The sequence below is a fragment of the Moorena sp. SIO3E8 genome (assembly GCF_010692445.1).
Taxonomy (GTDB): domain Bacteria; phylum Cyanobacteriota; class Cyanobacteriia; order Cyanobacteriales; family Coleofasciculaceae; genus Moorena; species Moorena bouillonii.
Map to the genome: position 1 here is coordinate 57,053 of NZ_JAAHHM010000006.1, position 57,671 is coordinate 114,723.

A 57,671-nucleotide genomic window follows, 5' to 3' on the forward strand; every position below is an offset into this window, starting at 1 on the left:
ACCGCTTCTGGGTTAGGCTTGATAAAATTAGGGCAAGACACGGTAAGCTCAGCACCAGCCAACAGCAACGGTTCAACTTTAAATACAGTTTCTATGGTCAAGTGGATATGATGTAATAGTCTTAATCCTTGATAAGGCTGATGCGATCGCATCTGTTGTCTCAGCTCAGCCATAAATGGCATAGCTTCAGACCGGGGATGTTTTTGCCGTGCTTGTTCAAAGACCTGAAAATTAATCATTTATGATACACCCGATTAACGGTAGCGAAGTTGTTGACCCTTGATGACTAAACCCATTCTCATCGCGTTTCCAATTGGAGTGAATCGTTTTTGTTTCGTCATAGTTTGGGGATGATGACGCACAGTAGATAAACTCACGCTAAGCAGAGTCACAACAATTAGTGTAGCGCTTAAATTACGAGTAAAGGTTAAGTCAAACATTATCTGCGGATTTCCAACTGTCTCTACTTTCACAGTAGAAATCTCTTTTGATTAGTTCCCCCAGTAATATGCAACTAACTGAATTGACTCTCTGGTGGAATGGTGAATCCCACCAATTCAGTGGGTTTAGCAGTGTGGTTGACCTAGACAATCTGCCCACTGGCACCATGGCAGAAAAATTGGCGTTGCTTAATAATGGAATGATTTTAAGAGTGAGGTGGAATAGGCATCTTGCCTGTTCCTGATTTGGGGCAGGCAGAATGCCCACTCTACTCGGATTCATTATTTGATTGAGCAACGCCGAAAAATTCAATATCCTTCTTGAGGATCCCACATTCAGGACTTGAGGGTAAGTCCTATAGGGATCCCTGTAGGAATTGTGAGAATTTTTGTTCCCTGTTCCCTATTCCCTGTTCCCTATTCCCTGTTCCCTATTCCCTGTTCCCTATTCCCTTTCCTATCACATTTTTGAAGATTCGGTGAATGTATCCCGTAAGTCTTGGTCTGATTGTTAGGCTATAGCAGTATTGTGAGTAATTTTGGGAAAGTCTTATGCCCATAATTGATCTCAGTGATACCTTGCAAAATGACAAGGATTGGACTCCCTGGTGGGCACGTAATTCGGTAACTTACCACAATCATAAATTTGGACGATTAGCCATCTGGATGCTGTTTAGGATAACACCGAAATACCTGCGGGGAGGACTTGGTTGGGCGAATGACGTGATTAAGCTTTCGACCCACGGCACAACTCATATGGATGCGCCATGGCACTATGCACCAACTTGCGGGGGGAAGCCTGCCAAGACCATTGACCAGATCCCGTTGGACTGGTGTTACCGTGATGGCGTGGTTTTAGATATGCGCCACAAAAACCATGGTGAGGCGATTACTGTCGAGGATGTGAAATTGGCTCTCGACAAGATTAACTATAAACTCAAGCCGTTCGATATCGTGCTAATCCACACTGGTAACGATCGGCGGTTAGGAACACCGGATTATTTTACCCATGGGTGTGGTGTCAGTGCTGACGCCACACACTGGCTGATTGATCAGGGTATCAAAGTCATGGGAATTGACTCTTGGGGTTGGGATGTACCTCTACCAGTTCAAGCTCAGCAGGCTAAAGCTAGTGGGCGGAACGATATTTTCTGGGCGGCTCATTTTGTTGGGATTGATAAGGAATATTGCCAACTGGAACGGCTGACGAATCTTGATCAACTACCATCCCATGGCTTCAAAGTTGCAGCTTTCCCCCTTAAGGTCAAAAATGGCTCTGCTGGACCGGCTCGGGTAGTCGGCATTATCGAAGATTGATTCGATCCAAAAGACTTCCGCAGATCTTTTGGTATTGGTATAGCGCTGCTCATATTAATAGACTTCGCGGCAGTTGTCAGGAGATAGGAGACAGGAGACAGAAAACAGTAACAATAATTGACGAAAACAGTATCAAAAAAATACTTTTGCAAGAGGTCTAATCAAGTACATTCAATTTTCGCAACCCCTGTCTTGATACAAAGCGCGAGTGGTTTGGGTTCTGTGTGGGTCACCGCTCAAGCACCTTATAAGCCCCTTGGAAACCATGCCAGTTGCTCATCTGACTCCCCATCTCCCCATCTCCCCATCTCCCCATCTCCCCACACCTCCCACACCTCCCACACTTCCCTCTCTTTCCCTACTCCCTACTCCCTACTCCCTACCCAGGGGTGTCAATCAACCATATCTCCGATTTGGAGCCATCTTATCTAGGGATTTCACTTTAGTAGCTCTTGGCTTATCCAATTGACCCTGAGACTTACAGGACAAAGCACTGTGGGGTAGAACTCGTAAGATTTCGGTTAGGGTGGTTACCCCTTTGGTTACCTTTTCAATCGCCGCCTTCCGGAAGGAATAAAAACTGATTTTATCCAGGTAACGGTGCAACTGAGTCATGGTTCCCTCATAAATCAACTGCCGCACCATATCATCTACATCCAGTAACTCCACAATGGCTTCCCGTCCTAAATAGCCGGAATTGTAGCACTTGGCGCAACCCTTTCCTTTGCGCCAACCTTTGAGATTAGCTTCCTCTGGCCTCAAACTCAGCTTCCGCAAATCTTCAGAAGTCGGGGTGTAAGGTTCTTGACAGTGGGGACATACTTTGCGCACCAAACGCTGTGCCACTATTCCCAATAGGGCATCACTGATTAAACCCGGTTCCGGACCAATATCTTTAATACGAGGAATAGCACTAACTGCATCATTGGTGTGGAGAGTCGTCAGTACTAAGTGACCGGTCAAAGCCGCTCGAATCCCTGTTTCAGCGGTTTCAGCATCCCGAATTTCCCCCACCATAATGATGTCCGGGTCTTGGCGTAAAATTGCCCTCATCCCTGCCGCAAAGGTCATCCCCGCTGCCTCATTCACTTGGGTCTGGGTAATCCGGGGTAAGACATACTCCACTGGGTCTTCCACCGTTACTACATTCACATGTTCTGTGGCTAACCCTTGCAGGGAATTATATAGCGTACTAGTTTTACCAGAACCAGTCGGACCGGTGATAATAACCATTCCTTGGGGTTGCTGCAACCAACCTTTATAGATTTTAAGCTCTTCGTCAGAAAAGCCTAACTCTTCCAAGCCAGAAAAGGGGTTCTCTCTTGGTAATAAGCGAATCACTGCTTTCTCTCCCCCCACACAAGGGAGGGTACTCACCCGCAGATCTAACCCAAGTTCTGCCTCCTCCCCAGTAGCATAGTTTTCCCCAATTCGACCATCTTGAGGACGGCGGCTTTCAGCAATGTCCATATCAGACATGACTTTGAGAGCAACCACCACTGCTCGTCCCAAGTCTGACGGTAAGGTAGTTATATCCCTAAGAATCCCATCAATCCGATAGCGGACTCTTAAGCCATCAGTCATCGGTTCCAGGTGAATATCACTGGCGCGGTTACGCAAAGCTCCAGAGATAATGGTTTTAATCCGCTCAATCTGGTCAGCCGCTTGGGACAGATACAATTCTGTGGTTTCGGTAATGTCTTCTTGTTCCACCTCACCAGTCAGGGGATTGACAAAGGCTACCGAACTGATAGATTTGGCATCATTGTTTTCCCTGTGGTACCATCGCTTGTAGCTTTTCGGTGCAATGGGAATAATTTTGATTTCGGTGAAAGTGCGATCGCTTAATTTTTTGAGCTGCTCTGGGGATAACTGGACTGGGCTACCCAGGTAATAACAGTTGCGCCACAGTACCAGCGGAATCACCGGAGGTAAATCTTGGCGATTGGGGAATGGCTTAAAGAACCGGTAGCTGACTTCCCCATCTAGCAGGTTAAGGTTTAGTTCTCCTTGTGGGTTAACCAACAGTTTAAGGGCTGTTGCACAGTTAATTTCACCCTTTCTCAACTTCCTCCAAGCCGATGAACTTTTAACGCAACTTTGCATGATTTACCCCCCACTATATTCAACTAAATTAAACAGTTTTTGTTGATGAATTTCCAGTTTTACTTATCCCTTACACCTGGGTGCTTATTGACTATAGCAGTTTTTGATTAATTGGTATTACCCTTGGTTGAGATTGGAGTGATAGATCAAGGTAATACTAGAAATCTTTATCTAATCTTTATATATAACGTTACCTTTTTCCTTTCACAAAACCTAGGCTTAGCTAAATAGAGTTACCTAGTTTTTTACAATGATTATATAGCGTTTCTAAACATTGACAAACAAGTACATTGACAAACAAGTAACGACAGTCTGGCGAGACGCAGGATCCACCAAACTAATGGTTATTGAGGGTGTTAGCACCGAACTTGTAGAGCTGATATTCCTGAGTAACTCCCACGATGAATTGGGTTTGCTGAACCATCTTCACAGAGGAAGAGGTCGCCATTGGCAGCGACGGTAAACACACAGTGTTGTCCAAGGTTGTTGGATAGCGCGCTAAATAGTCTAGGAGTAAATCATGAAAGTAAGTCCAACAAAAAGTTAATCTTAAGTTAATAATTGGTTAATAAATTACTATAATATCAATTTTTTTTGAAAGTCTACTGTCAGCTCTTAAACTAATCATGAATTTGTTCACAATTAAACTAATATTAACCTCTTTATCTAAAGATAGATTAATAGAGTTTTAAAAGACTAGCGCTTGATTCAAGACGCTCTACCAGGTTGAAACAAGGAGAATTTTACGATGGCTGATATCTTCCATAAGTCAGGGATTTTGGCAGCCGCTAGTGTGGCTTTGGGTCTAGCTGTAATGCCAACCCAACCTGTCTCTGCAGCAACTATCAAGTATGATTTTACCGTAGATGTAGAGACAGGGAATTTGGCTGGCAACTCTTATCAGGGGTATTTTACCTATGATGACACCTTCCAATTTGACAGCGGATTCGAAAGATTTAACTCTCGGAACGATGACCTATCGGTAGTCTTCGACTTCAATGGTGTCACCTACACTGAGGAAGATGATTTCTTATTTCCTGAGGGTCCCTACGTTGATTTTCAGGATGGAGAGCTTCTGGGATTGAATTTTGTTCCCAGTTTGTTCACTTTCGATTTTCCCTTTGAAATCCGTGACGAAGACAATGACCGCATAGGAGGCGACTTCTTTACCTATGGTGATTTCTTCATCGGTTCTGGAGACGGTAGTGTCACTTACGCTAAAGTGGGTAAAGTGCCCGAGCCAGCTACTATTTTAGGGTTAAGTGTCCTCGGTGCTAGCTTGCTGCTGGGTAAAAAGAAGGGATCCTCTCAAAACGCTTAGAAGAGTTTTGGGAGTTGAAAGTTGAAAGTTAAAAGTTGAAAGTTGAAAGTTGACGGTTGAGTGTTAGAGGATATCTGAAAAGTTTTTTGATACTGAATTTTGCCCCCCTAGCCCCCCAATTCTGGGGGGAACAAGAATCAATTTGTTGGTAAAAGTCCCCCAAAATTGGGGGATTTAGGGGGCTTTAATGTAGCAAATGAGACTTCTCAGACAACCTCTTAAAGGTTGAGTATTGACAGTTGACCGTTAACACTCAACCCTTAATAGCTAGGATAATGGCAAATTTCTAGTCATCTTCGTCATCACAATTTTTTCCATTGCCCCAATCATGCGATCGCGTAGCGTCGCATCTAATTTACTAGCGCTATTGTTATGGGTTTGTGCGTTCGCGTAGCGTCGGCGAAGCCGAATCGCTTTTCTTTTGATAGCGCTATCCTTAGGTAATTTACCCCCAGAAATCCCTAGTCATATTGTTGATTTTGCCATTAATATTACCCCTGAACTCACCAAAGGGCAGTTTGCCGAAGATAAAATCTGCTGTTTAAAAGCATTGATTAAGCAAACTAGCGAAATTATCAGCAACTTCAATCCGGCAACGGCAGTCGTAACCACAACGGTAAATGGTCACTTACCTCATGTTCAAACCGTCGAAAAAATGCCTTCTTCTCGGATAGTGATAACTCACTAACCCCTCGGTTGTACAACGCATCACTAAACAATTCAACAAAATTCAAAACACCATAATCCGGTCCTCGTGGGTTTTCCCCCATAGAGGAATTTTCCTTATAAGTAGGAAGACGTTGATCCCAATTAAACAAACCAATTTGGTCAAAGGTTTCCGTAAATCTAGCATTAGTGCGCAAGACTTGGTTTGTCTTTGGATGGGGATCTAAGAACGGAAAATTAACATTTGCTTCCCCTCTCACCTTAGCATTAAACATCTTGATATGCTTTTCAATCCGGTCACGGTCTGTAGTAGGATTATCAAAATCTAAATTCAGATCTCCTAATAAGAGAAAATTGGGATAATACGCTCAATCATGTTCGATAAACCGTCCTAATATCCATGCCATCAGTGCATCAAATTCCTGACGGCGATCTGAGATATAGTTACCAAAATACAGATGAGCATTAACCGCCATAAACTCATAGGGGTTAGTACCAGGATGACCAACAATTCTAAAGCTGACACAGAACGGTTGGCGAGCAAAGGTTAGAAACACTGGCATCTTAACATTCGGCTTCTGAGGGCGTTTTCCTAACTGATTTGAGTTCCACTGATCCAGTTCTTTTAGATAGTCCACATAGGGTAAGATAGCCTGATTGATCTGATCATAGTTACGAGCCAAGGTTTCTAACACCTTAGTACGGTCAAAAGAAATATCTGAGACCACTTCACCCCGCTGAACCATCGACCAATTATATATAAATCCCAGTCTTTCCCCTAATCCTAGTTCATTAGGAAACACCCCAGTTCGATCAGACACAATCGTACCAAACTCTGACCCCATCCGCCCCTTCAACTCCTGGAAACCACTCAGGTCATCCATGATTTCTTGGATAGCCAGCAAATCAAAGTGCTTACACACATGAGCCAAAAAATCCCAGGTTTGAGGACTGCGGTTAGTTACCCTCCCCAGTTTTCTGATATTAAATGACCCCAACACCACCGAGCCATATTCCCGTTTAGGCAATCCATACTTAGTGGGATCGTCAGCCAAAGTTTCTCGGATTTTTCCCCATTCTTCTGGAGTAAATTCAGACATAATATTATTTGAAATGTAAACATAGGATTGATCAAAAAAGGGAATCGGGAATCGGGAATCGGGAATCGGGAATCGGGAATTGGGAATCGGGAATTGGGAATCGGGAATCGGGAATCGGGAATTGGGAATCGGGAATCGGGAATCGGGAATCGGGAAGAGTTACCCAAAATACCTATATACTTGATTAACTCTTGCTAGCATGCCTATTGCCTATTGCCTATTGCCTATTGCCTATTGCCTATTGCCTATTGCCTATTGCCTTATTCCCTATTGCCTTGTCTTTAACGATTCAGAATTGTCAAACCATTATTATCATGGGAATCTTCAAAAATTGCTCCCCTTTGTTTCAAGTCAAGCTTCATCTCTTCAGAAATTCCTAAATTATTTACCAACCGGGCTTTCTCTAATTTAGCATCACTCAGATTCACCTTACTCAAGTTAGTCTCCCCCAGGAGAGCACATCTGAGGTTAGCAGCACTCAGTACTGTATAATCCATCGAGGCATAACTTAAGTTGCTGTAACTCAAATTAGCATGATTAAAAATGGCATAATTCAAAGTAGCACAACTTAAGGTAGCACCAAATAGATTCGCTTCGCTGAGGTTAGCACCAAACAGATTAGCATAACTCAGATTAGCATTACTCAAGATAGCATGGCTGAGGTTGGCATTACTCACGATAGCATAGCTAAAGTTAGCATTGCTGACCAGAGTACCCCTGAGATTAGTAATGCTGAGAATAGCACGACTGAGGATAGCCTCGCTGAGATTAGCATCACTAAGATTAGCATCACTAAGATTAGCTTCATTCAGGTCAGTCCCAAACAAGTTAGCTCCCAATAAATTAGCACCAAATAAATTAGCACCGTTGAGTTTAGCAAGACTAAGGTTAGCACCACTCAAATTGACACGACTGAGGTTAACACTACTCAAATTAGAACCGCTGAGATCACCACCTGCACAATCGGATGTTGTATTAAGACCAGCAATTCTCCCTATCTCCAAAAAGTCCTTAGTTTTCTCCTCTATAGAGCGATCGATTAACGGTTGCGCTTCTGGCCGAATTTCTTGATTAGACATAGGTTTACTTGACCAAAATTAGTATATGATCACCAAAATTTTACTCTATACAGCTTTGAGGGCAATGAGCTCATCCCTGATACAGTCAGTCGCCCATTGACCCTCCTTTCATTGTCTTGATGCAGTCGCTAAGGATGTTACAATCAAAAAGCTGCTGGGAATAGTAGGTAAAAACAGACATTATTTAAGATGCTTACCCATTGGAAACAATCCCTAGCCAAGAGTGCTGGACTATTGGCTGTTTTGACTCTTGTACAGGGTTTCTGCGTGAGTCAATCAGCTTCTGCGCAATGCGTTCCGAGTAATTTTCCCTCGAACTGGTTACAACGACAGGAGTACCTCGGTGGTCACACCATTGATCGCCATGTTGGTAAAAGTGATCAAGAACTAGTAGACCGATTAATTAATGCTCCCAGAATCAGCGCAGCTAGCACCTATCCCGATTTGGGAACTGCTGCCACTAATATTAAAGCTGCTTTGAGAGCCAACCGGAATAGATTAAATAGTTGGGTTCTTGATGCTGCTATAGGTGAGAAGCGAGCTGTTAACTATAGGGCTAGGGAAGTAGTTGGTCGTGTGGCTAGCCGTCCTGCTTCTCTGAGCAATATTTCTAATAGTAGGAAGTTGCGTGTGGTTATGGAAAAAACAGCAAAAGGAGATTGCTTACTTCTTACGTCATATCCCGCTAGATAACTGCTCAGGGGATTGTAGATTTTATAGTGTAGATTTTATAGTTTAGACTGACCCTTGCTTAAACTATAATATCTTGTATTTATTTAATCTTCAGTCTCTAATTATCTAATATTTAGTCATTACTCAACATTAGCAATTAACTATACACCAAAAATCTACCCATGAGCCAAAAACCTAACTACGAAAATCTCTACAGTTTTCTTGCTGGGGAGTTTGCTGAAGCTGATTTTGAAGGTAAAAGTGATGAAGAGGTAGTTCTTGGCTGCAACAATCCAGAACTTGCCAAGTGGCATCGTACCATCATTACAGAAGGACGGGTTGCTTTGGCTTCTCCCTCCTTTCCCTGGAAAGATGTGGGTGACTATGCCAATCGCCATTTTGAAACTGAAGAAAGTGCTAGAAAATGGCTAACAGAAATGCTCGACCTGTTGGAAAGTGGTCTTGATCAAGTATCCCGAGGAGAGTAAAGTACTTTATCTGATAGCTGATAGCACCTCAAGTAGCGTGGCACAGGCTTCTAGCCTGAAGCAGAAATCCTAGGGTTGCAGGAGGAACGTACAAAGGAAGCAAAAGCACGACTAGCAGAATACAAGAAAAGAGTTAGAAAACAAAAATTATTGATTGTCGGAGTTATTCTAGCATTTGTAGCGGGTGTTGGCACTCTTATCTATGAAATTGAACAAAAGAGGCAAAATAAGTTGACTAACACGTGGGCTAAGATTAACTCTAAAGTTGCTACAATAAACTATCTTCTCTCAGAAGCAAAGGAGTCTTTACCAGAAAACCAGAAAAACCCTACTATGGCTTTACGCCTTGCCGAGGCTGCTTATAAGATTAACAAGAAAGGGCCTCAGGCTTCAGAAGTACTGAGTAGAGTCTACCATTCAGCAATTCATAACCGCTCCTTTTTTTACTCTGCCAATATGGGACATAGGAGTGCTGTGACTAGTGCAGTATTCTCGCCGGATGGTAGTAGAATTCTCACGGCTTCAGAGGATACCACCGCAAGATTGTGGAATCTCAAGGGGGAGCTAATCACTACCTTAGCCGGACATTCTGCTAGGGTTAATTCTGCTGTATTTTCCCCAGATGGCAACACAATAGTGACTACCTCACAGGATAAAACGGCTAAGTTGTGGGATAAGGAAGGCAATTTGCTCAATACCTTACGAGGGCACGATTGCGATCGCAACGGTCAGTGCAGGGTTAATTCTGCCCTCTTTTCCCCAGATGGTCAGGTATTCTAGATAAAATCCTAATGATGTCAGATACCCTGATTGATTGACTTTTTTGGCTTCGTAGATTGGCTTGAAGATAGTGAAACCCAACCCTGGCAATGGTTTTAGGTAAAATCAAGGGGTTTAGGAGTTTTGTCAGTCAATCAGGGCATCGGGGACGCGCGCGGGAAACCCGAACGCGCCCCGCGTCGGCTGTGGCCTACGGCCACGCTACGCGAACGCATTCGAGAGCGTTGCAGGTTGGGGTACTTCACAGCTGATGCTGTTATATAGCAATCCTAAATCAATTGAGAGAATGTTTGTTCCCTGTTCCCTGTTCCCTGCTCCCTGTTCCCTGCTCCCTGTTCCCTGTTCCCTGTTCCCTGTTCCCTTTATATATTTAATAAATCCCAGACAATTGTCGCAAGATTGGTAAAACTAAGGTAATGGGGGTTTGCTCTTCAATGGTGACTTGTACTGTTACAGTGGTTCCTGAAGTCACTGTCAACGACGGTCCTTGAGAAGAAGACCAAGCATAACCACTAGGAGTCGAGGAGTCAGCCTGTAACTTCCCATGGATTTCAATAACAGGTCTGACTTTAGATGCCAAATTTTCAGCTATTGTAGAGTTTCCTATCAGTTTAGTTGCTCCTTGTTGAGTAATAGGAAAAGGAGATACTTCCGAGACAGTACCAATAATACTACCAAATTTTTCTCGGCGAACTGTATCAGGTGTAACATAGATTTTCATACCAGGTTTGATCTTTTTACCCTGCCCAACAGGAAAGTAAGCAACGGTTGAGAGACTGTCTGATGAACTCTGTCTTTGAATCACTCCTAAAGAAAACCCTTTGTCAATAACAGAACCTTTACTAGCAGTTATGTTCAGAAAACAACCCGAATAAGGACTTTTGATAGCTTGATTATCATTATACTGTTTAGAAAGTTGGGCTAGATCGTACTTAACCTGTTGAATTTGATTTTCTCTTTTGCTAGAATCTTCTAAGTTTTGCTGTTCAAGTTTTTTTCTTTCTGTAGCTAAGGTTTTTAGATCTGTTTTTTGTTGAGCAACTTGATTCATATTTTTCAAGTATTTCTCTCTAGTTTCAGTTCCCTTAACTGTCAATTCTCTTAATTCAGCTTGATGCTTGCTAATGGTACTTAAGTTATCTAAATATTGTTGTTCGACTTCAGCTTCTTTAACATCTAGCTGTTTGAGTTCAGCCTCTAGTTTAGATATATTTTGCAGATTTTGTTTATAAGATTGTTCTGCTTCTAATATTTGATCTAAAGAGATTGCTCCTGCTTGAACTAGTTCACGACGTTTTTCTACCCTATCTTTTAAGCTAGAACTGAGTTCCTTAAAATCTTTCAGTTGTTTAAAGATACTAACTCTTTGTTCTTTGATGGAGTTAAGTCCTTTTTCTCTAAGTGTTGGAGTAATAGTTTGAAGATCCGTTATTTTTTGCTGAATGCTTTGTTTTTGCTGGTTTATAGCCTCTATTGCTTGATTATTGAGAACCAAATTTAAGCTTTCACTATTTTGTAGAGACTGTTCTAATGCCTCTTGTTTTTGCTGAAGGGACAACACTTCTAAATTAGTTCGCTGTACCTGAAGAGTATTCGCTAATTGACTTTGTGATTGTAGTTGTGTTAATCTTTCTTTCTGTTGCTGAAGTTTCTGCTGAATATCAGACGGTTCAATTGTTGCTAACACGAAACCTCGGTCAACGCAGTCGCCTTCCTTGATATTGATCTGTTCTAACTGACCACTAACAGGAGACTGAACTTCAACTACTTTGTGTGGATGAATTAGCACCCCTTTACTTTTAATAGTTAAGGGAAGTTTACCGACAATACTCCAAATAATGGTCAAGAACACTATTCCTGCCAAAGTAGATAAAGGAAGCCAGTCTTGACGGGAGACAACTTCCATAGCTTGGTCTAATTTTTCTGGGGAAGTTAAGTGTTCCACAGATTCTTCTCGGAATAGATTAGATTTTTTTTTGGGTTTCATAACAGTAATATAGTGTTGGTGTGCTATCTTGTATAATAGAGAAATTAACTGACAATTATAAAAATGCTTGATTACTACTTTCTTCTCCAAGTCTCATCAATGCTTAAACAGAATATTCGCTATGCTATTGGCTTAACCATTATCTGTTTGATCGTACTAATTTTGTTATGGCTGCCAGACTTTTTAAAGAAAGAAGAGTAATAGAGAATTTTAGTCTAGTTGTCGAGCAACCAGTCGTGCAAACAACCCCTCTTCTTGACTGAGCTGTGCAAATGTTCCTGTCTGGACAATTCGTCCAGCTTCCAGTACATAAATTCGGTCTGCATTACGAATTGTACTAAGACGGTGAGCAATAACAATACGTGTTGCATGGAGTTGCTCCAAGCTGTCAGTCACTATCTCTTGAGTGCGGTTATCAAGGGCACTGGTTGCTTCATCCATCAGAATGATTTTTGGTTTATTGACCAAAGCACGAGCGATTAATAAACGCTGTCTTTGTCCTCCCGATAAGTTACTTCCTCCTTCACTAATAACGGTGTGCATTCCCATGGGCATTTTCTCAATATCTACGGCTAATCCAGCCATTCGTGCTGCTTCCCAGGCTACATCATGGGATACTAACGCACCACTAGTAATATTGTGAAAAATCGACCCTTGTTGAACGTGACCATTTTGTAGAACAACACCTAATTGGCGACGCAAAGCAGTAACATCCAACCCCGCTAGGTCTTGACCATCATAATAAATCGTTCCTGTGATGGGACTAGCAAATCCTAATAACAAACGAAAAAGGGTTGATTTTCCACTTCCACTAGGGCCAACAAGTGCAATAAACTCACCGGGATTAGCATGAATACAAATATTATCGATAATTAAAGGACCATCTTCTCGATAGCGAAAGCTCAGATGATCTAAAACGATATGTCCACTTATACGACCCGGATCTTGCTGATTAATATCAGATTCTGGTTTTTCCAGGAAAATAGATTTCGCCCTTTCCCACATGGGTACAATTCCTAAAATATCTGTTAAGGTATTGCTCAAGCTTGTGACTCCCCCAATATAAGTTCCAAAGGCAACCTGAAAGGCTAAAAAAGTCCCTGCAGTCAGAGTGTTAGGGAGATTCTTTTCTTGGTTGATTTGGATAAATAATAAGGTGAAACAGAACAGGATTACTGAACTTATTAACGGTAAGGCTTCATTAAAGGTAGATAGACTATCATTAATTCGTTGAATTCCTGCAGTTAACTTAGTTTTTTGACTGTATTTTTCCGCCCAAGCCCAAAAAGCACGTTCTTCAGCAGCAGCGACCCGAAGTTTAGCCACTCCATTAATCAGTTGTACTGTTAAACCATCAATTTCTCCATCAAGAGCCTCTTGTTTTCGCTCTTTCTGAACTAAAACAACACCAGAAACAACTGTGACAATGACCGCAATTACAGATAGTCCTAAAGCAACTAGAGCAAGTTTAATACTATAAATAAACATTAATCCTAGATTCAAAAGAGCAAAAACGCCACTGAGTAATGTGCGCTGAGTTGCCCCACTTAACAGATGATGAATTTCCCGTATTGCTAGGAGACGATTCACTAGATCTCCAGACGTATATTGCTGAAAAAATGACGGACTTAACTTAAGCAGTCTGTCCCAAACCGCTAATTGTAAATTTCCATCAGCGACTGTTTCTAAACGCAAGGTCATAATTCCTTGGGAAAGTTGAAAAGCGGCTTGAGCAAACGCAGTAGCAAATAAGACTAACCCAATGTGCTTTAATAAGAGTAAATTACTTCCAGGAATTGCTTGATCCATTAACATTCCCGTGGCTTGGGGCACAACCATTCCTAAAAGAGTTGCTATTATACCTATCAGGGCAATTAATCCTAATTCTTTTTCATAGCCTGCTATACTAAATCTAAATAGTGCCCCGACCCCTTGAACAATAAGGGGCAAAGGACGGTAAAACATATAAGCTTGGGAGCTAATATGTTGAGCGACGTCCTGATTAACAGGGGTACGAGTTTTTTTGATAGGATCAAATAATAGATAGATACTGTTTTTTTGGGGATTTGGTAATAAAGCAACAGGACAGTTATCTTGATTATAGCCAAGTAAGGGGCCATGTTCTGAGAGCCACCAATCCCCCACTAATCTTACAGAACGAATACGGCATTGAGAGGCATAAGCGATAGCTTCTAAGGGATTAGCCAGCTTACTCATATCTTCTGATGTAGATGGCGGTTTAATGACAATTTGCATAGCACGGCCTACGGCACCCGCTGCAATTAATAGAGGTGTTCCTGATCCAAAAAAAACATCATAACCCGGTTTGATAATTGAGGTTAATTTTCCTAATGCTGATTGAGTAACTTGGCTATTTAGTTGTTGTCTGGCTTGAAACCGTCTAAAGTCGGATTCTTTATCTTCAATATTTTTTTGGTTTAAATAGTAATAAAAATAGTTATGTAATAGTTCTAAGCTATGGGGAATTTGTTCTGCTTGTTCTATAGTATCAGTAGTAGTTATTTTGAGTTGAGTGGCATTTTCGGATTTTAACCACATCCTATTAGCCAGAGGAAATAGAGGAGAATTGATCTCTAAGGTTAACTCTGGCTTTCCTAAATAGTCAACTTCTCCTTCTCTAATATCTACCCAAATGATTTGTTCACTAAACGATTGAATAATTTGTTTATCTTCTAGGGAAAAGTATGAAGAAAAATCAGGATTGATAATTTTGATTACATTATTTAAAGGCATCTGGTTAATACTTTTTCCTAAATGCCGGATCCAGCTTTCTAGGATTGCAATCCCTTGAGGATTTTTTTGAGAGATTTGTTTTACCAAATCTTGTATGGCTACAGATTCTAATTCTGCGCCTTCTATTGCGACGGCTAAAAGGGCTTGACCAGAAGAATCTGAACAATGACCAAATAAACCTTGTCCTTTTTCTACAGTAAATAGATAATGACGATTTCCTTCTGGTTCATTATTCTTCATTTCTGTGGCAAATACAGAGACTTGTCCAGAAACCACCATCCAAACAATCTCAGGGTTATTAAGTATTAGTGGTTGATTACCTTGGATTTTGCAGGATTGTTGACTATACATAATATACAGCGGTTTGCAATTGGGTGAGGTACAAATTATTGGGTTTTAGGGAACAGGGAACAGGGAACAGGGAACAGACAAGAGGGAACAGGGAACAGGGAACAGGGAACAGACAAGAGGGAACAGGGAACAGGGAAAAGGGAAAAAATCCGGCGTTGCTGATTATGAGTATGGTTTCGCCCCCCTAGCCCCCCAATTCTGGGGGGAACAAAACTCTCAAAGTCCCCCAGAATTGGGGGATTTAGGGGGCTTTAATAAAACCAGATGATCGCGCATTCATTCCTTAATTCAGCAACGCCTAAAATCCTGTGTACCTTATAGTTATGAAAAACGCTATAAATTTTTTAAATGTGTTTTATAGAGGATTGATAGGGTGTATTGGAAGAGAGAAGACGTTGATATGTCATTTTTTTTTTATTTCAGATTGGATTACCACTCAATGACTACTGATGAGGTGTTGATAGGTTCCTGTTTCTTGGCGTAATTGTTCATGGGTTCCCCGTTGAACAACCTTTCCCCTATCCAGGACAATAATTTCATCACAATCTCGAATGGTACTCAGGCGATGAGCAACGACAATGCAGGAACACCCACGCCGTCGTAAATTACGATCAATGATTAATTCTGTTTCTGCATCTAAAGCACTAGTTGCCTCATCTAAGACGAGAATGGTAGGATTTCTCACTAAAGCGCGAGCAATTTCAAGGCGTTGTCGTTGTCCACCACTGAGATTTGCTCCCCCTTCACTCAGTGGAGCATCATATCCTTTTGGCTGAAACAGGATTGATTCGTGAATTGCAGCATCAGTGGCAGATTTAACTAAATCTGATTCAGGAATGGTGGTATCCCAAAGGGTTAAATTCTCTCGAATTGTACCCGCAAAAAGAAAAATATCCTGTTCAACCATTGCTAAGGAATTAGCAAGAACAGCACGAGGAATTTGACTGCGAGGAATACCATCAAAAAGGATTTCCCCCTCCCAAGGGACATATAATCCACAGGCTAATTTAGCAATGGTTGATTTTCCTGAACCACTACTACCGACTAAAGCAATTCTTTGCCCTGGTTTGATAATTAAATTAAACTCTTCAACCAGGGGAGATTCTAAGCGATTATACCCAAAAGTGATGTTACGAAATTCTACATTACCCTGTAATTTAAATGAATCGGAAGTTAGAGCATCATTATTGATGGCACGAGCAAACTGATTGGGCTGACGGATGGCTTCTTCATCAATAGGATTTTGTAGTACATCATCAAGGCGATTAATATCAGCTTCTAATTCTTGTAAGGTACTCCCAAAATTAATCAGTTCATTAATGGGTTTGAGAAAGCTACTGGTTAAAAGTTGATAGGCAATTAGCATTCCAATGGTTAGTTCTCCCTTGATAACCCGTAAGCCTCCGATTAGCAAGATAGAGGCTGTAGCTAAGGCGGTTAAGAGATTGGGAAGTGCATTGAGAATTTGTGTTTGTAGCCCTAATTTTTGTTGAGCGTTTAAGGCTTTAGTATAATAACCTGCAAATCGAGTAAACAGATCTGATTCCAGTCCAGATGCTTTAATGGTTTCAATTGATTGAATGCCACCAATCGCTGTACCAGCAACTTTTCCATATTCCTGGGCTAAGCTAATATTGGCATCTGTCCGATTACGAGATAAGTATTGAAGGGCTATAAAGTTAAAGCTCGCAAATAGAATCGTTATCGTGGTTAATAGTATATCATAAGTAAACATTAATAGGGCATAAAGCCCCATCATGATCACATCAATAATAGTGGTTGCTAGACGGCCAGAAATTACGTCTGCTACGCGGTCATTGAGTTGAGCGCGATCGCTAATTTCACCCGAAAACCGTTGAGCATAAAATCCTACAGGTAAGCGTAAAATATGCCAAACAAATTGTCCTGACATACTAACCGATAGTTTGACTAAAAGTCGGCGTAACACTTTTAATTGCAGACGGGCAAGAAGTCCCTGAACAATTGCAGTAATCACCATTGCCAATAACATCGGTCTCAGCCAGTCTTGATAATCTTCTATTAAAATTTTATCCACAAAGACTTGGCTAAACATAGGGACTATCAACCGAGGAAAGGTTAGAATTAATCCTACTAATATAGAAAATATAATTGAGTTGTGAGAGGTTTGTAAACGATTCTTTAGAGAAGAAAAGATACTTGTTTTTTTTCCGGTTTTTTTAAACTCTGGGCCAGGTTCCATCACTAGAACTATTCCAGTGTAACCTTGGCTAAATTCTTCTAACGATAGTTTACGGGGACCCGTTTCTGGATCATTAAGGTAAACACAATTTTTGCCAAACCCTTCTACAACCAAAAAATGGCAAAACTCCCAAAATATGATAAAGGGCGGATTTAAAGTTTTTAAGTTTTCCAATGACTTTTTAAACCCTTTAGCAGTCAAACCATAGGTTCTCGCTGCTTTAAGTACACTAGAGGCTTTACTGCCATCCCGTGATACACCACATACTTTTCTTAATTCAGGAAGGGGAACAAAGCGGTGATAATAACCCAAAATAATGCCTAATGATGCCGCACCGCACTCTACTTCTTCCATTTGTATGAGGGTAGGGGTGCGGACACGCTTGCTTATTGTAGTATTGATACTTTGGGTTAGGGTTAACATATTTAAGTTTTACTTTAATAATTAACGATTAACAGAATGATTTTTCAAATAATCTGATTTCTCCCCTAGAGGTTAAGTAAGGTAAGATATATTTATTGAGTAAAGGTCAGTGGTTGATATAAAAAAGATTGTCCAAATTTATCAATACGAGTTAATTCATACATCATACCTTTTATTAATCAATTAATATCTGATACCCTAAATAGCAGTCCTCAAATCCAAGGTTTTATTAAAGCTTTAAAACTTCCTCGACTTTCTTCAAAAGAAGTTAAGTAAGGACTCATGTGTTTCTTTACAAAATTACTCATAGCAGTATTTGTTATTTGGACAGAGAAAACGCCGTTAGGAATATTTACTTGTGCTTGAAGTTTAATAGCATTCACAACTAAAGTCATTCCTCTAGCCCTTTTTTGTAGATCCTTTCTAACAAACATTGAGCTATAACGGATAGTATCAGGTGCAATCCTATGGGTAATAACCCATCCTACAACCTGTCCTCGATATCGTAAGCCTAAACTGTTTAGAGGTTCTAATTCTTTCTCGTATTTCCAAGGAACTAAATCAGGATCAATCCAAGGGTGTTGTTGTTGTTGCTCTTCAATTGTCCTACGTTCAGCTTGAGTTATTTCTATCCAGGGAAATATTTGATAGGAAGAAGGCATCTTTAACTTCATCCAAGGTGCCTTAGTAATTCTATCTGTTGTTGTATGACAGATCAGCCTTCGAGATTCTGGAGGAGTCCAATTACACTTACGCAAAAGGGATTCTAATTCTAAAATTCCTGATCTGCCAGTTGTATAAATTAATTCAACCTCTTGACATTCCCTCAAGGATAATACTTTTTCTATACGAGTTAATAGTGCTGTACCAATTCCTTGACCACGATAGTTTTGCTTTACAAAAAGGGAAAGCACCTCTGCTGAATCACAATCTTTTGAGATTTCTGCTAAAACCAAACCAACAGGTTTATTCAAGTCAGAAGCACCTATTGCCACAATAGATTCTTCCGACTCTATAGTTCGCAGTTTAGAACGAAATAGAGGAAAAGTCAGCGATTGATATAAAAAAGCTTGTCCGAATTTATCAATACGAGTTAATTCATACATCAAAAAAATATCGCATAATCACTTTTGCTTTTGGAATATCAAAATAGTAAGTTACTTTTAAACCTCTCGTCATCATTTCTTTCTTTTGCTACAACTCTTACCCTTATACTTAGCATTATTTTTACCTGAACCAGCTACAGCTTCTAATTCAGCATCAGATAACTCACCTTCTTGTTCAAAATAATTTAAGCCAGCTTCTACTTCTTCCGCTGTAACTTGATAGCCCTGGTCGATAGCAATTTTAACCATATCAGCTACGCTCCCGGCTGATTCAAATTGCTGTCGTAACGTTTGATTAGCTTCTACTTCTTCAAGTAAAGCTTTGGCATTTTCAGACAGCTCAACAGTGGAGGCAGCAAATTCTAACTGCTGCTCTTGCATCACAGCCAAAAGCTCTTCTTCAGTGAAACTATAGCCTTTGCTAGCTGCAATTTCTAGTACCTGCTCAGGGCCTTATGCTGATTCCAACTGCGCTTTTAAAGACTGATCTGCTTCCGCAGCTTTGATTAAAGCCAATACTGATTTTATGGACATTTTTTTACTCATTAAATAACTTTATTCAGTTGTTGATTGAACTTTTTCTGCTGTCATTTTCAAGAATGACTAGAAGTTGACTACATAAATTGTACAGGTATTAAATCTCATGAATCTTGATTTACTAAGAGTTTTAGAGACAATTTACTTGTTAAAAGTATTGTAGTCAACTACTAGCTATAGCTACTCAATAAAAACCATAGCGGTTAGGATGATTTAACTGTTTCACCAATGGTTAATAATTGTTAACCGTTCGATGAATCGTAGTTGTATTCCTTGTCTTTTTCTTACCTGCACCAGCTACAGCTTCTAACTCAGCATCAGATAACTCACCTTCTTGTTCAAAATAAGTTAAGCCAACTTCTACTTCTTCCGCTGTAACTTGATAGCCCTGGTCGATAGCAATTTTCACCATATCAGCTAAGCTCCCGGCTGATTCAAATTGCTGTCGTAACGTTTGATTAGCTTCTACTTCTTTCATTAAAGCTTTAGCATTTTCAGACAGCTCAACAGCGGGGGTAGCAAATTCTAATTGCTGCTCTTGCATCACAGCCAAAAGCTCTTCTTCAGTGAAATTATAGCCTTGGCTAGCTGCAATTTCTATTACCTGTTCGGGGCCTTCTGCTGATTCCAATTGCGCTTTTAAAGACTGATCATTTTCTGAGGCTTTAAGCAGAGCTAGTACAGATTCTATGGACATGATTTTTTCCTTGCTATTGGTTGTAAATTTATCAGTTGATGGACAACATTTACTTTTGTTAATGCCATCAATCAACCTAATCAAACTATAGCTAAATTAAAACCGGTTGTCAACACTTTAAAGCAAAAAAAATAATAATAAATATAAGTTTTGTTGACATTAAAATATTACAAAGTATTTTAAATAATTCCAAAAATACTTTGTAAATAGTACATTAACCTCTTAGGCAAGACCATAAGAGCTTATTTATAATAAAATTGTTTAGACTTAGCGTAAGCATTCAGCCGTCAGCGGTCAGCGGTCAGCAGTCAGCATTCAGCGGTCAGCGGTCAGTGGTCAGGCGTCAGCCGTCTGCTTTGTGGCACAGGCTTTGGCCTTTGGCCACGCTGTGCGAACGACGCCGGGACTTTCGTGACTATTAAACAAATGGTTACCTGTTGTGTTGATGCAGTCGCTCATGGGGGAACCCCCAAGACCGCGCTGCCTCCCCAAGACCGCGCTGCATCGCTTATTCAAAAGCTGTTAACCTAGCGTGCGCGTAGGGTATTAGCTGATAGCTGATAGCTGATAGCTGATAGCTGATAGCTTACGACTTAGCTACTGATAAGCAAAGGACAAAGAGTTAAATTCTATTTTAAATTCAGGAATTTTCTTAAGTTTGGCTGAGTCCAAAGCATACTGTTCACAAACCAAACTCATCCGAACTTGTGAGGTTTTGACCTGATTGACTGAATGAGTTAAATTTCCCTTAAAAAAAAGCAACGCATTTTCTTTCGGTTGAATTGTTGCGAGGGGAAATTTACCTCTTTTTAAAACTAATTCACCACCCTCTAAATCAGATGGAACTTTAACATACATAACACTAACATAATCAGGAATGGTACGACCCTGAACATATCCCTGAAGACTACAATCAACATGATCTTCTACCTTCCCTCCTTCTTTGATAATTAGAGGATTAAGATAAAAAACATTACAGGTCGGTTTTAACGCCGTCTTTAAATAGGGTTTTAAGAAAGGAAAGTGCTGTTTGACTTGCTCTATGCCGTTAGTTTTAAAGACAAGGGAGAAACCTTTTGTCCCACTAAAGCTTTCACTGAGTTGACTAGCTCCTAAATAAGGAGATGACAAAATTTCCTTTTCTAAAATTTGGAGATAATCCGGGTTAAACGCTTTCTCCCTGAGAGAGTAGGATTGATTGACGATTATTTTCATGTTTATTTAGAGTCTCTAACTAACGATAAACTTTAGTAGTTTTTTCGGGCTGAATTTTGTTCAGCATAAGTCCCCATTCTTTTTTCCACTTACGCTTCATATATAATTGATTTACTAATTCCAATTCTGAGGAAAGACCTGATTCATCAAACTCAAGAAAATCTGGATTAAACTCAAGGTATAGAATCAGTCTATTGACTTTTGAGAAATTCAGTGCAAAGTGTGGCTTAGAACCATCAAAAACAAAACTTTCTCCATTACCATGTTGAATAAATGTACCCTCAACATTCAACCAATGCCAACTACTAGGAACAGATAAACCTAAATGGTAAATTAAAAGACCTTCTTCTTCTTCTAGCTCAGGATGAATATGCGGTAGCATATATGCCCCTGGTTTTAGCAAAGATAATCCTACTATCTTAATGCCACGAAGACGCTTAACTAGGCACATAATTTGAGGACATGAATTATCTGGTACAAAATCAGTTATTAGTTGGTCTTTATAGCGCAAACCATAGTTAATCCACTTATCTTTAGCAGGTCCCCATGACATCATCCACCCATTGCGGTTAGTGGCGATAATTTTCTTTAATGTCTCCTCATAAGGCTCGTTAGTCCGGTCAAATGGAAAAACAAATTTATCTAACTGTACAGCTTCATCTCGGATTATTTTCCAGTAGCTAGAAAACTTTACAAGTGCTGGAAATTCTGAAATATCGAATATATATTGTGACATGCAAAACTACCCACAATTCATGATGCAGCAATATTAAACTTGAAATTGGAGCATCCCACTGCTGTAAACTATTCCCAATAGTAAGCATATTATAAGGGGTTAAGACCCCTGTGAAATAGTTAATGTATAAAATTGGGATGCTCTCCTCCAAACAGAAACAAAAACTATCTGACTGAAGCAATCTGTAAATCTTTATTTTCTTCTACTTTTTTATCCTTATTTTCCTCTAGGAACCGAACTAGAGTATTACCAATTCTCAACATTTTTGTTTGAGTCTCCCGAATAATTTCCGGATTAACTTCACTAGATTTCCATTTTTGCACTTCATACTGTCGAACTTTTTCAAAAATTTCCTCATAGGGAAATCTTAAATCCAGAGGATCTTTAACTTGTGAGCTATTTTCTTGATTTACTTCAATTGGCTTAATAATTCCGTAAGGAGTAGGTAAATACAATTTCTGGAAATTTCGATAGTAGCCGCCCATATGAGCAGAATCCCATCCTTTAATTCCTTTACTCATACCGTAAAAATTAGAAGCAGCAATGCTTGTAAAAACATGGGCTAAAGGATTATACCCAGTGTGACACTCAATATTCTTTTCCGAAAAATCAAAGTAGTATTGCTGCGTTTCATCTGGGAATACAATTTCTAGCTGATAAATTAAATTCCAATGGCAATACTCTAGAAATAAAGAGTCTTGCTTATCCTTAATAAATTTAGGAAAATTACAGCAAATTTCCGAGCGAATCGTTTGCTTCATTTCCTCTAAATCATAGTTATCAGAATTATCATCAATCAGGCAATCACCAGTATTAGTGGGCGAGAAACGTAAGTCATAGCGATCATCCTCTACCATTTGCACAAAAGAAGACTTTTGTTTCATGTAGCTAACGTCGCCATTTTTTAAAGTAACGACATCCCCTGGATTGAAAGGAAAAACATTTTCTCCAACGTCTGGACAAACAATGGCTACATCTCGACAGAATTGCTCCCTAGTAACGGGAAAAACTACTTTATTTAACCAAGATGTACCCTTAATAAACTTAAATCCATTGGCTCCCGGAGCAATAGAATGGGGTTTAATTAAACTAATCTTTTTTAGTTCTTGATCATAGGCGGCATAAGGAAATGAACAAGGCTGATTATCTTGATGTTGTGTTTCTAACATCGGTTGCCAACCTGCTAGTAAGAAATCAATCTGAGGATAGCGAGACTTAACCTTACGAATTGTTTCAAGGCTGACATCCGAATCAACTTGATTCCAGAAAACCCCTGAAGGGTCAGTGAATAACATCCCATATTCAGGAACACGATTTTCTGAACGAGTTGCAATTAAACGAGTTGACCCAATTTTGACCTCACTCCAATCTTTCAATTTATAGATTTGTGAATATCCTAAATCTCGTAAACACGTTTCCATCAACTTATCTTGAGGAATCAAGACATCAACATTTTTCGGTAGAGAAGCTAGGGATTGAATATCAAAATGATCTAAATGACGATGAGAGATAATCAAGATATCAAACCCTGGAATCTGGTCATGGTAGACTTTTCGTTTAGGACAAATATCTTCTATTCCTTCACAGTGAGAATCCCACAAAACCGGATCCATCAAGATTTGACAATTTTCAGTCTCAACAAAGATAGAAGCGTGACCAATCATCTGAATCTGCATAATTCACCTCAAAATTTATACTAATTTATGATTTTATGAGCCAGTTTTTCTAAAACTTCAGTAAGCGGATGTTCAGGAAAAGCCAGAGAAAAAATCTTTCGACTTCCTAGCATCTTCATATCTTCTGACCAGGGAATAACTGCAGCCAACGAAAATCCATATTCGTCCTTAAATTTATGGCTAAAACGATCAATCCATAACGATTCAATCATCATATTCATTACCAGCAAGGTTTTCTGTATTTTTAACTTGTTTGCCAAGTCCAACATAATCCCAGTTGCTTGAAAATCTTGCTGATCCGGTTTCATAATTAAAACCAGAGTATCAGACAAGGTTAAAGAGACTAATACCTCTTCATTCAGACCTGGATGAGTATCAACAAACAGAAAATCTAGATTGAGTTCATTAATTAAAGCTCTAAACCCTTTTTCCAGTAAGCGAACATCATAGCCTTCTCGCAACATTCGGCTAATATCTTCTTGTTTCATACTGGCTGGAACCAAAGACAGAAAACAGTTCTCTGTTGACTTTTTTTTCTTGGCAATCACATCATAGTCGGTTTCAGTCATCTGACAGCGGTCTTGAAGACCTAACACGGACGTTACATCATAATCAGCTTCAGTAATTTGACAATTATTCCATAGGTAATCGTTTAAAGAATAACCTAAGTGATCTTTAGTCAACCCAAATAACACATAAATACCTGGGTTATGGAGGTCTGCATCCACAATTCCAACTCGATGACCCTGACTAGCAACAATTGTCGCTAAACTGGCAGTTATGTTGGTTTTTCCTGCTCCCCCTCGATAAGAGTGAATGGCAATAATAGACATCTAATTTTCTCCAAATATACAACTATGATGTAGCTAAAATTTCCAACCAAATTGTTCTTAACAACAATCTTGGCTAACTATCCTGTGATTATATTGAAATCATGCTGATTATTATTCAAGGTTTTGAGTTGCTTCAACATCCAATTAAATCGAGAGCCAGCTAAGGTTAAATTATCTAAGCGGTTATCACTCATTTCATCATCATAGGGAACAGAAGATGCTAAAGTCTTTTCACTACTGTAAATTCTCCTTTTATAACCTAGTAATTCTACAGTAGTTTTAAATCTCTCTATCGCTAATAAGGAAACGGCTCGATAAAACCTTGCTGAGAAACCAATATCGTCCTGTAATTTAGTAGCCAGTAAATTTCTAGCAATTGCTAGTACTCTTGAATCCTCAAGACAGCGAACATTAACTGAACTGAGCTGGGAAACCCCAAAAGGCATTTCACCAAGAATTTCCCCTCGCTGAAGGGCGATAATCTCTTGCTCAGAGGTAACACTATAACTAGTATCTAGGGCTGCAAAAGCCGTTTCCAAAGGACTTCTGGCAGTTTCTGCTAAGGTAACACTTGCGAAACCATCAAGCAGAATATACATCTTTTCAGCCGGTCTTCCTTCTTGGAATAGCAGAGTCTCTGCTTTTATTGTCTGATAATTTCCATTTTTAATCATCCAATCAATATCACTATCATTTAGCTCCCCAAATGCTAAAAGCACTTCTTTGCTTGCATTTGTTCGTCTTCTCAATCGTTTTGAGCGAAGTTTGTCCGTCAGCTTTACCAGTCGTTCAGAAAGTGAAATGGCAATGGCTTTATAAAACCGTGCCGAAAAAGCTAAATCTTTCTCTAGTTTTTCCTGTAATTCTTTTTGGGGAATAGCCAGTAACCGAGAAGAACTCTGAGCGATCACCTTACTTGAAGGTAACTCACTCTGAAACAGTAAATCTTCTCCTATCAGCTCTCCTGTAGTTACGCTGATCAGTTCCTGTTCTAAAACCTTACTATCTTCCAAGAGTGCAAATGCCCGATGGAGCCGATTATCCGTAGGCTGTGGCAAAGATATTTTTAGGTTCCCCTCAATAATCAGATAAAGAGTCTTAATAGACTTATCACCTTGCCTCAATACTTGACCAGTATTGACTTGTTCTATTTCACTAACACTAACTAGCCAGTCGATATCACTATTGTCTAGACCACTTAATAAGGTTTGATTCATTGATTTACCTCGATATTAAAATTTTTATAGACAACCCCTCCTATTCTTGACTAATCGGAATTCGTCGGTTCGCCCAGTCTAATTCAAAACCATCAATGACAGCCATCCGATTCCCATAGGTTTTATCAGGAATTGTTGAGTAAGGATATTCTGACAGGGGTAAACGAACATCGGGGGTTCGTCGAAATTGACGGCGACAAGTTAGAATATTTTCCCAAAGTTGTTGTAGATTATTGGCTCCTGGATAGTAGCATCCCATGCCAATCACTGCAATTTTTAAGGTCTTGTCATTCATGGCAAAAATTAAACTATACACATATATTTATATTTCTTGAGTATTGCCCATCTTTTTAGGAGCAGTCACATCCTTTTGATCTGATTGACTTAACTGACAAAATAACGATCATTAGCTTCAGGGGCGACATGAGGCTTCAAAGGCTTACTCTATAAGCTTTTGAGGACGCTGAACAGCTTAGTACTTCTAAATCATTAAGTTCAAGCAAACCTATTGAATTTTTGTTCCAATTCAAATATTACTCCCATTAATTAGTTTTGTGCGCCATAAGGTAGTCGTTGCCCAGGTAACCATAAAGACTGTCGTTGCCAGAGCCACCATTGAGGTAGTCATGACCAGAGCCACCACTGAGGTAGTCATTACCGCCCTTACCGTAGAGACTGTCGTTCCCATCATCACCACCCATATATGGTGTCGTTTTTCGGGCCACCAATCAGGGTATTGTTGCCACCATTACCGGACATTTTCCAAGACTTCCATTTCTTGAATATCCACCAACCTTCTTTGTGTGCTTCGAACTTGTTGTTGAAGTCGTTACCAGTGTAAGTTCCCATGTCCTGTGCTCTTTATCAATTGCAATTGTTTGAAAATTTGTGGATTGTTCTATTCGGAAAGATTCACCCTATTTGTCTGAGTGTTATCAAGAGGTGCGACCCGAAGGTGCGACCCAAGGCCGGGAAACCCGGCCTTGGAGGCGCGCACCTTGAGCGAATTTAATTCGACGACTGTAAGCGCACCTAAAAAGTTTTTCAAGAAATACTCATTATTAATAGGAGCGGTTTGGAAATTAAGAGCATCACGCTTTTTTAACTGCCCTCACTATGTTAATCACTCCGAAAATCCAATTTTTATACAGTTTTATATAAAGTTTTGTAACTTTTAAAATAAAGTTTTGTAACGAATATCAGAAAAAGATGCAGCGCGGTCATGAGGGTTTACCGCAAGACCGCGCTGCATCAAGACAAGCAGACAGGGGTTAGGGTGACCGGGTGGGGCGGGGCGCGGGGAAAATAAAAGCCACTTTGGAGTTACCCCAACCTGATTCAACCGTCCTATCAACCTGGCATAGCTCCTCCATTGTTTCAATCACCCGTTCGCCTACACCCCACACCCAGTAAGCCTAACAATGCTGCTTGTCACCCGGTTAGTTAATCAGGGTAAGCTCATCTAATTTGGTATAAATGGTACTTGACAAATGAAGGTCAAGCCTAAAGTGTGGAAAGAACAGCGGTGTTAAGGTAGAACTCTACTATGTCTCAAGGTTTTGGAATTAACTCCCTCGAAGGTCAAAAAAGTACTCGAAGGGTGAAAAAGCCCAAGGAAGCAGCGGAAATTGGCAGTCTTCGAGAAAGTCTAGTGGAGCATTTCACAGCAATAGAAGATCAAAGAGTATAGCGTTGTAAAAAACATCAACTGACTAACATCATTGTCCTAGCCATCCTGGCTGTAATTGCAGGAGCACAAGGATGGGAAGACATAGAGAATTATGGTATCGCTGGCTTTCAGAGTTTCTGGAGTTACCAAATGGTATAACGATGATACTTTTTGTCGAGTCTTTGAGTTCATCGACCCAGAACAATTAAATCAATGCTTCCTCAGATGGGTAGAAACCTTGGTCACGAAGATGGGAGGAGAGGTGATCCCGATAGATGGTAAAACACTCAGAGGTTCCTACGATAGAAATAAAGGACAATCAGCACTGCACCTCGTTAGCGCCCGAGTGAGCAACGTTTGGTACTCGGGCAGATAAAAGTAGAAAACAAATCCAATCAAATTACTGCCATTCCTGCATTGTTAGAGCTCTTAGACATATCAGGCTCGATCATCACCATTGATGCAATCGGAACACAAACCGAAATCCCTCAGAAGATTATCGACTTGAACAAAAATGCGTCGCATTTTTGTTCAAGTCTTTAGTTGTTTTCACAGGCGACAGATTAGATTCTTCTCATCCCTTGTGTCAAGGCTGATTGAGATGCTCTTACCCTGGATCTTGGTAGAATGGGCATCTTGGTGGAACGGGCATCTTGGTGGAATGGGCATCTTGCCCGTTTCAATTGTCGGGCGGGCAGGATGCCCACTCTACTCCTATTAGACCTCTCGCAAAAATAAATATGAAATCAAAATCTATCCCTTTTGCCTTTTGCCTCTTGCCTAAAGCCCTTGCCTGTAGCGCTATATCAAAAACCATAACTCCACCTTGCCCGATACCCTCGCCCATCAATATGGGTGAAAGAACTGGCACTGGCTAGACCACCTCGGGAACCCCACCAGGAATCCAGACGTTTATTCACCGACATTGGCGATATCCCCTCAACCACAAAATCCACAGCATCCCCAGAAAGATGACGAGAGCGTGTAGCACCACCAACTTGGCGATTGGTTACTGGGTCGCGATACCAAGAGTTAACCAGGATGGGGCGATTGCCAAAGTATTCCCTAACTTCTTGCATGACCTCAGCAATTCTGATAATGTCCTCCACTATACTTTTGTCCGTAGGAATGCGGGTACCATTTTTAGTTGCCTCTGCCCAACTAAAGTTACCACCAGTGATAATTGCCTCCGATAGGTAAAAGGTTTTGTCATATCCAGGCAATTGAATTGGACCAGTCTTGTCAGACTTAATCTTAATTAACTCTGATTGTTGTTCATCCTTAGGTACGTTATCGGGTTCAGTCCCTTCAATGTCAACATGGTCACAGAAGACGTACCAGGTTTTTCTTGGTGGTGTTCCTAACGCAACATTGGCCAGGACTATCTGAATATGCTTATTCTCCGCGAGCTGATCCGATGTAATCTCAAACTCCGTGTCTGCCTTTACGAAAACTTTTTGTGAGTCCTTGAGCTGATAGGACTGCTGGGTACTTGTTTTAAACAAAGTATCCCTCAGTACTCTTAGCCTAACCCCTGTCTGTGGCAAAGTGCCTCGACTTTCTGGTTTCCTAGATTCTTGCTGAAGTACAACATTAGTCGGTAACTGAGTGCCATTGGGGAGTTGTACAACAGCAGACTTCCCCACAGACACTAATTTGCGATCAGCATCATCCTGCCAGCGACGAGCAAATTCAGTTAGCACTGATGGCGACTGCTGTTGTTGCAGCCAAGCTAGTGCTGCATCTTGATGAGGCAGTTTCTCATAACCTTTGAGCATATCCAGGAACTGAATTGATCCCGTGTTGCTTGGCTGTTGCCAATTAACAGAAGGTTGTGAACTGGCAAACTGTAACGGTTGATCGAGCATTCCTTGGTAATACAGATACCAAACAATGGCTGCTGCTCCTATCTTGTGCCCTTGACCATAAAAATCTACACTGTTACCTACCAGCGATTGATTCCAATGCTGTGAGCTACTAAAGTGATTGGTGCCATTCCAGAGGTACTCGGAATTATTCCCCCCCTTAGCATCACGGAAACCATTCCACAGCTCAAACCCCCATAGCATTGCGCCAATTGAGTGGTCTTTGGCAGTGTGGAATTGTTTCCAGCGCAGTGCATCAATGGCACTCTCAACAAAGGTGTATTGTTGTCCGTTAGCTGGTGGAGCAATGGGTCGTCCTTGTGGGTAGCGAATTGTTCTATTAGTTAAAGAATCGCCATTGTGCAGGTGAGCGTCTCGAAAGTCTAGCTCTCGATAGTGCAAAATTCCGACAAACCACCAAGGCACCCCCGTTTGCCGTTCCACTAATCCGTAATCTCCTCGCCGTTGGAGGATTTCTTGAGCAATGCGGCCAGTTGGTTCTAGGCAGCTTCCCCTGAGCTGACAAGTAGCAAAAAGTTGTTGATATTGAGGTTTGAGAGTACGAAGCCGGAAATCCCTAGACATTGTTATTTTGACTTTAGGACTAAATACAACTGTTAGGGGGAGTTATTCTGGGTGAGGTACAAAATTTTGGGTTTTAGGGAGTAGGGAGTAGGGAGCAGGGAGTAGGGAGTAGGGAGTAGGGAGTAGGGGTTCCGAAAATTGACACCTCTTTTATTCAAAAGACGTAACTCAGATTAAACTAATCCTTACCTCTTGTCTTGATGCAGTCGCTCATGGGGGAAACCACGCCAGTTGCTCATGGGGGGAACCCCCAAGACCGCACTGGCTCCCCAAGACCGCGCTGCATCGCTTATTCAAAAGCACCTCAATTAGCGTGCGCTAATCGCTGTTCGCTGATAGCTGATAGCTGATAGTTGATAGCTGATAGCTTACCATTAATCAGTAATGCCTTTTTATAAATTATATCTTTACTTTTTTATCATTGATGGCATTTTTAATCATTTTTATGATTTAAGTAATTTCTTTTAAAGCGTTTTTTTTATGATAATTAATTAACGGTTTTGGTAGGTAAAACTACGGTTTTTTATTAGCAGTATTAGAAAGTAATAAAGCCATACATAGCTATTCCCTACTCCCTACTCCCTACTCCCTACTCCCTACTCCCTACTCCCTACTCCCTACTCCCTACTCCCGACTCCCGACTCCCTACTCCCGACTCCCGACTCCCTACTCCCTAAAACTACCGTATAATAATATAATAGATAAAGCCTAGCCCTGATTACCACTGTCAGCCAATCTATTATGCTTAAAAGTTCTTTGCCAAAATCCTCTCTGAGGAGTGAGCAACCTCCAGACTGTGAGATATCCCAGTTATCCCCTACTTCCTTGACTCTGATCGCTGATTTCTTTAAAGTCTTATCTGAAGTAAGTCGCTTGCAGATTATCTGTTGTCTGAAGTCAGGCTCCAAAAATGTTAGTCAAATTATCGAAGAAACAGGCTTAGGTCAAGCCAATGTATCCAAGCATTTAAAAATCCTGGCTAAAGCAGGGATTGTCACTCGCAATCAACAAGGAATCAATGTCTTTTACCAAATAGCTAATCCCTTTATCTTTGAGCTATGTGAGCTAGTGTGTGATTCCCTGTCACTGCAAATAAAGCAACAACATCAAAAGCTAGAGCAACTCAAAGCGATGCAGCAATCTTTTTAGTGATCTTGGTAATTGGTAATTGGTAATTGTGATTAGTCCCGAACTATTGCCCATCATTCAACTCCAATTCCCCTCCCGTTACGGCGCTTTGCATAACTATCAAGTACACTGAATTTTTTCCCTATTCCCTATTCCCTCTTACCTGCTCCCTGCTCCGAACGCGCCCCGCGTGGCCCACGGCCTCAGTCCCTGCTCCCTAAAAACCCAGAACTTTGTACCTAATTGAATTGCAAACCGCTGTATACCCGTTCGCGCAGCGTCGGGCTTTGCCCGAAATGGTTAGCGGGAGATGGGGCAAACAGCTATGGGTTGACGTAGTGTCTCCAAAGGAGAATCGCTACGTCAACGCACACATACTTGATAATTAATCCTTGATAATTAATCGTTCTTCTATAGCTTTCCAAGGATTCCCTAAAAGCCAAGACAACAGGCCAGTCAGAAATGCGATCGCAAACCATATCCATGACCGATATATGATAATAACCACAGACAGGACAGCAATCAGCAACAAGGCTACTTGCACTACCAGGGAAATCAACTTCTGGCGACTACCATCACCCTTTTTAATCCCTGATGATTGGGTAATCTGTTGCCACCAATAAAATAGTTGTAAGGATTTATTCAAGACTTGATAGATCAAACTACTACCGAAGCCTGGAGTGCGATCGCCTAATACAGTGATCAGCAGATCTCGCACAATCAGGGCAGCTCGGGTAGCGAGATTTGTTAGGATAGTAGTGGGAATATCATGTGACAATGTCTCTGAACCCACCTGGTAATGGTTGAGAAAGAACGTTTCTTTACCCTGGGGTAAGGAGTCAATGCTTTTCCTAGCTAATTCCTGAGCTGCTAGTAGACTAATGGTTTCACTAAAACTACCCTGAACTAGACTATACTGGGGTTTGGTGGTTAGACTTGTGGTTAGATTTGTGGTTTGACTATCGTTAGGAGCAGCAGGTTGAACTCGCTGTTGACTCCACTCTAGTTGTTCAGAAATTTCATCTTCAATCACATTCTGTAGGTCAGTGCTGAGAATATCACGATGTCCTTCTAGCACTAAATCATCCAGTATTGTTTTGAGATAATCCTCAGAAATATCTGGATTAGGAGTCGCCAGCTTACGTAGATGACCTTTAATTTTATCCTGGTGATCAGCGGTAGCGTTAGGGAAAGACTCTTGAATTAAAAAATCTAAGTACTGTTCTTTAAACTGTTCAAATTCTTCTCCGGCTTCAGGTATGTTATATTCTTGAGCTTGTCGTTTCAAAAAATTAGGAAACTTAGCAATCCCCTCAGGAGTAAGTAACGCTTCCACGATCCGGTTTAATCCGTCTAAGCGCCCCCACATAATATCATTGGAACGCCAAGACTTCTTAAAGAAACCGCCAAACGCATTTAAGGTATTTCCCGCCAGTTTACTATCTAAGTTTTGCCCTTTACCAAAACCCAGCTGAGCATCATCTGGACTAATCCGAATCGTCTCGATCAGATTTTTTTCCTCAATTTCAGATAGATACTCAAAGGGATACAAAACTTGATCGAGTTCTCGAAATCGTTTAAAACGAGTCAAGAGTTCTTCAGACTGATTTAGCCCACTTAGTTCAATAAATTTCTCTGATGCTTCCTCTATTTTACACAAAACCGAGGAGTATTCGTTTCCATTATTTTCATTATCGTTATCTTTAAATTTTTCAGCAAGCCAGATTTTTTGAAGTTGATTTGGTTCTTGCTCTACTTGATTAACTTTTTGCTTAAATTGTTCAAAAATGCTGGAAATTCGCCGCTGGGGCAACCAGTCAATGGTGGTTTTTCCAACTGTCTGGGTTTCAGAGTTAGCGGCTAATTGTTCTGCTGCTTCTTCTGGTAATTTTTGCAATAAATAGGCTGGGACTGTCTCTAAATAGGATTGCTGATAGTTTTGTGGTACAAATTCTGCTAGCCCCTCAGCATCGAGCAAGAAACGGTATAACCGAATTAGACGGTTGTAAATCTCACTAAGCAGTTGATTATCTATAAACTCTGAACTTTGATTAGTTTGAAAGCATGATATCATATCATAGAAGGATTGACTAACCTGGGGATGATTCAACAGCTTAGTTAATGCCATCTTAAGGACTTCTAGGAGTTTAATGTGACGACCTAGCCTTAAGGCTAGGGATTGGAGCATTTTATACTCTGATAATGATGGCTCCTGATTCATCAACTGACAAACTTTTTTAACGATATAGAAGTGCTTTCTTAAGGCATAGTCGATATCGAGATTGCTAATCTGTTGACTAGGGTCTTGGAGAATAATGTCGTGATTTTCCCGTTTTTCCGGTTCAGTAATGTGTTGGGTCAGTAGCTTAGCTATTTTATCTAAAAGGACTTGCTTGTTTAATATTTCTTGGTAAGATTTGGTGCTACTGACTTGAGACATTCTCAAGACTAGAGGTAATGTGCGATCGCGTAAGCTAATCATACGACTACGCCAATAAATTCCCGTCTCAACTGGAAGCCTTGTCTGTTGGGAGTTGTCAGCCTTAGCAAATAAGGGGGATTCCGCATCGGCTAGCAGAGAATGGTAGCGCTGGATTTTATGGTTACGGTCTTTGATTAACCCCAAATCATTACTAATACTTTCATAGGTCGGCATTCCTAACAACGACTCCTGGATTACCTCCCAGACATCAGGCTTTGGCATCTGATTAAACTTTTGGCTGCCAGCAAAATTATCTGGACTGGGATCGATATAAAATAACTTGCGCTCAACTGGATAATAGTCGGCACGATAATACATTTCTTTGATGGTATAACTGAAAGGCCGATTATCTAGCACACCTCCATCCACAAAGTGCAATTGATACCCACCGGTTGGAGGGGTTTCCGGTAACTTGCGATTCTTCAGGATTCCCCATTCTACTAACTTGGCATCGACCTGATTGCTAGGATTATCTAACTCAACGGTAACTACAGGGAAGGCAACTGGAAAACAGGATGTAATACGACACAGTTTGGCCAGAGCTTGATAGGTATCTTGAACCGTTGAATTGTTTGGGTTAAAATTGGGATTAAAGGGCTCTTTGCGACCTTGACGGTGCTTGAGATGAAAAATCGTGCGGTGGTCTTTAAGATCAATCACCCGTCCGGTATCATCAAAAACGGTATCAACCCGTCCTACAACATCAGTTCCTGTTACAAATAAATCTAATTCATTAAATGAAGATACCCACTCGTCTGAGGGTGCTTTCTTTTTATTACTCTGCCCTTGTTCAAAGGCTTTAGCTAGTGCATCTTGATAGTAGCCCTTGCCATCTAAAATAGATTCTCCATCATTTTTACCTTGAGTAATGCTAGGTTTATGCATGAGCTTGCGGATGTTGCCATTTTCCCGCCAAATTTGGGCAAAGTTTTCAAAATCGATGACTTCATCCTGACTACTATTGGTCAAAGCGTAGCTCAGCAGAACCCCATTAATCCCTCCCGCTGACGTGCCTGAGAGAATATCAACAATAATATCAGAATCGGTGAGAGCTTTAACAAGTTTATAGATACCTCGACCGCGAACAGCATTATAAAATTCGCGGCAAACACCGTTCATATAAATCGCTAGAGAGACTCCACCATAAACCACTAGTCCTAAGCGCAGTTCTCTGCTAAATTCTGGCTTGCTAAAGTTTTGGCTAGACATAATATGGCTCTCCAATTAGGGACGTTACCGTTAGTTACTGGCTAAATAGTAGTAAGGTGCTGCTGACACAACCTGCGGAAATCATCCCCCCGATGTTCAAAGCTTTGGTATTGGTCAAAGCTAGCACAGGCGGGAGAAAGCAGGACAACACTAGCATTATACTGTTGAGCTAGTTCTGCTGCTCTTGGTACCGCTTTCGCCATAGTTTCCACAAGTTCGTAACTGGAATAGCCAGCTTCTTTAAGGCGTGCCGCAAAAGCAGGTGCAGCTTCACCAATGAGTAACACAACCGCTGCTTTGAGTTTAATGGTTTCAATCCAACTGCTATCATCACCAGCTTTGGCTTCCCCACCAGCAATTAGAATAGTGGGTGCAGCTACTGAGGCTAAACCGACTTGAGCCGCATCATAGTTGGTGGCTTTACTATCATTGATGAAGTCTATCCCCTGCCAGGTAATCACCTTTTCTAGGCGATGGGGTACACCAGGAAACTTGGCAATGGCGGATGCGATCGCATTTTTCTCAATTCCTGCCAATCGTGCTGTTGCCACTGCCATTAATAAATTTTGTCGATTGTGATCTCCGACCATTTGTAAGGATTTTACTGGCAAGATCGGTTCTGAGTCTGCTATCACCCAGTCATCTTGGATGTAAGCCCAAGGTTGAAAATTCCTCTCTCCCTGACCACCTGTGATACTAATCCAATAGGCATCGGGCCAATAGTTTACTCCCAAATTACCCAGGTAAGGGTCATCCCCATTGATAACTTGTAACTGGGACCGACGCAGTAAAGACGCCTTGATGTCATAATAGTTTTCCAGGGTTTTGTGGCGGCTGAGGTGGTCAGGGGTCAAGGTTGTCAAGACACCAATACGAGGGGCAAGGTCTTTGGAAGATTCGATTTGGTAACTACTGATTTCCCCAATTACCCAATCGATTGGGGGTGTTTCCTGGGCTTTGCCATTGATTTCTGGTGCTAGGAGTAGTTCGCAAGCGGCATAACCAATGTTACCGCAGGCGGGGGCATGGAAACCAGCTTCTTGAAAAATAGCAGCAATCAGGGAGGTGGTAGTAGTTTTGCCGTTAGTACCAGTAACACCTACCCATGGACAGGATTGGAGATAACGCCAAGCTAGTTCAATTTCCCCTATGGTTTCAATGGCTTGGGTCCTAGCCGCAACTAAGACTGGTATATCCCAGGGAACACCGGGACTAACTACAATCAGCTGGGGTAAGTCTGAAGAGTCTAGGGTTAGGGAATAACCCAGTTTAAGGTTAATTCCGTCTCTGGCAAGCTGTTGTTGTTGGTGTTGCCAGTCTTCTGGGGTATAACGTGCAGCGATACGTTCAGGGCTAGCAGCATCGCTGAGAGTGACATCCCAACCTTCTTTTCTGAGGAGTCTTGCGGCTGCAAGACCTGAGCGTCCTAATCCAATAACATCAGCCTTAGGCATACTTTGATTGGTAGAGCATCTGATGGTTTGCCGTTCTAACTATAGCAGTTATAGCGATTTTGAATTGGGTAAATTCCTTACGCCCTTGGGATTTTAGGGAGTAGGGAGCGGTGCGACCCGTGGCGAATTTAATTCGCCTACGGAAAGCGCACCGTAGGGAGTAGGGAGTAGGGGGAATAAACTTGACTTTACCTTATAAGTATGACCAACGCTATAATTCTTTATTACTTGACATTAATAATACTTAAATATTATTATCCAAAAATATCGAATCTTTTAAAAATAGTTCCTTGCCCAATCTCGCACTGCTCGCCGAATTGCCCGCCTACCATCAGCCCGATGGCGCTCAATTAAACTAGGAAGCTTTTGAATCGGTAACTCAGGAAAAACCCTACTCTTTGCTTGTTCTACATACTCACCCTCTTGCAGTAAGTAAATTGTTAGTTTGCCAGAATCATAGCACCATATTTCTGGGACTCCCAAGCGAGAATAGATTGGCAAACGAGGCAGTGATTTACTAGTTACATCAATTTCTAGAGCGAGATCTGGCGGGGGATCTTGGTTGAGATCTAAGTCCAACCTGCCTCGAATCGCCGCTTCATTTTGGATATAAAAACAATTATCTGCTTCTACCCCAGCTAAGCTACTCTCTCGCCGCCAGGTTGTTGACCCTAAACTTTCGTAGTCGAAATCTAGTTCATCTGCCAGCTCTTTAACTAGGTCACCAATCACCTCTTTATAATATTCATGTTCAGGTAAAGGAGTCATAATCTCAATGGTACCATAATCATAGGCTAAACGAGCAGAGCGATGGTCACCTAAATCCAGCAGCAGATTTTCAAACTGTTCCCAGGAAATGTTATGTAAAACCACCCGATCTGCTCTCGGTTTTGTCACTACCATTAGTTTGGTCTCCGAAGTTAATAATAGGTCATTTTTGTATTATAGAATTACTCTCTATAGCAGTTATCAATTGGGTAAGTTACAAAGTGCTGATAACTGCTAAGCATCCTCTCTATCAAGCTGAGAAAAAAATTTTTTGACAGGGATTGTGGACAATTCAATGTTCCAAAAGAACCGCTTCGCGAACGCAATCGCAACCACCAGCTGATTGAGAAGAACTTTGGGATGGCATTTAAAAACTTTAATTATATCAAAAATAAACAAATATCAACAGATGCTGGGTTTAGCACCCCAAAAACTCCAGCAGCTTTAAGCCTGAGGGGAATATGGGGATTTGAGCTTGCCATATGAGCCGAGCAATCTTAATATAAGTTAATGTAATGCAATATTTATCAATATCTTAACTATGGCGACTTCAGAAGAACAACGCAAACAGAAAATTATGGAGCACCTGGAGAAAACTACCCAACTGCCTCAGCAGCAGCCTTCCTTATATTCAGAGGCTAGGAAGCAGAAAATTATGGAGCACATCAAAATGACACGAGGTTAAGACAAACCCCTAGCTATTGCGTAGGGTGGGTGAGGCGCGGGAAAGATTTTGAGCGATTAGCAATCAGTCTTGGAAAGTGCCGTAACCCACCTTCTTCAAAATTCCGCTCCTGACTACTGAGGTATGATGGCGAAGCGAGAATTGTGACATACTCCCGACGCCGAATCTTTGATTACGGCGCGGGCTTCTTAACCTCACGATTAAGAGTTTCTGCGTAGCACTTATCTAGGTACAAAACCCCCGACAGTACGCTATCAGCAGACAGTTTCCGCAAGGACAAAATTAATGACTCGGATTTTTTTAGCGATCGCATCGATCTTAGGAGGATTATCAGTAGCAGCTGGAGCCTTTGCTAGCCACGCTTTGAAAGAAAAACTTACCGAACGAGCATTGGAGATTTTTCAGACTGGTGCCCGCTATCAAATGTACCATGCCCTAGCGCTCATGTTAGTAGCCTTGTTGTTGAGCCGCGCAGAAGTAGCACAAACTCCCCTTACCTTAGCTGGCTCAGCTTTTATCGCTGGAATTGCCATTTTTTCTGGTAGTTTGTACGCCCTGAGTTTAACCGGGATCAAGTGGCTAGGAGCGATCGCACCATTAGGTGGTGCGGCGTTGATCTTGGGATGGGGTTGTTTAGCGATCGCAGCTTTCTCTTTCGAGTAATCACTACATATTTTAGGGAACAGGGAACAGGGAACAGGGAACAGGGAACAGGGAACAGGAAATGGGAAATAACCAATTTAAGTGCAAATCAGCTCAGATATTTTCTTGAGAGTTGACTGTCAACCTTCAACCTTCAACCTTCAACCTTCAACCACCAACCTTCAACCTTCAACCTTCAACCTTCCATCTCCCGATTAGCCGCATAAACACCTTGGACGTTGTACCAGTTAAGGAAAATTCGGGCAATTTCTAAAGCTAGCTGGGATTTACCTCGGTCAATTAGCCATTGTAAAAAGGGAGCCATGGTGCGTTCGTTGAGTCGTCCACCTAAAGACAAAATCCCCCAGAGTAGTCGGTGTAGCCAGGTCATCTGAATCATCATCCTGACTTCCCAGGTAGGGTGCTTCCGATAGAACAATACACCCATACGCCCCCGTTGAATTTCCCGGTCAATCATCCGAGGAATTTGGTCGAGACTAAAGGGAGGATGCCAATGATAACCTACCGCTTCCGGACATTTAATCAGTTTTAAGCCCAGCTGCTTGAGTCGGACACCTAGTTCTAAGTCTTCCCAGCCATAGAGTTGGAAGCGGGTATCAAACAGTCCAGCTTCTAAGAGCCATTTTCGTGCGATCGCAACATTCCCCGTCGCAAAATAGGCAGCAGAGAAATCAGTAATTTTATAGGGTTCGCTGGTAGGGTCCTCGAAATTACAGGTATTGATCACCCAACCGTAGGTAAATAAGCGATCGCATCCCAGACGCTGTTGTGCCTTTACCAAAGCATCAGCATGAGACTGTAGGAAATGCTCAGTAACTACTAAATCACTATCAATAAAGATAATTATTTCACCAAGGGCCTGCTTCACCCCTAAATTCCGAGCTGCAGCCGGTCCAGCATGGTTTTGAGCAAATGAGCGTACATGGGGAAAGTGATCCTTGTGTGCTGTCAACCAATCTAAAGTGCCATCCGTTGAGCCATCATCTACTAAAACAACTTCATAATCCAAGATCTCAGGTCTCACCTTTGGCGAATTAAATTCGCCAAGTAAGAGCGCACCTATGCTATCGTGCCTGAATTGCTGATGTTCTAACGCGATTAGGCACTTTTTGAGAATCGGTAAGCGATTGTAAGTGGGAATGACAATGCTTAGCAAACTTGGGAACCTTTTGAATTTGATATTATTGTGAACTTAAACAGCGATCGCATGGAAAACGTTATGCAAATTGACTGGCAAACTGCCAAAACTTACGAAGACATTCTATACCATAAAACCGACGGTATTGCCAAAATTACCATCAATCGTCCCCACAAACGCAACGCCTTTCGTCCCAAAACCGTCTTTGAACTTTATGATGCTTTCTGTGATGCCCGCGAAGATCACAGTATTGGTGTTATTTTATTAACTGGTGCTGGTCCCCACACCGATGGCAAATACGCATTTTGTGCTGGTGGTGACCAAAGTGTACGAGGCAAAGCTGGATATATTGGAGAAGATGGCGTTCCTCGCTTAAACGTATTAGATTTGCAACGCCTAATTCGTTCTATACCCAAAGTAGTGATTGCCCTAGTTGCTGGATATGCTATTGGTGGTGGTCATGTCCTACATGTAATTTGTGACCTAACGATTGCTGCTGATAATGCTATCTTTGGTCAAACTGGACCGAAAGTCGGTAGTTTTGATGGTGGGTTTGGCGCTAGCTATCTTTCCCGAATTGTTGGTCAAAAAAAAGCCCGAGAAATTTGGTTTCTCTGTCGTCAATACACCGCATCTCAAGCCCTAGAAATGGGTTTAGTTAACTGTGTCGTTCCAGTGGAGAAGTTGGAAGCAGAAGGGCTACAGTGGGCAAAGGAAATTTTGGCAAAAAGTCCTATTGCCATTCGTTGCTTGAAAGCTGCATTTAACGCCGATTGCGACGGTCAAGCTGGTCTACAAGAGCTAGCTGGTAATGCTACCTTACTCTATTACATGACAGAAGAAGGAGCCGAAGGTAAACAAGCTTTCCTAGAAAAGCGTCCACCAGATTTTCGTCAATATCCTTGGTTACCTTAGATTATAGCAGTTCTCAATTTTTGAGGTACTTTCGCTGAAGGGGAGTAGGGAGTAGGGAGATAGGGAAATGGGGAGATGGGGAGATGGGGAGAATTATCCCTGTCAGCCATGCAAAGCAGGAGTGTGGAGGGGCTGCATCAAGACAGAGTCAAATTTTATCACTGATCCGAAGTTCCCCGTTCCCTGTTCCCTACCTTTACAGATTAATTTTAAACAATTTTAAACTTGGTGCAAAATTTGATTATCAACAAAAAACGCACCTTATGTTGAATCAAAGTGCGACGAAAGCTATTTTAATAGCAAATATCAGGTGCCGATTTTTATGAAATTATTTGGCTTTTTAAGCTGACACCTTTAAGCAGGTAACTACTAGAACTAGAAGATTTGGTTTAAACTGATTTTTGTGAAATTTTTTTATTTGAATTATTGATTGTCTTAAGGGTAGAGTTACTAGTAAGTTACTGCTGATATTACTGATAATACGAATAATTTACATCAACAATTTACACCAGCATGATGTCTGTTGACGAATTCTTAGAGGTGATGGTCTCACCTTGAATGGTCTTGTCTGTCCCAGAGGATTTTTCAGAGCACTTTACCGATAGCTCCTCTGTGAGCATCAGTTGTTCATCTTGCCAAATCTCTTCTAGTTTCTCCCAAGAAGAAGAAAAGGTAGGCATAGCAAAAGCACAAGCTTTCCAGGTAGCTCTGACAGGCACCCCAAGTTGTTGACACATACCCCCTCGTCGTCCTTCTGACTGATAATACTGACAAAATCTGCAACTAGATACAGGTAAATTCAATGTTTTCATGATAACTCTTTTTTTGTGAAAAAAATTTTATCTCCTCTTCACATTTAATTCTGCTACCTCCTACCTCAGCTTGTTATAGATAGCAAGCTGTTGACCAGCCTAGGTTATAGCCATATCGTTAGCCCCTAAAGCTTTAATATTTTATTAATTATTTTGTTACAAATAGAAACATTTTATTTTACAAAAAGTCACAAAAAAAGGTGGATTCTGAAAGAATTGGCTTGTTTTATACCAAAACCCCATAGGGATCAAGCAAAAAAAAACACCAAAAGTATATTTAGATACTGAATCTATCCCGATTAACTTATGAAAAAGTATCAGTTCAGTGTTCTAAAAATCAAGGGTCAGCCGGGGAGGCTGACTGGCTTTTAGCCTCCACAGCAAAATTAGCTCTACCTCTTATACCAAAGTCTTAGAGCAAATTTAAAAGCTTTTGTTGATTCAAAGCACCGTTGATTCAAAGCACCAGTGCTGGAAACCACACAACTTCCTCAGGTGTGGGGTGTGGGGTGTGGGGTGTGGGGTGTGGGGGATAAGAAAGCGATGGAGCAAGGGAACAGGGGGTTTCCCCCGCATTAAGGCGCTGCATCATTTCTTCGTTGTTTTGCTTTTCCTCTCCCTCTGGGTCGCCCCATGTTTGACCTTAATGTAAAAAACCTACCCCTGTGAGCGCCCCACACCCCCCTACCTACTGCCTACTCGTTACTCGTTACTCGTTACTCGTTACTCGTTACTCGTTACTCGTTACTCGTTACTCGTTACTCCCGACTCCCGACTCCCTTCTCCCTACTCCCTTCTCCCTTCTAAAGCCTTGGTCTAAATTTGCCATTGCTTAATAGCACAAAGACCACAGACATCCCAACGCTGAAGTTCTCCTGGTGGAGTCGGACACTGACACTGAGGACAAAGTGGTAAATTTTGCGATCGCATCTGCATCATCTTTGCCCAATGTTTAAACGCTGCTTCGGGTCTGTTCGCGTAGCCTAGCCTATTGGCCAGAGTTGTGTCAGTAGTTGTGTCAGTATTTGTGTCAGTATTTGTGTCAGTGGCTTCACTACTTTCTCTGTTTTCTCTGTACTCCAATTCCTCAGAAACCAGTGATGAAGACATTGGCAAGATGGTGCTAGGATGTCTATGGTTTGGGGTCAACTCAGATTGTGAATAGCCATTGCCCAAAACTTGTGTTTTCCGCCACTGAGCTGGAGAAAAGTGGATGTCAACTAGGGGTTCAGACCAACTAGCATTAAGCCGTTTCAACAACATCCGGCGCTTAAATTTTAGTTCTTGTGCCCAAACAGAGCTAGAGGTAGCCACATATAAGATATCCCTAGAGATAGCATAGGGTCTGGTATGATTAGCTATGTTCACTCCTACTATTTCAGACCAAGACTTAATTAGGTATGACAAGCGTTGTATACCTTCCCACTCCGGCTGATTTGTAATCCTATCTAAGATCTGATTGAGTGATTTAAGCATATCGCCTTACTATAATTAATTGATTTCACAATAGTTTTGATGGCTTCAGGACTGAGGTCACAGGCTAGAAGCCTGTGCCACACTAGGCTACAAACTAGCTTAGATAAACTAGCTTAGATAAACTAGCTTAGATAAACTAGCTTAGATAAACTAGCTTAGAGTTAGTAGGGTGACCCTAGAGATAGAATGGCTGCGTAAGTCCTGTTGCTTGTTCTATAGCACAAACGACCCATAGAGTCTGCCATGAGCCAAAACTCCTCAGTTAATTCATCCCCTAGCTCGACGGGTAACTACAACCTCAACTCAGTTTTACAAGCTGCTCTGAGTAGCCTTGATGTGCAACTAGAGGAAGAATTAGCGCGCTACCGACGTCGAAGAGTAGGACGCCCAGTCATGACTAACCGTAGTCTTGGTCGTAACCGGGCGCGTAAACCCCTAGAGTTAATTTCTGTGGGTGAGGTACAACAGAAATCCTCACCATCGCAGACAAACAAGACCATCCCTCAACTAAAGCAGCCATCAACCATTCCACTGCCAAACCTAACAGCCAAGGGGACAACTTCTCTCAAACAACCACAAGAGCCATTGGTTGAGCAGACTGAATCCCTAGATTCCCTGTTATCACAGTCCCCAAAACCTACTCAGCCACCAGTTGTCTCCCAGTATAATAATGGTGAAAGTGCTAGCTTAGGTATTCAGAAAGAGGCTACGGAGCAACTTAAGTCTCCTGAAAAATTGCCTGAAAAATCAGGTAGTTTGATCAAGTTAGGGGCTAACCAAACCCAGCCAGAAGATTATCTCGAATCATCAGAAAAACTACTACAGAGTCTGGCAGAAGATCAAGAAGAATTTGACAACCAAAAGCAGGTGTCTTACCAACTGCTGACTCCGTTAAATGTCGGTTTCATGGTACTTTTGCTGTTGTTAAGCGCTACCCTACCCTATATCTTTTCCAATCCCTCGGTGTTAAGTAATCTGGATCTGTCCCAGCTGATTAGCTCCATCATTCCCAAGATCTCCAAAACCCCCCAGGAAATTAAACCAGATCAACCACAACAGACTGAGTCGGTTCCTAATTCTCCCCTACAGGGTGGTCCTAATTTGGCTTCTGAGGAATTTGTAGACTTGAACTTACATACCCTTTCTCAAGTGGAAGCTACTCCAGGACCGCAGCAAAAACCTTTTTATACAAAAGATGTCCCAATACCAAAGGTGGTTGAATCAGCTCCTAAGGTGGTAACTAGACCGATGCCTCCTAAAGGGTCTTCCTTATCTTCAGTACTTTTGCCTTCTGTTCAACCACTCCAAAAGGTTCCCCTGTCATCATTACCAACAAGCTCAGGCTCTTTAGTACCCCCAGGAAGACGGGCACAGTCAGGATTACTTGAACCAGCTATCTCTGAAACACTCCAGAATCAAGTCGCATCCCTGAGAACAGTGGTAGAGGAGTCTTTACCTGCTCCCGATCCTTTCTACTATGTCGTGATCAACTACGATGGTAAGCGTTCCCTACAGCAAGCTAGGACAATTGTTCCTGATGCCTATGTGCGCAAATTATCTGAAGGTACCCGCATTCAGATGGGAGCCTTCAAATTTGAACATGAAGCACAAGGTTTGCTAGAAAAACTCCAGCAACAGGGAATTTATGCTTCGATTTATCGTCCTTGACTTAAGTGTTAAGTGTCAGGTTCAATCTGAATAACATCAGTTTTCATTCCCTAAGCCCTGATCATGATGGAAAGCTGCCATAGGATTACTAGATCGTATGTTTAGAATCATTCGCGCTAGCCTTAATAGTCTGATTAACCAACCTGAAGATCCTGAGAAAATCCTGGAACAGGCTGTCGATGATATGCAGCAGGATTTGATTCAAATGCGTCAGGCTGTAGCTCAAGCGATCGCTACCCAAAAACGTACCGAACGAAAAGCCTCTCAGGCTCAAGCGGCTGCTGAGCAATGGTACCGTCGCGCTCAGTTAGCCTTGTCAGCAGGAGACGACAACTTGGCACGGGATGCCCTGACACGGCGGAAATCTCATCAGGTGACCGTCACAACCATGAACGCTCAGCTTTCCCAGCAAGCTGAGCTTGTGTTCAAGCTCAAGGAAGAGCTGCGTACCCTAGAACAGAAAATCTCAGAGGCGAAAACTAAAAAGAACTTGTATATTGCTCGGGCTAACTCAGCTAAGGCATCCATGAAAATTAATGAGATGCTCAGTAATGTCGGGAAAAGTAGTGCCTTGAGCGCTTTTGAAAAGATGGAAGATAAGGTAATGGAGCTTGAAGCCCGGTCTAAGGCAATGGCTGAGTTAGGTAGTAATCAACTCGATCAGAAATTTGCCGCTCTCGAAGCTAACGATGATGTGGAAGCTGAGTTAGCCGCCATGAAAGCTAATCTGATTCAAGGAACCGACACTCCTCAATTACCCTCAACTCAGGCAGAATAACCGAAAAATCCGGAAAAATCCGATAAATACTTGGAAAAAGTAAGTAGTGTCCTCAAACTCCCCTCTTCGATAAGATAAAGACGTTTTCTGCAATATGGAACTATTATAGTATATCATAAGCGCCTCTGGACCCCAATTTTTAACCCCTCCAACAGCAATCCCTTAGAATCCCCCATGGTTCAGCCGCGAGAGAGTTCAAACCTTAGCTTGTTGTCTAGCACTTTTTCCCAAGAAGTTTTTACACTGGATCAAAGGCTCCCTGTCTTAATGGCTAGGGTATGGGTCAAGCCCGCGAATTTTTCAGCTACCCAACCAGACTTGAGACTCGACAGCAACAATTGCTTGTCCCTCAAGACAACTTAACTAGGCTTACGCACCAGCAAGCCAGTTTTCTAACTACAATGTACACTCCTAGAGGATAAACAGTGTTATGGGATTATTTGATCGCCTGAGCAGAGTGGTCAGAGCTAATCTGAACGATATGGTTAGCAAGGCTGAGGATCCAGAAAAGATTCTGGATCAAGCTATTGTTGATATGCAAGAGGATCTGGTTCAATTGCGTCAAGCAGTTGCCAGGTCAATTGCTGAACAAAAACGCACAGAGCAGCAATACAACAAAAACCAAACAGAAGCTAACAACTGGCAGAAAAGAGCTCAGCTGGCTCTGAGCAAAGGGGATGAAAACCTGGCTCGTGAGGCTCTGGTGCGTAAGAAGACCAATTCTGATACTGCTGCTACCCTGAAAACTCAGTTGGATCAGCAAACTAATCAGGTCAATACTCTTAAGCGTAATCTGGTGGCTCTCGAAGGCAAAATTTCCGAAGCCAAGACCAAAAAAAATATGCTCAAAGCACGAGCTCAGGCGGCTAAGGCCAATGAAAAGTTACAACAAACCATGGGGTCTATCAATACTGGTGGCTCCCTAGAAGCGTTTGAGCGTATGGAAAGGAAAGTCTTGGATATGGAGGCTCGTTCTCAAGCTGTCCATGAGCTGGGTGGTGCTGGCTTGGAAGAGCAATTTAGACTCTTGGAAGGCAATGATGTTGATGATGAGTTGGCCACGATGAAAGCTCAGTTGGCTGGTGGTTCTGTATCTCAAGAAGCTTTACCAGCCTCAGAGGAGAAAAAATCTACTTCCTCAGATTCACCGGTTGACAAAGAGTTGGAAGACCTTCGTAAACAAATTGATAATCTGTAGTCAGATCAAATCCGGTTAATCACTTTGGCTTCAGGGAAATTGTTAATTTTTAATGTTTAAGGGTTAATTGGTAATTGTTAATTGGTTATTAGCTAATTGGTTACTAGCTAATTGGTTACTAGCCAATTTCCAATTTTTAAGTTTTAGTTTACTAATTAATCACTTTGTGTTAAAGAAAATGGTTAATGGTCAATAGGCAATTTCCGACCAATGACCAATGATTTAAGTTAGTTGCCCCATTAAACCGGCAACTTGTGGTATAATGAGGGTTCGCCGCCTAGAGTCTTTCTAAGTAACAGTAACTTCCAAGCAATGGGTGAGAAAGCAATCGGTGAAAAACACTCAGGAAACAATAATTCAGCGGCACTGATCAACTTACCTCGTTTAAGGGCTACTAAACCCCAATGTAATCTCAAATAAGCTACCAGCTCCCAGAGTAAGGGGAGTTGACCTTGGTATTTTTCACTGACTAGTGCATAGATTTTTTCCTTAATGGAAATATGGGTTTTAAGACGTTTCTGGAACGAAAACTTATGATTATAAGCACCAGACCAAATCGTCCGGTAAGCTAAACACTTATTGATAAATATAGCATCCCCAAACTGAGCGATTTGAATCCAGGAATCAATATCATCAAAGTTGGTATCTAAGCTAGAATCCCAACCACCGGAACTCAGAAAACTATCACGGGAAAACGCCACTTGCGCTGGGGTCCCAAACGGTACCATTTCTAGAAGCATTCCATAATGAATGTCTTCTTGGGCAATATATAACCTTTGCAGTGAACCCACTCGCCGTGTTATACTTAGTTGGGCTCCTAAGGTATCTACTTGAGCCGATTGGCAAGAGCAAATCACTGCTTTCGGATGTAATGCGATCGCATTAGCCATTTCTTCAATGCAGTTCCTGGCTAAGTAGTCATCATCATCCAACAGCTTGATCCAATCACCACTTGCCAGCTCTACCCCTTTATTTACCGCTTTCGAGTGGCCCCTATTATCGGCATTTCGGTGATAAACCAGGCTCTGCTCACCAGCACGTGTCAAGGCTTCACTGCGCTCTTGGACATAATCTTCGGTTCCATCAGACGAACCGTTGTCAACGATAACAATCTCACAGGGAAATGTCTGAGCAAGTGCGCTTTCAATGGCGCGCTTGAGTAGATCTAGGCGATTATAAGTCGTGATAACAACGCTGAATTTCATCCGGCACCCCTGAGGAAAATGCTGTGATTAGCTTAGGTTTAATCATGAAGCTCCAACCCTATAATTCCCCCACAAGTTTAATAACTAATAAGTTTAGCAATAAGTTTAGCCTAATTATCTCCCCATGTTGGTTAAACGTTTCTATTTAAAGTCTAAACCCTCAACCTGTAACCTTCAACCTTGGCCTTTTGGCCACGCTACGCGAACAACCTGTAACCTTGGCCTTTTGGCCACGCTACGCGAACAACCTGTAACCTTAAACCTTAAACCTTCAACCTTCTTAAACCTTCAACCTTCAACCTGATTCAACCCCAGTCCCAACAACTCAGAAGTCCAGCTACCATGTAAACCGTAAGGGATATGATGCTTCAAGTGCAGTCGTGCTATCGGTCCACTAGTTAAATCACAACCATCTAAAATTACTAGATCCGACCGGTGATGACTAGCATCATATACTAAGGTCAATACCCAACCATCATCTTCTCGTTCAGCATTGGGTCGTGGCACAAACATTGGTTCATTTACAAAACCCTTTGGCGCAGCACTCCAGAATTGTTGTGTCTTTGTTTCCATATCTATTTTTAGAATCCCTTGTAATGGCGCATTACCGGTGGGACGATCAGTAGCTCCGATAAATAAGTAGCGATAGGGATGTCCGACACAATTAGGGTTAATGATGGGAAACTCGCAACAGCGCTCTTCTAATAACTTACTCCCTACGGTTTTGTCAGTTAAGTTCAACGTAAAGCGCCAGAGTTGTCCTGGTGCGTTCGTATTCATATCAATTTCCCGGAAATCCGTACCTGTCTCTATTGCTGGTAATGACTCGTAGCAAATAGAATCGACATAAATCTTGCCATCTTCCTCAAAAGCATTAGCGTGATGGAAAATAAAGCCCGATTGGGTTTCTAGGATTTTGACTTCCTCTGTGTTCTGTTTACGAGGAATCACTATAATCCGGGTCGGTTGTTCAGGCTGATATGCCACACACTCACCAGCTCCTCGGTATCCCAACAGGAACGGAAAGGGATTATAGCTAACAGGATTTTGGAAGAAAATACAGTAATTTGGGGTAATCGCAAAATCGTGGATAAAGGCAAAACCAGGAACACTATAAGCCTGACGTCGTAATAGTTTACCGGTCAGGTTCAATTCGTAAATAGTAATTTTGCTAGACAGACCTGGCTGAATCGCGAAATTCACCAGACAGGGTTGACCACCATCAAGCTTACAACTAGGGTCAATCCAAGGATGAGCAGCAAAGGATTCACCCCCTAATAACACTCCATCTAAGTTATCTTCACCCAAGGTTTCAAGGGTATGGGGGTCTAGACTGTAAGGTTTAGCAGCTTCCCATAAGGCTAAAAGCTTGCTACCCCAGTAGATCACATTGGTATTAGCAATATTTTTAAGTTGGACATCAAATAGATTCGCTAACCAACCCCCAGGCTTCTGAGTGCCAAACACTCCTCTATATACCGGTTTCCCCGCTTTTTGTTCCGCTAAGAAGCCCTCTGTGCGTACAAACCGATTGCGAAAATGAGCTCGACCGTGATCAAATGCGATCGCACAAATCATCCCATCCCCATCAAATGGATGATGCACCCGGTAACCATTAATATCCAGCAAACCAGGACCATTCCGTAACCAAGTCCCCCGCAATTCCCCAGGAATTTCCCCTTCTACTTGATCAATCCAATAATCGTCTTCATGGCGTTGGGACTCATAACCTCTTGCCCAATCTTCCTGGCTATAGGACACACCAGGATTAGAAACCCTATTGGCTTCTTTGTTGCATAACATATTTTCCATCTTTTATCAAGTCCTTAGCCAGATTATTGTATAAATAGTTTTTAAGTTTATTTACATTTTATTACATTACCAGACTTTGTATAGCAAAGGGAATCGGGAATCGGGAATCGGGAACAGGGAATAGGGAATCGGGAATCGGGAATCGGGAATCGGGAATCGGGAATCGGGAATCGGGAATCGGGAATCGGGAATCGGGAATCGGGAATCGGGAATCGGGAATCGGGAGATAACAAAAATTCTGACAATTTCTACACGGATCCCTATATCCGTTGCCTATCTCTTCGAGCCATTACCCATCTCTGTAGCCCTGGCTAACATTATTTAACAAACATTTACATCACTTACTAGGAAGTATAGGTATAATAATTTCTATATATTATTTCCGGCAGTAATAATTAGTATTTCTAGTAGCAATAGCAGCTTTAAGCGACTATTAATCAAAGGTCAGCAATCAGCGGTCAGCGGTCAGCCGTCAGCTTAAAATAAACCCCACGTAGCTTGCGTCAATGGGCAAGCTGATAGCTGTTCGCGTAGCGTGCGCGTAGCGCTAATCGCTGTTCGCTGATAGCTGACAGCTTAAGTCAATTACCCCTCCCCAGGCTCAGGAGAACAAATCCCATGGCATTAGATGTCTTGAAACGCTATAACACTCAGTTTGGATTAGCGCTATGCTTAGCCATTAGTGGAGCGATCGCATTTTCAGTAAACCAAGCTAATGCTCAGATTACTCCTGATGCTACTTTGCCCCAGGGAGAAACGTCACAGCTAGACCTGGGCTCTGGTGAGGTAAATGGGAAAATTGTTGATCTAATTAAAGGAGGAGCAATCCGAGATATTAATTTGTTCCACAGTTTCCTAGAGTTTAATATCGACAAAGGGCAAAGGGTTTATTTTGCTAATCCAGCTGGGATTCAAAATATTCTGTCTCGGGTAACTGGTGCTAATCCCTCTAATATTCTTGGCACCTTGGGTGTCGATGGTGGAGCAAATTTGTTTTTGATTAATCCCAATGGGATTTTCTTTGGGGATAAGGCGAAGCTGGATGTATCCGGTTCTTTTGTAGGCACCACTGCTGATGGGATTGGGTTTGGCAATCGAGGAGTGTTTAGTGCCTCTAATCCAGAGCCGCCATCGCCATTGCTGACCGTTAATCCTAATGTATTCTTCTTTAATCAAATTCCGGGTAAGATTACCAGTCAAGCTAAGTTGGAAAAGCTAGCGGTTGATAACCTATTGTTGCTTGGTGGTGATATTGAGGTTAGCAAGAAAGATAGTAAAAAAGATAGTAAGATTAGTACTGATCAAGGTGGCAATATTCTGTTAGCGGGATTGGGCGCACCAGGAGAAGTCGCCTTGACTCAAGAGGGTGACAAGCTAGGTTTGGATTTTCCCGATGGCGTCAAGAAAGGGAATGTTGTTATTAAGAATAGCGCTATAGAAACTTTGGTAGCTAAAGATAGCGATGTTGATGGTGGTGACATTGAAATTATTGCTGATTCTCTGGAAGTAGAAAACACCGAAAATAAGAAAGACCGAGGAATTTTCACCAAGAGTGAGAGGAATGGTAAGAAAAGTGGTGATATTAGTATCAGTGCTGATAACTCAGTATTGATTAAGTCTAGTGCTGAAAAAGAGCGTCAGGGAATTTTTACGATAACCGATAAAAAAGGTGGAGAAGGCGGAAAAATTACTATCGATGCTGGCTCCCTGACAGTTACAGTAGAAAGCGAAAAGAAAAAACAGAGAAAAAAAGAACAGGGTATCTTCACCATAAATAAGGCAGATGGTCAGAAAAGTGGTGATATTAGTATCACCGCTGATGACTCAGTATCGATTAAGTCTACTGTTGAAAAAGAGCGCCACGGAATCTTTACAATCACCGAAAAAAAAGGTGGAGAAGGCGGAAAAATTACTATCGACGCTAGCTCGTTGACAGTAGAGACTGTTAACGAAGACCAAGGAATATTCACCATAACTAAGGGAAGTCAAAAAGGGGGTGATATTATCATCACCGCTGATGGCTCAGTTTCAATTATTGCTTCTTCTGATAAGAAAAAACAGCAGGGAATTTTTACCTTAACTGATTACAAGAAAGATCAGAAAAAAGATGACCCAGATGGTCAACCAGGAGGAAGTATTCAAATTACTGCTGGCTCCCTGATGGTCGAATCTGAAAAAGAAAAAGCAGGAATTTCTGCAACAACAAGCGGAGATAGTGATAGCGGCAGCATTACCATTGATGTGACTGGCGATGTAGAATTAAAAAAGGAAGGTACCATTAAAACCGCACAAGGTAATAATAAAAAAAGACAGGGTGGTCCAGGGGATGTGACCTTAAATGTTGATGGCGATGTTACCCTCTATGATAAAAGCAGACTTCAGATCGAAAATAAAGGGGATGGATCCGGAGGTAAAATTACCATCTTGGCTGGGGGAGCAGTTAATGTCATATTCAACAGTAGAATTGAGAATACTGCTGAAGCAAGAGATCCTGAAATTAGACAAAAATCGAGGGAACCAAGGAGCGGTGGTATTTTAATCGAAGCTGCTTCCCTCTCCATTGATGCTCGCGAAGATCCCAGCGATCCTAAATCCAAAAGAGCTCAGAATGGTGGAATTAGGGCTAAGGCTGAAGACTCCCCTATTCCTGACGGTAATCCCATAGACATCCGTGTGGGGTCACTGACCATGATTGGATCTGACAGCAATAAAAACACTAAGGATGCTGGTATAACTGCTAATACATCAGGAGATGGCAAGGGAGGCAGGCTCACAATCATAGTTGAGGGAGACTTCATCATGAAAGATCGAGCCAAAATTGAAGCGTCAGCCAAAGATAACAGGACAGGCAATGGTGGCGAGATAACCATTGAAGCTGCTTCAGTTTCTTTAAGCGGTAGAAGCTTTATCAGAGTTGATGCTAGGAATCAAACTAAGGGAAATCCTGGCAATATCACCATAACCGCTAACGATAATATTGAGATTAACAACAGCGACATCAGAAGTGACATAGATTTTAATACTGGAAACCCAGAGCGCGCCAAAGAAAACTCAGGAACCTTTGGTAACATTGCCATTACAGCTCGCTCTCTATCCCTCAAAGATGGAGGGATACTGGAAACTTCCACTAAGGGCAACATTCCAGCAGGTAATATTAAAGTCAATGCCACCGATTTTGTGGAAATTTCTGGTGTTAAAAGACCCAGTAGGATAGTTACCGAAAGTAGATTAGGAGCCCAGGCTGTTGGAGACAGTAAGCCTAAGGGAGGAACGATTGAGGTCACGACGGATGGTAAATTAACCGTATCAAATGGCTCATTCATCAGCGCTCGCAGCATCGGTGAATTTACAGGCGGTGATATCACAATCAATGCTAAGGAAGTAGAGGTCACCCAAGGGGGAGAAATTCTTTCTACTGCTACCAGTAGTGACTTAGAAGAAGTATTAGGCGTCGCGGCAGAGGGAAAACTTCAGACTACACCCTTATTAGATGATAAGGGTGCTCAGAGGACTGGTAAACCTGGCAATGCTGGCAGCATTACGATTAACGCTTCAGAGCAAGTTATTGTTAGTGGGAGTGATCCAAAATCATCAAAATCCACTGTTGCTAGGATCCAGGAGAGACTGAAACGACAAAATAAAGATGTGGATGGCAGAAATCAGCGACTGCAAAAAAAACTTGAAAAAGAAAATAATAAACTCCTCAAACGGCAGGATGAATTAAAACAACTCAAGGATAAACTCAAGGATAACCTTTCCGAAAAAGACATAGAAAAAGTAAAACGAGATATAGAAAAAAAAGAAAAAGATATAGAAAAAAGACAACAAGATATAGAAAATGAAATAGACAAACGACAACGGCAAAACCGTGAAAACAAAATCGAGGCGTCCAATGATATCCTTGTTATCCAAGATGATATCCCCCAGAGCAGGATTTCAGTTGGAGCCACCAGAGGTAGCGATGCTGGAGGCTTGACCATAAAAACCAAAAACCTAACTGTCGAAGATGGAGGACGAATATCAGTAAGTGCTGTGCGATTGAATCAGGATGGTTTTCCAGACCCTGAGCTGGATGAGAACGGTGAGGTGGATCAGAGCAAGCTAGGAGAAGCTGGCAAACTAACCATTGAGGCTGATTCTCTCACCCTAGACAATGGCCAACTTGTAGCTGCTACTGGAAAATCAACCGACCCACAAACCGACAACCAAGAAGCAGCAAATATCGATATCAATGTATCAGGATTGACAACACTCGATAACAACAGCCTAATCTTGGCTGATGCTACAGGGGATGGAGTCACAGGTGGGAATATCACTATTGACGGTGGATTACTGATCCTATTTCCCTCTGACGGTGAAACAGGTAACGATATCTTTGCTAATGCTGAAGAAGGCCAAGGTGGAAAGATCGAAATCAAACTGCAAGGCTTATTCGGAAATTTCAGGTTACAGGAAGGTCAGACTCGATTTAATGATATCTCTGCTATTAGTTTTACAGGGGGTTCGTCTTTCGATGGGTCTGTGCAGATCGATGCTGCAGTTAATCCTACCCAAGATCCTGAGATCTTACCAACATCACTAGTTGACCCTTCAGTATTAATTGTTGCTAACTGTCCCAGGAGTGGAAAAGTAGCTGTAGATGAACTCGGTGAATTCATTGTTACTGGACGGGGTGGCTTACCCCCAAGTCCCCTAGACCCAATTACTCAACGGTCTGTACTGGTAGATTGGATTACCCTTGATACTGAAGAAGAGAACATCGAAGAAACTACCTCTACTCCTACCCCTGATGTCAGTTACTTGCCGATGAGAGGGAAACGCCGTGTTGCCTCTACTCCTACTCCTGCTCGTCCCAAGAAGAAAATAGTGGAAGCTCAGGGTTGGACAGTGGGCGAGGATGGTACAATTATCTTGACTGCTGAACCGAATAATGGTACTCCTAAGAGTAATTGGTATAGTCCTAGATCTTGTGGTAGCAAGGGTTGAGGCAAGGGTTTGTAACAGTTAACAAAAATGTCCACCAATCTACCACTTCCTCTTAAATTATGGTAGATTAATCCTATGGCATTCATACCACGACCTAAGGCGGTCGAACTTACGGGACTCTCTAGGAACACACTGAGGAAGTATGCAGACAATGGGACACTCAGATGCGAAAAGACCCCAGGAGGGACTAGACTCTTTGACTCAACAGATCTTCTCCGTTTTGGAAAAGCTCCAAAGTCTGACAGATTGCACTGTTACACCATCTGTTATTGCCGAGTCAGTAGCAAAAAACAGCGAGACGATCTTGCCCGCCAAGTCGCCTATCTTCACTCCCTCTTCCCCGACGCCGAAATTATCAAAGACATCGGGTCAGGTATCAACTATAGAAGGAAAGGGCTTAGAACCATATTGGAGCGAATTGTGCTCGGAGATAAGCTCACAATTGTTGTTGCCTGTAGAGACCGACTTACTCGATTCGGGTTTGAACTCATTGAGTACTTGGTCGGTCTCAACGGTGGAAAAATCCTGGTTCTCGACCAACCTGAAAGTTGCCCAGAATCTGAACTTACCGCAGATCTTCTCTGAATCATTCACGTCTTCTCCTGCCGGGTTCATGGACTCAGGAAATACGGTCAAAAAATCAAAGAAGATTCGGCTGTTCCTAAACCCTGAACAAAGATCGGTTATTCGTAAGTGGTTTGGAGTGTCCCGGTATGTGTTTAATAAAACCGTCAAAATCCTCCAAGCAGGCGTTGTAAAAGCCAACTGGAAAGCAATCAAAACAGGAATACTGAACGATCTTTCCGAGTGGTGTAAGGAAGTACCTTATCAGATTAAATCGATAGCGATAAAGGACGCTTGCACTGCTGTTAAGGAAGCCAAGAAAAAGTACAAAAAGACGTCACAAATTAATCGGGTAAGATTTAGATCAAGGAAAAACCCTGTTCAGTCTTGCTATATCCCTAAATCAGCAGTGTCTGAAACAGGGATATATCACACAAAACTGGGGAGATTAACTTACGCTGAAGGCTTACCCGCAGATATTTGCGACTGCCGACTAACTAGTAACAATGGCGATTACTATCTAGTAGTCCCTCACAAGGTAGCTGTATCATATACCGAGAACCAAGGTAGAGTAGTTGCCTTAGACCCTGGAGTTAGAACTTTCATTACTTTTTTCAGTGAGACATCTGTAGGAAAGATTGGGCATGGAGACTTTTCTCGTATCCAACGTCTGTGTCAGCACCTGGACAATTTGTTGTCTAAAATCAGTAAGGCTAAACGTGGACAAAAACATCGGATGAGAAAAGCCGCCAGGCGAATGGTTATTAAGATCCAGAACCTAATCAATGAACTTCACCATAAAACAGCTAAGTTTTTGGTTGATAACTTTGATGTGATTCTACTTCCCACGTTTGAGACGTCTCAAATGTCGAAGAAAGGAAATAGAAAAATCAGATCTAAAACCGTTCGGAACATGCTCACTTTTGCTCATTATCGTTTTAAGGAATTCTTGAAGCATAAAGCGTGCCTGACTGGAAACACAGTCGTAGATGTCTGTGAAGCCTATACCAGTAAAACTGTTAGCTGGACAGGTGAACTGATAAACATAGGTGGAAGTAAGACTATAAAATCAAAAGTTGATGGCAAAGTCATGGACAGAGATATCAACGGCGCTCGTGGTATATTTCTGCGAGCCTTGGGAGATACCCCCTGGTTGCGAGAGCAACTTGCATTAGTGAGCCAGGATTTGCTTTTGGTAGATTCTGGTAGCTAAAAAGTATCGGATAGATAATATTGATGTTGCCGTTAACTGCAAGAAACGGCGTTGCTGAATTAAAGTATGAAGCGCGATCGTTTGGTTTTGCTAAAGCCCCCTAAATCCCCCAATTTTGGGGGACTTTGAAACTCTTGTTCCCCCCAGAATTGGGGGGCTAGGGCGTGTTTTAAAACTCGGAGATCCCCCTAAATCCCCCTTAAAAAAGGGGGACGAGCGAGTATGGCTCCCCCCTTTTTTAAGGCTCACAGGGGTAGGTTTTTTACATTTGGGTAAAACATGGGACGACCGAGAGGGAGAGGAAAAGGAAAACAACGAACAAATGATGATTTTTAACGACAAATTAAGTATATTGTCTTGATGCAAAGCGCGAGTGGGGGAAACCCCCTGTTCCCTTGCTGCATCGCTTTCTTATCCCCCACACCCCACACCCCACACCCCACACCCCACACCTGAGGTCAAAGTAAAAAACATACCCTTGAAAGCTTTTTTAAGGGGGGCTGGGGGGGATCATAATCTTGCGGAAAACTTTGAAACTCTTGTTCCCCCCAGAATTGGGGGGCTAGGGGGGCGAAACCATACCCAAAATCAGCAACGCCGGAAATTGCTGCAATTTTGTAAATTATCAATACCGATTCGCTAACTATAGCGCTAGCTAAAATTGCTCAGATTAAGCCCCTCTAAACTATAGCGCTAGGTTAGTTAACTTCAATCCAATTACTTCAATATCGAAAATTTCAACAATTTTGGAGAGGCGGTTTGGATAAGCATTCCCTGTAGCCCTAGTTAACCTGATTTAACAAAATTTAACATTATAGTTTGCACGTATAGGTGTACAATGCTAACCTATTGTTCTCACCAGGAATAACATATTGTTGGCAGCTGCCAGTCGGTGAATCAATAGGTTAATTAATACTAATGTAATTGATGGCAAGACATTGACAGGACTTACGCGGTTAAGTTGATTTCGCCCCCCTAGCCCCCCAATTCTGGGGGGTAAAGATGTCAAAGTCCCCCAGAATTGGGGGATTTAGGGGGCAAATGCGTAAGTCCTGATTGATTAACCTTAACCGTCCAAGTCAACTAAACCTCTGCACGATCAGGATAAATCTAAGCCATGGAATTAGATGTCTTGAAACGCTATAATACTCAGTTAGGTTTAGCGCTATGCTTAGCCATTAGTGGAGCGTGCGCATTTCCCATCAACCAAGCTCATGCTCAGATTACTCCTGATACTACTTTACCGACAGGGGAAAGATCACAGCTAGACCTGGGCTCTGGTGAAGTAAATGGGAAAATTGTTGATCTCATTAAAGGAGGAGCAATCCGAGATATCAACTTGTTCCATAGCTTTTTAGAATTTAATGTCTCAGATGGGCAAAGAGTTTATTTGGCTAATCCAGCTGGGATTCAAAATATTCTGTCTCGGGTAACTGGTGCTAATCCCTCCAATATTTTTGGCACCTTGGGTGTCGATAGTGGAGCGAATTTGTTCTTGATTAATCCCAAAGGAATTTTCTTTGGGGATAAAGCCAAGCTGGATGTATCCGGTTCCTTTGTAGGCACCACTGCTGATGGGATTGGGTTGGGGAATCAAGGAGTGTTTAGTGCCTCTAATCCAGAGCCTCCGTCACCATTGCTGACCGTTAATCCTAATGTGTTCTTCTTTAATCAAA

55 protein-coding genes and 1 pseudogene (2 of these 56 running past the window's edge) are annotated in these 57,671 nt (G+C 41.8%); 25 read left to right on the top strand and 31 right to left on the bottom strand.

Annotated elements, in window-relative coordinates:
- Positions 1-239, bottom strand: partial view of an adenosylhomocysteinase gene (locus F6K46_RS04390; RefSeq protein WP_293057221.1) — the start only. The gene continues 829 nt to the left of window position 1, outside the view; the window shows 239 of its 1,068 coding nt (coding positions 1-239); the start codon lies at positions 237-239; its stop codon lies off the left edge, out of view.
- 269 nt (positions 240-508) lie between these two features.
- On the opposite strand from F6K46_RS04390, the gene F6K46_RS04395 reads away from it, so the two are divergent.
- Together F6K46_RS04395 and F6K46_RS04400 are read left to right on the top strand one after the other, a co-directional pair.
- A complete protein-coding gene (locus F6K46_RS04395; protein WP_158069849.1) occupies positions 509-685 on the top strand; it encodes a hypothetical protein in 177 nt (58 codons plus the stop codon).
- Between the two features lie 307 nt (positions 686-992).
- Positions 993-1,757, top strand: a complete 765-nt coding sequence (locus tag F6K46_RS04400; RefSeq protein ID WP_293057225.1) for a cyclase family protein — start codon at positions 993-995, stop codon at positions 1,755-1,757.
- 396 nt (positions 1,758-2,153) lie between these two features.
- On the opposite strand, the gene F6K46_RS04405 is transcribed toward F6K46_RS04400, so the two are convergent.
- Positions 2,154-3,863 carry a GspE/PulE family protein gene (locus tag F6K46_RS04405; RefSeq protein ID WP_293057228.1) on the bottom strand — a complete coding sequence of 570 codons (1,710 nt, stop codon included), beginning with the start codon at positions 3,861-3,863 and terminating at the stop codon, positions 2,154-2,156.
- A 274-nt stretch (positions 3,864-4,137) separates the two neighbouring features.
- On the opposite strand from F6K46_RS04405, the gene F6K46_RS04410 reads away from it, so the two are divergent.
- On the top strand, positions 4,138-4,326 hold the full coding sequence (locus F6K46_RS04410; protein WP_293057231.1) for a hypothetical protein: 189 nt from the start codon (positions 4,138-4,140) through the stop codon (positions 4,324-4,326).
- Between the two features lie 285 nt (positions 4,327-4,611).
- On the top strand, positions 4,612-5,184 hold the full coding sequence (locus F6K46_RS04415) for a PEP-CTERM sorting domain-containing protein (RefSeq protein WP_293057234.1): 573 nt from the start codon (positions 4,612-4,614) through the stop codon (positions 5,182-5,184).
- Positions 5,185-5,768: 584 nt separating this feature from the next.
- Here F6K46_RS04415 and F6K46_RS04420 read toward each other — a convergent pair.
- The 3 genes from F6K46_RS04420 to F6K46_RS04430 form a co-directional block, all read right to left on the bottom strand.
- Positions 5,769-6,125, bottom strand: coding sequence for a hypothetical protein (locus F6K46_RS04420; RefSeq protein WP_293057237.1), 357 nt, complete (start codon positions 6,123-6,125; stop codon positions 5,769-5,771).
- Between the two features lie 93 nt (positions 6,126-6,218).
- Positions 6,219-6,950 carry a hypothetical protein gene (locus F6K46_RS04425; protein ID WP_293057240.1) on the bottom strand — a complete coding sequence of 244 codons (732 nt, stop codon included), beginning with the start codon at positions 6,948-6,950 and terminating at the stop codon, positions 6,219-6,221.
- Between the two features lie 281 nt (positions 6,951-7,231).
- Positions 7,232-8,029, bottom strand: coding sequence for a pentapeptide repeat-containing protein (locus F6K46_RS04430; protein WP_293057243.1), 798 nt, complete (start codon positions 8,027-8,029; stop codon positions 7,232-7,234).
- 189 nt (positions 8,030-8,218) lie between these two features.
- Between F6K46_RS04430 and F6K46_RS04435 the strand changes: the two genes are divergently transcribed.
- The 3 genes from F6K46_RS04435 to F6K46_RS04445 all read left to right on the top strand — a co-directional run bounded on the left by F6K46_RS04435 (position 8,219) and on the right by F6K46_RS04445 (position 9,969).
- On the top strand, positions 8,219-8,722 hold the full coding sequence (locus F6K46_RS04435; RefSeq protein ID WP_293057246.1) for an RNase A-like domain-containing protein: 504 nt from the start codon (positions 8,219-8,221) through the stop codon (positions 8,720-8,722).
- 161 nt (positions 8,723-8,883) lie between these two features.
- Positions 8,884-9,189 (top strand): hypothetical protein, encoded by a 306-nt coding sequence (locus tag F6K46_RS04440; RefSeq protein ID WP_075904929.1) that lies wholly within the window; start codon positions 8,884-8,886, stop codon positions 9,187-9,189.
- 75 nt (positions 9,190-9,264) lie between these two features.
- Positions 9,265-9,969, top strand: a complete 705-nt coding sequence (locus F6K46_RS04445) for a WD40 repeat domain-containing protein (protein WP_075904932.1) — start codon at positions 9,265-9,267, stop codon at positions 9,967-9,969.
- A 370-nt stretch (positions 9,970-10,339) separates the two neighbouring features.
- Here F6K46_RS04445 and F6K46_RS04450 read toward each other — a convergent pair whose 3' ends face one another.
- The gene (locus F6K46_RS04450) at positions 10,340-12,046 is read right to left on the bottom strand and encodes an NHLP bacteriocin system secretion protein (protein WP_293057250.1); all 1,707 of its coding nucleotides are present in this window, start codon (positions 12,044-12,046) and stop codon (positions 10,340-10,342) included.
- Positions 12,047-12,166: 120 nt separating this feature from the next.
- Positions 12,167-15,061, bottom strand: coding sequence for an NHLP bacteriocin export ABC transporter permease/ATPase subunit (locus tag F6K46_RS04455; RefSeq protein WP_293057253.1), 2,895 nt, complete (start codon positions 15,059-15,061; stop codon positions 12,167-12,169).
- A 23-nt stretch (positions 15,062-15,084) separates the two neighbouring features.
- On the opposite strand from F6K46_RS04455, the gene F6K46_RS04460 reads away from it, so the two are divergent.
- Entirely contained in the window at positions 15,085-15,249 is a 165-nt protein-coding gene (locus F6K46_RS04460; protein WP_293057256.1) for a hypothetical protein, read from the top strand.
- A 248-nt stretch (positions 15,250-15,497) separates the two neighbouring features.
- Here F6K46_RS04460 and F6K46_RS04465 read toward each other — a convergent pair whose 3' ends face one another.
- From F6K46_RS04465 to F6K46_RS04480, 4 genes are all read right to left on the bottom strand, one after another.
- Positions 15,498-17,705 (bottom strand): NHLP family bacteriocin export ABC transporter peptidase/permease/ATPase subunit, encoded by a 2,208-nt coding sequence (locus F6K46_RS04465; RefSeq protein WP_293057259.1) that lies wholly within the window; start codon positions 17,703-17,705, stop codon positions 15,498-15,500.
- A 212-nt stretch (positions 17,706-17,917) separates the two neighbouring features.
- Complete coding sequence (locus F6K46_RS04470) at positions 17,918-18,811, bottom strand: GNAT family N-acetyltransferase (RefSeq protein WP_293057262.1); 894 nt, start codon at positions 18,809-18,811, stop codon at positions 17,918-17,920.
- 72 nt (positions 18,812-18,883) lie between these two features.
- Positions 18,884-19,192 carry a Nif11-like leader peptide family RiPP precursor gene (locus F6K46_RS04475; protein ID WP_293057315.1) on the bottom strand — a complete coding sequence of 103 codons (309 nt, stop codon included), beginning with the start codon at positions 19,190-19,192 and terminating at the stop codon, positions 18,884-18,886.
- Between the two features lie 388 nt (positions 19,193-19,580).
- On the bottom strand, positions 19,581-20,120 hold the full coding sequence (locus F6K46_RS04480; RefSeq protein WP_293057265.1) for a Nif11-like leader peptide family RiPP precursor: 540 nt from the start codon (positions 20,118-20,120) through the stop codon (positions 19,581-19,583).
- A gap of 182 nt (positions 20,121-20,302) precedes the next feature.
- Here F6K46_RS04480 and F6K46_RS04485 point away from each other — a divergent pair, with 182 nt between their 5' ends.
- The gene (locus F6K46_RS04485; protein ID WP_293057268.1) at positions 20,303-20,467 is read left to right on the top strand and encodes a hypothetical protein; all 165 of its coding nucleotides are present in this window, start codon (positions 20,303-20,305) and stop codon (positions 20,465-20,467) included.
- A gap of 175 nt (positions 20,468-20,642) precedes the next feature.
- On the opposite strand, the gene F6K46_RS04490 is transcribed toward F6K46_RS04485, so the two are convergent.
- The 8 genes from F6K46_RS04490 to F6K46_RS40020 form a co-directional block, all read right to left on the bottom strand.
- Positions 20,643-21,260 (bottom strand): 2OG-Fe(II) oxygenase, encoded by a 618-nt coding sequence (locus F6K46_RS04490; RefSeq protein ID WP_293057271.1) that lies wholly within the window; start codon positions 21,258-21,260, stop codon positions 20,643-20,645.
- A 19-nt stretch (positions 21,261-21,279) separates the two neighbouring features.
- Positions 21,280-21,996, bottom strand: a complete 717-nt coding sequence (locus F6K46_RS04495; protein ID WP_293057274.1) for an aspartyl/asparaginyl beta-hydroxylase domain-containing protein — start codon at positions 21,994-21,996, stop codon at positions 21,280-21,282.
- 164 nt (positions 21,997-22,160) lie between these two features.
- Complete coding sequence (locus F6K46_RS04500; RefSeq protein WP_293057277.1) at positions 22,161-23,672, bottom strand: MBL fold metallo-hydrolase; 1,512 nt, start codon at positions 23,670-23,672, stop codon at positions 22,161-22,163.
- 20 nt (positions 23,673-23,692) lie between these two features.
- A complete protein-coding gene (locus tag F6K46_RS04505) occupies positions 23,693-24,505 on the bottom strand; it encodes a MinD/ParA family protein (protein WP_293057280.1) in 813 nt (270 codons plus the stop codon).
- A gap of 77 nt (positions 24,506-24,582) precedes the next feature.
- Positions 24,583-25,722, bottom strand: a complete 1,140-nt coding sequence (locus F6K46_RS04510) for a cyclic nucleotide-binding domain-containing protein (RefSeq protein ID WP_293057283.1) — start codon at positions 25,720-25,722, stop codon at positions 24,583-24,585.
- A 40-nt stretch (positions 25,723-25,762) separates the two neighbouring features.
- A complete protein-coding gene (locus F6K46_RS04515; protein WP_198954242.1) occupies positions 25,763-26,038 on the bottom strand; it encodes a beta-ketoacyl synthase N-terminal-like domain-containing protein in 276 nt (91 codons plus the stop codon).
- Positions 26,039-26,264: 226 nt separating this feature from the next.
- Positions 26,265-26,447, bottom strand: coding sequence for a calcium-binding protein (locus tag F6K46_RS04520; RefSeq protein WP_229415509.1), 183 nt, complete (start codon positions 26,445-26,447; stop codon positions 26,265-26,267).
- A complete protein-coding gene (locus F6K46_RS40020; RefSeq protein WP_158069851.1) occupies positions 26,413-26,571 on the bottom strand; it encodes a hypothetical protein in 159 nt (52 codons plus the stop codon). The genes F6K46_RS04520 and F6K46_RS40020 overlap by 35 nt, the downstream gene beginning before the upstream one ends.
- A gap of 697 nt (positions 26,572-27,268) precedes the next feature.
- Between F6K46_RS40020 and F6K46_RS04530 the strand changes: the two are divergent.
- Positions 27,269-27,889, top strand: a pseudogene (locus tag F6K46_RS04530) (ISAs1 family transposase); the annotation flags it as partial.
- Between the two features lie 308 nt (positions 27,890-28,197).
- On the opposite strand, the gene F6K46_RS04535 reads toward F6K46_RS04530, so the two are convergent.
- Both F6K46_RS04535 and F6K46_RS04540 read right to left on the bottom strand, forming a co-directional pair.
- Positions 28,198-29,841 carry a D-Ala-D-Ala carboxypeptidase family metallohydrolase gene (locus tag F6K46_RS04535; protein WP_293057290.1) on the bottom strand — a complete coding sequence of 548 codons (1,644 nt, stop codon included), beginning with the start codon at positions 29,839-29,841 and terminating at the stop codon, positions 28,198-28,200.
- A 32-nt stretch (positions 29,842-29,873) separates the two neighbouring features.
- Positions 29,874-29,999, bottom strand: a complete 126-nt coding sequence (locus tag F6K46_RS04540; protein ID WP_293057293.1) for a hypothetical protein — start codon at positions 29,997-29,999, stop codon at positions 29,874-29,876.
- 42 nt (positions 30,000-30,041) lie between these two features.
- Between F6K46_RS04540 and F6K46_RS04545 the strand changes: the two genes are divergently transcribed.
- Both F6K46_RS04545 and F6K46_RS04550 read left to right on the top strand, forming a co-directional pair.
- Positions 30,042-30,191: a hypothetical protein gene (locus F6K46_RS04545; RefSeq protein WP_293057296.1), complete on the top strand. Its 150-nt coding sequence runs from the start codon at positions 30,042-30,044 to the stop codon at positions 30,189-30,191.
- 391 nt (positions 30,192-30,582) lie between these two features.
- Entirely contained in the window at positions 30,583-30,990 is a 408-nt protein-coding gene (locus F6K46_RS04550; protein ID WP_293057299.1) for a metalloregulator ArsR/SmtB family transcription factor, read from the top strand.
- Between the two features lie 364 nt (positions 30,991-31,354).
- Here F6K46_RS04550 and F6K46_RS04555 read toward each other — a convergent pair whose 3' ends face one another.
- From F6K46_RS04555 to F6K46_RS04565, 3 genes are all read right to left on the bottom strand, one after another.
- Positions 31,355-34,660 carry a patatin-like protein gene (locus F6K46_RS04555; protein WP_293057302.1) on the bottom strand — a complete coding sequence of 1,102 codons (3,306 nt, stop codon included), beginning with the start codon at positions 34,658-34,660 and terminating at the stop codon, positions 31,355-31,357.
- A gap of 41 nt (positions 34,661-34,701) precedes the next feature.
- Entirely contained in the window at positions 34,702-36,114 is a 1,413-nt protein-coding gene (murD, locus tag F6K46_RS04560; RefSeq protein WP_293057304.1) for a UDP-N-acetylmuramoyl-L-alanine--D-glutamate ligase, read from the bottom strand.
- A 276-nt stretch (positions 36,115-36,390) separates the two neighbouring features.
- Complete coding sequence (locus tag F6K46_RS04565; RefSeq protein ID WP_075904740.1) at positions 36,391-37,017, bottom strand: Uma2 family endonuclease; 627 nt, start codon at positions 37,015-37,017, stop codon at positions 36,391-36,393.
- Positions 37,018-37,423: 406 nt separating this feature from the next.
- On the opposite strand from F6K46_RS04565, the gene F6K46_RS04570 reads away from it, so the two are divergent.
- Together F6K46_RS04570 and F6K46_RS04575 are read left to right on the top strand one after the other, a co-directional pair.
- Positions 37,424-37,567 carry a hypothetical protein gene (locus tag F6K46_RS04570; protein ID WP_293057307.1) on the top strand — a complete coding sequence of 48 codons (144 nt, stop codon included), beginning with the start codon at positions 37,424-37,426 and terminating at the stop codon, positions 37,565-37,567.
- Between the two features lie 285 nt (positions 37,568-37,852).
- Positions 37,853-38,230 carry a DUF423 domain-containing protein gene (locus F6K46_RS04575; RefSeq protein WP_293061113.1) on the top strand — a complete coding sequence of 126 codons (378 nt, stop codon included), beginning with the start codon at positions 37,853-37,855 and terminating at the stop codon, positions 38,228-38,230.
- Positions 38,231-38,405: 175 nt separating this feature from the next.
- Here the strand turns inward: F6K46_RS04575 and F6K46_RS04580 are convergent, their stop codons facing one another.
- Positions 38,406-39,386 (bottom strand): glycosyltransferase, encoded by a 981-nt coding sequence (locus F6K46_RS04580; protein ID WP_293061111.1) that lies wholly within the window; start codon positions 39,384-39,386, stop codon positions 38,406-38,408.
- Positions 39,387-39,449: 63 nt separating this feature from the next.
- On the opposite strand from F6K46_RS04580, the gene menB reads away from it, so the two are divergent.
- Entirely contained in the window at positions 39,450-40,283 is an 834-nt protein-coding gene (gene menB / locus F6K46_RS04585; RefSeq protein WP_075899140.1) for a 1,4-dihydroxy-2-naphthoyl-CoA synthase, read from the top strand.
- A gap of 67 nt (positions 40,284-40,350) precedes the next feature.
- Complete coding sequence (locus tag F6K46_RS04590; RefSeq protein WP_158069551.1) at positions 40,351-40,506, top strand: hypothetical protein; 156 nt, start codon at positions 40,351-40,353, stop codon at positions 40,504-40,506.
- A gap of 280 nt (positions 40,507-40,786) precedes the next feature.
- Here the strand turns inward: F6K46_RS04590 and F6K46_RS04595 are convergent, their stop codons facing one another.
- On the bottom strand, positions 40,787-41,095 hold the full coding sequence (locus F6K46_RS04595; RefSeq protein ID WP_070392370.1) for a hypothetical protein: 309 nt from the start codon (positions 41,093-41,095) through the stop codon (positions 40,787-40,789).
- A 457-nt stretch (positions 41,096-41,552) separates the two neighbouring features.
- Entirely contained in the window at positions 41,553-41,687 is a 135-nt protein-coding gene (locus tag F6K46_RS04600) for a hypothetical protein (protein ID WP_293061108.1), read from the bottom strand.
- A 73-nt stretch (positions 41,688-41,760) separates the two neighbouring features.
- On the opposite strand from F6K46_RS04600, the gene F6K46_RS04605 reads away from it, so the two are divergent.
- A complete protein-coding gene (locus F6K46_RS04605) occupies positions 41,761-41,931 on the top strand; it encodes a hypothetical protein (protein WP_293061106.1) in 171 nt (56 codons plus the stop codon).
- Here F6K46_RS04605 and F6K46_RS04610 read toward each other — a convergent pair.
- Positions 41,912-42,571 carry a DciA family protein gene (locus tag F6K46_RS04610; protein WP_293061104.1) on the bottom strand — a complete coding sequence of 220 codons (660 nt, stop codon included), beginning with the start codon at positions 42,569-42,571 and terminating at the stop codon, positions 41,912-41,914. The two genes, F6K46_RS04605 and F6K46_RS04610, sit on opposite strands and share 20 nt — an antisense overlap.
- 243 nt (positions 42,572-42,814) lie before the next feature.
- Here F6K46_RS04610 and F6K46_RS04615 point away from each other — a divergent pair, with 243 nt between their 5' ends.
- From F6K46_RS04615 to F6K46_RS04625, 3 genes are all read left to right on the top strand, one after another.
- Positions 42,815-44,239: an SPOR domain-containing protein gene (locus F6K46_RS04615; protein WP_293061102.1), complete on the top strand. Its 1,425-nt coding sequence runs from the start codon at positions 42,815-42,817 to the stop codon at positions 44,237-44,239.
- A 79-nt stretch (positions 44,240-44,318) separates the two neighbouring features.
- The gene (locus tag F6K46_RS04620; RefSeq protein WP_293061158.1) at positions 44,319-45,017 is read left to right on the top strand and encodes a PspA/IM30 family protein; all 699 of its coding nucleotides are present in this window, start codon (positions 44,319-44,321) and stop codon (positions 45,015-45,017) included.
- 430 nt (positions 45,018-45,447) lie between these two features.
- Complete coding sequence (locus F6K46_RS04625) at positions 45,448-46,215, top strand: PspA/IM30 family protein (RefSeq protein ID WP_293061100.1); 768 nt, start codon at positions 45,448-45,450, stop codon at positions 46,213-46,215.
- Positions 46,216-46,454: 239 nt separating this feature from the next.
- Here F6K46_RS04625 and F6K46_RS04630 read toward each other — a convergent pair whose 3' ends face one another.
- Positions 46,455-47,420 carry a glycosyltransferase family 2 protein gene (locus F6K46_RS04630; RefSeq protein ID WP_293061098.1) on the bottom strand — a complete coding sequence of 322 codons (966 nt, stop codon included), beginning with the start codon at positions 47,418-47,420 and terminating at the stop codon, positions 46,455-46,457.
- A 124-nt stretch (positions 47,421-47,544) separates the two neighbouring features.
- Between F6K46_RS04630 and F6K46_RS04635 the strand changes: the two genes are divergently transcribed.
- Positions 47,545-47,724: a hypothetical protein gene (locus F6K46_RS04635; RefSeq protein WP_293061096.1), complete on the top strand. Its 180-nt coding sequence runs from the start codon at positions 47,545-47,547 to the stop codon at positions 47,722-47,724.
- Here the strand turns inward: F6K46_RS04635 and F6K46_RS04640 are convergent.
- Entirely contained in the window at positions 47,709-49,223 is a 1,515-nt protein-coding gene (locus F6K46_RS04640) for a carotenoid oxygenase family protein (RefSeq protein WP_293116804.1), read from the bottom strand. The two genes, F6K46_RS04635 and F6K46_RS04640, sit on opposite strands and share 16 nt — an antisense overlap.
- 56 nt (positions 49,224-49,279) lie before the next feature.
- On the bottom strand, positions 49,280-49,477 hold the full coding sequence (locus F6K46_RS04645) for a hypothetical protein (RefSeq protein WP_293061088.1): 198 nt from the start codon (positions 49,475-49,477) through the stop codon (positions 49,280-49,282).
- A 373-nt stretch (positions 49,478-49,850) separates the two neighbouring features.
- On the opposite strand from F6K46_RS04645, the gene F6K46_RS04650 reads away from it, so the two are divergent.
- From F6K46_RS04650 to F6K46_RS04665, 4 genes are all read left to right on the top strand, one after another.
- Positions 49,851-54,218 (top strand): filamentous hemagglutinin N-terminal domain-containing protein, encoded by a 4,368-nt coding sequence (locus F6K46_RS04650; protein WP_293061086.1) that lies wholly within the window; start codon positions 49,851-49,853, stop codon positions 54,216-54,218.
- A gap of 75 nt (positions 54,219-54,293) precedes the next feature.
- On the top strand, positions 54,294-54,803 hold the full coding sequence (locus F6K46_RS04655) for an IS607 family transposase (protein ID WP_293061084.1): 510 nt from the start codon (positions 54,294-54,296) through the stop codon (positions 54,801-54,803).
- 28 nt (positions 54,804-54,831) lie between these two features.
- Complete coding sequence (locus tag F6K46_RS04660) at positions 54,832-55,995, top strand: transposase (protein WP_293061156.1); 1,164 nt, start codon at positions 54,832-54,834, stop codon at positions 55,993-55,995.
- A 1,117-nt stretch (positions 55,996-57,112) separates the two neighbouring features.
- Positions 57,113-57,671: the 5' portion of a filamentous hemagglutinin N-terminal domain-containing protein gene (locus tag F6K46_RS04665; RefSeq protein ID WP_293061082.1), read on the top strand. It continues 893 nt past the right edge of the window; only the first 559 of its 1,452 coding nucleotides appear in the window; the start codon lies at positions 57,113-57,115; the stop codon falls past the right edge of the window.

Coding starts and splice junctions, on each gene's coding strand:
- F6K46_RS04570 (WP_293057307.1), top strand. CDS start 37,424: ATGGCGACTTCAGAAGAACAACGCAAACAGAAAATTATGGAGCACCTG.
- F6K46_RS04425 (WP_293057240.1), bottom strand. CDS start 6,950: ATGTCTGAATTTACTCCAGAAGAATGGGGAAAAATCCGAGAAACTTTG.
- F6K46_RS04440 (WP_075904929.1), top strand. CDS start 8,884: ATGAGCCAAAAACCTAACTACGAAAATCTCTACAGTTTTCTTGCTGGG.
- F6K46_RS04650 (WP_293061086.1), top strand. CDS start 49,851: ATGGCATTAGATGTCTTGAAACGCTATAACACTCAGTTTGGATTAGCG.
- F6K46_RS04495 (WP_293057274.1), bottom strand. CDS start 21,996: ATGTCACAATATATATTCGATATTTCAGAATTTCCAGCACTTGTAAAG.
- F6K46_RS04420 (WP_293057237.1), bottom strand. CDS start 6,125: ATGTTTAATGCTAAGGTGAGAGGGGAAGCAAATGTTAATTTTCCGTTC.
- F6K46_RS04625 (WP_293061100.1), top strand. CDS start 45,448: ATGGGATTATTTGATCGCCTGAGCAGAGTGGTCAGAGCTAATCTGAAC.
- F6K46_RS04500 (WP_293057277.1), bottom strand. CDS start 23,672: ATGCAGATTCAGATGATTGGTCACGCTTCTATCTTTGTTGAGACTGAA.
- F6K46_RS04455 (WP_293057253.1), bottom strand. CDS start 15,061: ATGTATAGTCAACAATCCTGCAAAATCCAAGGTAATCAACCACTAATA.
- F6K46_RS04435 (WP_293057246.1), top strand. CDS start 8,219: ATGCTTACCCATTGGAAACAATCCCTAGCCAAGAGTGCTGGACTATTG.
- F6K46_RS04565 (WP_075904740.1), bottom strand. CDS start 37,017: ATGGTAGTGACAAAACCGAGAGCAGATCGGGTGGTTTTACATAACATT.
- F6K46_RS04600 (WP_293061108.1), bottom strand. CDS start 41,687: ATGATGCAGCGCCTTAATGCGGGGGAAACCCCCTGTTCCCTTGCTCCA.
- F6K46_RS04655 (WP_293061084.1), top strand. CDS start 54,294: ATGGCATTCATACCACGACCTAAGGCGGTCGAACTTACGGGACTCTCT.
- F6K46_RS04545 (WP_293057296.1), top strand. CDS start 30,042: ATGCAGTCGCTCATGGGGGAAACCACGCCAGTTGCTCATGGGGGGAAC.
- F6K46_RS04590 (WP_158069551.1), top strand. CDS start 40,351: ATGGGGAGATGGGGAGATGGGGAGAATTATCCCTGTCAGCCATGCAAA.
- F6K46_RS04595 (WP_070392370.1), bottom strand. CDS start 41,095: ATGAAAACATTGAATTTACCTGTATCTAGTTGCAGATTTTGTCAGTAT.
- F6K46_RS04405 (WP_293057228.1), bottom strand. CDS start 3,863: ATGCAAAGTTGCGTTAAAAGTTCATCGGCTTGGAGGAAGTTGAGAAAG.
- F6K46_RS04475 (WP_293057315.1), bottom strand. CDS start 19,192: ATGCAAGAGCAGCAGTTAGAATTTGCTGCCTCCACTGTTGAGCTGTCT.
- F6K46_RS04635 (WP_293061096.1), top strand. CDS start 47,545: ATGTTGGTTAAACGTTTCTATTTAAAGTCTAAACCCTCAACCTGTAAC.
- menB (WP_075899140.1), top strand. CDS start 39,450: ATGCAAATTGACTGGCAAACTGCCAAAACTTACGAAGACATTCTATAC.
- F6K46_RS04470 (WP_293057262.1), bottom strand. CDS start 18,811: ATGTATGAATTAACTCGTATTGATAAATTCGGACAAGCTTTTTTATAT.
- F6K46_RS04660 (WP_293061156.1), top strand. CDS start 54,832: ATGGACTCAGGAAATACGGTCAAAAAATCAAAGAAGATTCGGCTGTTC.
- F6K46_RS04465 (WP_293057259.1), bottom strand. CDS start 17,705: ATGTTAACCCTAACCCAAAGTATCAATACTACAATAAGCAAGCGTGTC.
- F6K46_RS04555 (WP_293057302.1), bottom strand. CDS start 34,660: ATGTCTAGCCAAAACTTTAGCAAGCCAGAATTTAGCAGAGAACTGCGC.
- F6K46_RS40020 (WP_158069851.1), bottom strand. CDS start 26,571: ATGGGAACTTACACTGGTAACGACTTCAACAACAAGTTCGAAGCACAC.
- F6K46_RS04640 (WP_293116804.1), bottom strand. CDS start 49,223: ATGTTATGCAACAAAGAAGCCAATAGGGTTTCTAATCCTGGTGTGTCC.
- F6K46_RS04395 (WP_158069849.1), top strand. CDS start 509: ATGCAACTAACTGAATTGACTCTCTGGTGGAATGGTGAATCCCACCAA.
- F6K46_RS04510 (WP_293057283.1), bottom strand. CDS start 25,722: ATGAATCAAACCTTATTAAGTGGTCTAGACAATAGTGATATCGACTGG.
- F6K46_RS04575 (WP_293061113.1), top strand. CDS start 37,853: ATGACTCGGATTTTTTTAGCGATCGCATCGATCTTAGGAGGATTATCA.
- F6K46_RS04550 (WP_293057299.1), top strand. CDS start 30,583: ATGCTTAAAAGTTCTTTGCCAAAATCCTCTCTGAGGAGTGAGCAACCT.
- F6K46_RS04610 (WP_293061104.1), bottom strand. CDS start 42,571: ATGCTTAAATCACTCAATCAGATCTTAGATAGGATTACAAATCAGCCG.
- F6K46_RS04415 (WP_293057234.1), top strand. CDS start 4,612: ATGGCTGATATCTTCCATAAGTCAGGGATTTTGGCAGCCGCTAGTGTG.
- F6K46_RS04430 (WP_293057243.1), bottom strand. CDS start 8,029: ATGTCTAATCAAGAAATTCGGCCAGAAGCGCAACCGTTAATCGATCGC.
- F6K46_RS04630 (WP_293061098.1), bottom strand. CDS start 47,420: ATGAAATTCAGCGTTGTTATCACGACTTATAATCGCCTAGATCTACTC.
- F6K46_RS04400 (WP_293057225.1), top strand. CDS start 993: ATGCCCATAATTGATCTCAGTGATACCTTGCAAAATGACAAGGATTGG.
- F6K46_RS04535 (WP_293057290.1), bottom strand. CDS start 29,841: ATGTCTAGGGATTTCCGGCTTCGTACTCTCAAACCTCAATATCAACAA.
- F6K46_RS04490 (WP_293057271.1), bottom strand. CDS start 21,260: ATGAAAATAATCGTCAATCAATCCTACTCTCTCAGGGAGAAAGCGTTT.
- F6K46_RS04615 (WP_293061102.1), top strand. CDS start 42,815: ATGAGCCAAAACTCCTCAGTTAATTCATCCCCTAGCTCGACGGGTAAC.
- F6K46_RS04505 (WP_293057280.1), bottom strand. CDS start 24,505: ATGTCTATTATTGCCATTCACTCTTATCGAGGGGGAGCAGGAAAAACC.
- murD (WP_293057304.1), bottom strand. CDS start 36,114: ATGCCTAAGGCTGATGTTATTGGATTAGGACGCTCAGGTCTTGCAGCC.